At 59.9% G+C, this 54,406-nt stretch carries 50 protein-coding genes and 1 other RNA gene; 19 read left to right on the top strand and 32 right to left on the bottom strand.

Annotation, left to right across the window (positions count from 1 at the left end; genetic code table 11):
• A partial coding sequence (locus ACIONG_RS19755; RefSeq protein ID WP_401302158.1) for a glutamine synthetase family protein occupies positions 1-768 on the top strand: 768 nt, incomplete at its 5' end.
• A 263-nt stretch (positions 769-1,031) separates the two neighbouring features.
• Positions 1,032-1,670, top strand: coding sequence for a TetR/AcrR family transcriptional regulator (locus ACIONG_RS19750; RefSeq protein WP_213026891.1), 639 nt, complete (start codon positions 1,032-1,034; stop codon positions 1,668-1,670).
• Between the two features lie 37 nt (positions 1,671-1,707).
• On the opposite strand, the gene coaA is transcribed toward ACIONG_RS19750, so the two are convergent.
• The 9 genes from coaA to ACIONG_RS19705 form a co-directional block, all read right to left on the bottom strand.
• Positions 1,708-2,661 carry a type I pantothenate kinase gene (gene coaA, locus ACIONG_RS19745; protein WP_103302482.1) on the bottom strand — a complete coding sequence of 318 codons (954 nt, stop codon included), beginning with the start codon at positions 2,659-2,661 and terminating at the stop codon, positions 1,708-1,710.
• A gap of 154 nt (positions 2,662-2,815) precedes the next feature.
• Positions 2,816-3,031, bottom strand: a complete 216-nt coding sequence (locus ACIONG_RS19740) for a molybdopterin-binding protein (RefSeq protein WP_003229256.1) — start codon at positions 3,029-3,031, stop codon at positions 2,816-2,818.
• 106 nt (positions 3,032-3,137) lie between these two features.
• On the bottom strand, positions 3,138-3,944 hold the full coding sequence (gene ssuB, locus ACIONG_RS19735) for an aliphatic sulfonates ABC transporter ATP-binding protein (RefSeq protein WP_103302483.1): 807 nt from the start codon (positions 3,942-3,944) through the stop codon (positions 3,138-3,140).
• The gene (gene ssuC / locus ACIONG_RS19730; RefSeq protein WP_213026892.1) at positions 3,941-4,723 is read right to left on the bottom strand and encodes an aliphatic sulfonate ABC transporter permease SsuC; all 783 of its coding nucleotides are present in this window, start codon (positions 4,721-4,723) and stop codon (positions 3,941-3,943) included. The genes ssuB and ssuC overlap by 4 nt, the downstream gene beginning before the upstream one ends.
• 8 nt (positions 4,724-4,731) lie before the next feature.
• Complete coding sequence (gene ssuD, locus ACIONG_RS19725; RefSeq protein WP_007939251.1) at positions 4,732-5,880, bottom strand: FMNH2-dependent alkanesulfonate monooxygenase; 1,149 nt, start codon at positions 5,878-5,880, stop codon at positions 4,732-4,734.
• Positions 5,881-5,905: 25 nt separating this feature from the next.
• Positions 5,906-6,886 (bottom strand): sulfonate ABC transporter substrate-binding protein, encoded by a 981-nt coding sequence (locus ACIONG_RS19720; protein ID WP_401302151.1) that lies wholly within the window; start codon positions 6,884-6,886, stop codon positions 5,906-5,908.
• Between the two features lie 89 nt (positions 6,887-6,975).
• Complete coding sequence (ssuE, locus tag ACIONG_RS19715) at positions 6,976-7,569, bottom strand: NADPH-dependent FMN reductase (RefSeq protein ID WP_401302148.1); 594 nt, start codon at positions 7,567-7,569, stop codon at positions 6,976-6,978.
• 334 nt (positions 7,570-7,903) lie between these two features.
• Positions 7,904-8,542 carry a peroxiredoxin gene (locus tag ACIONG_RS19710; RefSeq protein WP_103302488.1) on the bottom strand — a complete coding sequence of 213 codons (639 nt, stop codon included), beginning with the start codon at positions 8,540-8,542 and terminating at the stop codon, positions 7,904-7,906.
• A 296-nt stretch (positions 8,543-8,838) separates the two neighbouring features.
• On the bottom strand, positions 8,839-10,239 hold the full coding sequence (locus tag ACIONG_RS19705) for an OprD family porin (RefSeq protein ID WP_103302489.1): 1,401 nt from the start codon (positions 10,237-10,239) through the stop codon (positions 8,839-8,841).
• 365 nt (positions 10,240-10,604) lie between these two features.
• Here ACIONG_RS19705 and tauA point away from each other — a divergent pair, with 365 nt between their 5' ends.
• Positions 10,605-11,594, top strand: coding sequence for a taurine ABC transporter substrate-binding protein (gene tauA / locus ACIONG_RS19700; RefSeq protein WP_401302143.1), 990 nt, complete (start codon positions 10,605-10,607; stop codon positions 11,592-11,594).
• Positions 11,595-11,774: 180 nt separating this feature from the next.
• Here the strand turns inward: tauA and argA are convergent, their stop codons facing one another.
• Together argA and argE are read right to left on the bottom strand one after the other, a co-directional pair.
• Positions 11,775-13,076, bottom strand: coding sequence for an amino-acid N-acetyltransferase (gene argA / locus ACIONG_RS19695; protein ID WP_401302140.1), 1,302 nt, complete (start codon positions 13,074-13,076; stop codon positions 11,775-11,777).
• A 253-nt stretch (positions 13,077-13,329) separates the two neighbouring features.
• Positions 13,330-14,502, bottom strand: a complete 1,173-nt coding sequence (gene argE / locus ACIONG_RS19690; protein WP_401302137.1) for an acetylornithine deacetylase — start codon at positions 14,500-14,502, stop codon at positions 13,330-13,332.
• A gap of 156 nt (positions 14,503-14,658) precedes the next feature.
• Between argE and ACIONG_RS19685 the strand changes: the two genes are divergently transcribed.
• On the top strand, positions 14,659-16,029 hold the full coding sequence (locus ACIONG_RS19685; RefSeq protein WP_213026896.1) for an inorganic triphosphatase: 1,371 nt from the start codon (positions 14,659-14,661) through the stop codon (positions 16,027-16,029).
• Between the two features lie 118 nt (positions 16,030-16,147).
• Here the strand turns inward: ACIONG_RS19685 and ACIONG_RS19680 are convergent, their stop codons facing one another.
• Positions 16,148-16,612: an Lrp/AsnC family transcriptional regulator gene (locus ACIONG_RS19680; protein WP_016983809.1), complete on the bottom strand. Its 465-nt coding sequence runs from the start codon at positions 16,610-16,612 to the stop codon at positions 16,148-16,150.
• 126 nt (positions 16,613-16,738) lie between these two features.
• Between ACIONG_RS19680 and ACIONG_RS19675 the strand changes: the two genes are divergently transcribed.
• Both ACIONG_RS19675 and ACIONG_RS19670 read left to right on the top strand, forming a co-directional pair.
• Positions 16,739-17,077, top strand: coding sequence for a hypothetical protein (locus ACIONG_RS19675; RefSeq protein WP_401302134.1), 339 nt, complete (start codon positions 16,739-16,741; stop codon positions 17,075-17,077).
• A gap of 90 nt (positions 17,078-17,167) precedes the next feature.
• Positions 17,168-18,952 carry an ATPase, T2SS/T4P/T4SS family gene (locus ACIONG_RS19670; protein ID WP_315445083.1) on the top strand — a complete coding sequence of 595 codons (1,785 nt, stop codon included), beginning with the start codon at positions 17,168-17,170 and terminating at the stop codon, positions 18,950-18,952.
• Between the two features lie 5 nt (positions 18,953-18,957).
• Here ACIONG_RS19670 and ACIONG_RS19665 read toward each other — a convergent pair whose 3' ends face one another.
• Entirely contained in the window at positions 18,958-19,923 is a 966-nt protein-coding gene (locus ACIONG_RS19665; RefSeq protein ID WP_401302131.1) for a hypothetical protein, read from the bottom strand.
• 155 nt (positions 19,924-20,078) lie between these two features.
• Between ACIONG_RS19665 and ACIONG_RS19660 the strand changes: the two genes are divergently transcribed.
• Positions 20,079-20,399: a DUF2388 domain-containing protein gene (locus tag ACIONG_RS19660; protein WP_169843014.1), complete on the top strand. Its 321-nt coding sequence runs from the start codon at positions 20,079-20,081 to the stop codon at positions 20,397-20,399.
• Positions 20,400-20,569: 170 nt separating this feature from the next.
• Here ACIONG_RS19660 and gcvP read toward each other — a convergent pair whose 3' ends face one another.
• The 10 genes from gcvP to ACIONG_RS19610 form a co-directional block, all read right to left on the bottom strand.
• The gene (gene gcvP / locus ACIONG_RS19655; RefSeq protein WP_401302128.1) at positions 20,570-23,443 is read right to left on the bottom strand and encodes an aminomethyl-transferring glycine dehydrogenase; all 2,874 of its coding nucleotides are present in this window, start codon (positions 23,441-23,443) and stop codon (positions 20,570-20,572) included.
• 167 nt (positions 23,444-23,610) lie between these two features.
• The gene (gene gcvH, locus ACIONG_RS19650) at positions 23,611-23,994 is read right to left on the bottom strand and encodes a glycine cleavage system protein GcvH (RefSeq protein ID WP_103302498.1); all 384 of its coding nucleotides are present in this window, start codon (positions 23,992-23,994) and stop codon (positions 23,611-23,613) included.
• Positions 23,995-24,041: 47 nt separating this feature from the next.
• Positions 24,042-25,124 (bottom strand): glycine cleavage system aminomethyltransferase GcvT, encoded by a 1,083-nt coding sequence (gene gcvT, locus ACIONG_RS19645; protein ID WP_103302499.1) that lies wholly within the window; start codon positions 25,122-25,124, stop codon positions 24,042-24,044.
• A gap of 155 nt (positions 25,125-25,279) precedes the next feature.
• Positions 25,280-26,896, bottom strand: coding sequence for an ABC transporter permease (locus ACIONG_RS19640; protein WP_401302124.1), 1,617 nt, complete (start codon positions 26,894-26,896; stop codon positions 25,280-25,282).
• Between the two features lie 255 nt (positions 26,897-27,151).
• Positions 27,152-28,156, bottom strand: coding sequence for an extracellular solute-binding protein (locus ACIONG_RS19635; protein WP_213026902.1), 1,005 nt, complete (start codon positions 28,154-28,156; stop codon positions 27,152-27,154).
• A gap of 246 nt (positions 28,157-28,402) precedes the next feature.
• Positions 28,403-29,620 carry a 2-octaprenyl-3-methyl-6-methoxy-1,4-benzoquinol hydroxylase gene (locus ACIONG_RS19630; RefSeq protein ID WP_401302161.1) on the bottom strand — a complete coding sequence of 406 codons (1,218 nt, stop codon included), beginning with the start codon at positions 29,618-29,620 and terminating at the stop codon, positions 28,403-28,405.
• Positions 29,621-29,629: 9 nt separating this feature from the next.
• Complete coding sequence (locus tag ACIONG_RS19625) at positions 29,630-30,115, bottom strand: DUF4442 domain-containing protein (RefSeq protein WP_103302503.1); 486 nt, start codon at positions 30,113-30,115, stop codon at positions 29,630-29,632.
• On the bottom strand, positions 30,108-31,295 hold the full coding sequence (gene ubiH, locus ACIONG_RS19620) for a 2-octaprenyl-6-methoxyphenyl hydroxylase (protein WP_103302504.1): 1,188 nt from the start codon (positions 31,293-31,295) through the stop codon (positions 30,108-30,110). The genes ACIONG_RS19625 and ubiH overlap by 8 nt, the downstream gene beginning before the upstream one ends.
• On the bottom strand, positions 31,292-32,626 hold the full coding sequence (gene pepP, locus ACIONG_RS19615) for a Xaa-Pro aminopeptidase (protein WP_103302505.1): 1,335 nt from the start codon (positions 32,624-32,626) through the stop codon (positions 31,292-31,294). Before pepP ends, ubiH begins: the two co-directional genes overlap by 4 nt.
• 27 nt (positions 32,627-32,653) lie before the next feature.
• Entirely contained in the window at positions 32,654-33,214 is a 561-nt protein-coding gene (locus tag ACIONG_RS19610; protein ID WP_123532641.1) for a YecA family protein, read from the bottom strand.
• A 118-nt stretch (positions 33,215-33,332) separates the two neighbouring features.
• Between ACIONG_RS19610 and ACIONG_RS19605 the strand changes: the two genes are divergently transcribed.
• The 4 genes from ACIONG_RS19605 (at position 33,333) to ACIONG_RS19590 (ending at position 34,750) form a co-directional block, all read left to right on the top strand.
• Entirely contained in the window at positions 33,333-33,542 is a 210-nt protein-coding gene (locus ACIONG_RS19605; protein ID WP_103302507.1) for a TIGR02449 family protein, read from the top strand.
• Positions 33,539-33,856, top strand: a complete 318-nt coding sequence (locus tag ACIONG_RS19600; protein WP_007967943.1) for a cell division protein ZapA — start codon at positions 33,539-33,541, stop codon at positions 33,854-33,856. The genes ACIONG_RS19605 and ACIONG_RS19600 overlap by 4 nt, the downstream gene beginning before the upstream one ends.
• A 30-nt stretch (positions 33,857-33,886) precedes the next feature.
• Positions 33,887-34,065: non-coding RNA, 6S RNA (gene ssrS / locus ACIONG_RS19595), on the top strand.
• 79 nt (positions 34,066-34,144) lie between these two features.
• Entirely contained in the window at positions 34,145-34,750 is a 606-nt protein-coding gene (locus ACIONG_RS19590) for a 5-formyltetrahydrofolate cyclo-ligase (RefSeq protein WP_401302117.1), read from the top strand.
• Positions 34,751-34,786: 36 nt separating this feature from the next.
• Here ACIONG_RS19590 and ACIONG_RS19585 read toward each other — a convergent pair whose 3' ends face one another.
• Positions 34,787-34,942, bottom strand: coding sequence for a hypothetical protein (locus ACIONG_RS19585; protein WP_007911192.1), 156 nt, complete (start codon positions 34,940-34,942; stop codon positions 34,787-34,789).
• 197 nt (positions 34,943-35,139) lie between these two features.
• Here ACIONG_RS19585 and ACIONG_RS19580 point away from each other — a divergent pair, with 197 nt between their 5' ends.
• From ACIONG_RS19580 to ACIONG_RS19565, 4 genes are all read left to right on the top strand, one after another.
• Positions 35,140-35,589 carry an EVE domain-containing protein gene (locus ACIONG_RS19580; protein ID WP_401302114.1) on the top strand — a complete coding sequence of 150 codons (450 nt, stop codon included), beginning with the start codon at positions 35,140-35,142 and terminating at the stop codon, positions 35,587-35,589.
• A 124-nt stretch (positions 35,590-35,713) separates the two neighbouring features.
• On the top strand, positions 35,714-36,679 hold the full coding sequence (locus tag ACIONG_RS19575; protein ID WP_401302111.1) for an HlyD family secretion protein: 966 nt from the start codon (positions 35,714-35,716) through the stop codon (positions 36,677-36,679).
• Positions 36,676-39,399, top strand: coding sequence for a ribosome-associated ATPase/putative transporter RbbA (rbbA, locus tag ACIONG_RS19570; protein ID WP_401302108.1), 2,724 nt, complete (start codon positions 36,676-36,678; stop codon positions 39,397-39,399). The genes ACIONG_RS19575 and rbbA overlap by 4 nt, the downstream gene beginning before the upstream one ends.
• Positions 39,400-40,518 carry an ABC transporter permease gene (locus tag ACIONG_RS19565; RefSeq protein ID WP_401302105.1) on the top strand — a complete coding sequence of 373 codons (1,119 nt, stop codon included), beginning with the start codon at positions 39,400-39,402 and terminating at the stop codon, positions 40,516-40,518.
• Between the two features lie 16 nt (positions 40,519-40,534).
• Here the strand turns inward: ACIONG_RS19565 and ACIONG_RS19560 are convergent, their stop codons facing one another.
• On the bottom strand, positions 40,535-40,942 hold the full coding sequence (locus ACIONG_RS19560; RefSeq protein WP_401302102.1) for a flagellar basal body-associated protein FliL: 408 nt from the start codon (positions 40,940-40,942) through the stop codon (positions 40,535-40,537).
• 150 nt (positions 40,943-41,092) lie between these two features.
• Here ACIONG_RS19560 and ACIONG_RS19555 point away from each other — a divergent pair, with 150 nt between their 5' ends.
• From ACIONG_RS19555 to ACIONG_RS19545, 3 genes are all read left to right on the top strand, one after another.
• The gene (locus ACIONG_RS19555; RefSeq protein ID WP_401302099.1) at positions 41,093-42,070 is read left to right on the top strand and encodes an NADPH:quinone oxidoreductase family protein; all 978 of its coding nucleotides are present in this window, start codon (positions 41,093-41,095) and stop codon (positions 42,068-42,070) included.
• 173 nt (positions 42,071-42,243) lie between these two features.
• A complete protein-coding gene (locus ACIONG_RS19550) occupies positions 42,244-44,502 on the top strand; it encodes an S-type pyocin domain-containing protein (RefSeq protein ID WP_401302096.1) in 2,259 nt (752 codons plus the stop codon).
• Positions 44,499-44,774, top strand: a complete 276-nt coding sequence (locus tag ACIONG_RS19545) for a bacteriocin immunity protein (RefSeq protein ID WP_213026911.1) — start codon at positions 44,499-44,501, stop codon at positions 44,772-44,774. Before ACIONG_RS19550 ends, ACIONG_RS19545 begins: the two co-directional genes overlap by 4 nt.
• A gap of 45 nt (positions 44,775-44,819) precedes the next feature.
• Here the strand turns inward: ACIONG_RS19545 and ACIONG_RS19540 are convergent, their stop codons facing one another.
• Complete coding sequence (locus ACIONG_RS19540; RefSeq protein ID WP_401302093.1) at positions 44,820-45,431, bottom strand: energy transducer TonB; 612 nt, start codon at positions 45,429-45,431, stop codon at positions 44,820-44,822.
• A 179-nt stretch (positions 45,432-45,610) separates the two neighbouring features.
• A complete protein-coding gene (locus tag ACIONG_RS19535) occupies positions 45,611-46,240 on the bottom strand; it encodes a flagellar basal body-associated protein FliL (protein ID WP_103302946.1) in 630 nt (209 codons plus the stop codon).
• A 225-nt stretch (positions 46,241-46,465) separates the two neighbouring features.
• On the opposite strand from ACIONG_RS19535, the gene glpT reads away from it, so the two are divergent.
• Positions 46,466-47,815, top strand: coding sequence for a glycerol-3-phosphate transporter (gene glpT, locus ACIONG_RS19530; RefSeq protein WP_213026914.1), 1,350 nt, complete (start codon positions 46,466-46,468; stop codon positions 47,813-47,815).
• Here the strand turns inward: glpT and ACIONG_RS19525 are convergent.
• The 5 genes from ACIONG_RS19525 to rho all read right to left on the bottom strand — a co-directional run.
• Positions 47,791-48,459, bottom strand: a complete 669-nt coding sequence (locus ACIONG_RS19525; protein WP_213026915.1) for a gamma-glutamylcyclotransferase — start codon at positions 48,457-48,459, stop codon at positions 47,791-47,793. The two genes, glpT and ACIONG_RS19525, sit on opposite strands and share 25 nt — an antisense overlap.
• A 196-nt stretch (positions 48,460-48,655) precedes the next feature.
• Positions 48,656-49,624, bottom strand: coding sequence for a CDP-6-deoxy-delta-3,4-glucoseen reductase (locus ACIONG_RS19520; protein ID WP_213026916.1), 969 nt, complete (start codon positions 49,622-49,624; stop codon positions 48,656-48,658).
• Positions 49,624-51,090, bottom strand: a complete 1,467-nt coding sequence (gene ubiD / locus ACIONG_RS19515) for a 4-hydroxy-3-polyprenylbenzoate decarboxylase (RefSeq protein WP_401302088.1) — start codon at positions 51,088-51,090, stop codon at positions 49,624-49,626. Before ubiD ends, ACIONG_RS19520 begins: the two co-directional genes overlap by 1 nt.
• Before the next feature lie 80 nt (positions 51,091-51,170).
• On the bottom strand, positions 51,171-53,132 hold the full coding sequence (locus ACIONG_RS19510; protein ID WP_401302085.1) for an acyltransferase family protein: 1,962 nt from the start codon (positions 53,130-53,132) through the stop codon (positions 51,171-51,173).
• 138 nt (positions 53,133-53,270) lie between these two features.
• The coding region (rho, locus tag ACIONG_RS19505; protein WP_401302082.1) for a transcription termination factor Rho at positions 53,271-54,406 on the bottom strand (1,136 nt) is incomplete at its 5' end.

Genomic DNA, 54,406 nt, shown 5'->3' with positions numbered 1-54,406 from the left:
CCGGCTGACGCCATCGTCAAGGAAAGTGCCCCGGCGCAGTTCGAAGTGAACCTGCACCACGTCGCCGACCCGATCAAGGCGTGCGACTACGCGGTACTGCTCAAGCGTCTGATCAAAAACATCGCCTACGACCATGAAATGGATACCACCTTCATGGCCAAGCCCTATCCGGGCCAGGCTGGCAACGGTCTGCACGTACACATTTCGATCCTGGACAAGGCCGGCAAGAACATCTTTGCCAGCGAGGATCCCGAGCAGAACGCCGCGCTGCGTCACGCGATCGGCGGTGTGCTCGAGACCCTGCCCGCGCAGATGGCTTTCCTCTGCCCGAACGTCAACTCGTACCGTCGTTTCGGCGCCCAGTTCTACGTGCCGAACTCGCCTTGCTGGGGCTTGGACAACCGCACCGTGGCGATTCGCGTTCCGACCGGCTCGTCCGATGCCGTGCGTATCGAACACCGCGTGGCCGGCGCCGATGCCAACCCGTACCTGCTGATGGCTTCGGTACTGGCGGGCGTGCATCACGGCCTGACCAACAAGATCGAACCGGGCGCGCCAGTCGAAGGCAACAGCTACGAGCAGAACGAACAAAGCCTGCCGAACAACTTGCGCGATGCCCTGCGCGAGCTGGACGACAGCGAGGTGATGGCCAAGTACATCGATCCGAAATACATCGATATCTTCGTTGCCTGTAAGGAAAGTGAGCTGGAGGAGTTCGAACACTCCATCTCCGACCTTGAATACAACTGGTACCTGCATACCGTTTAAGCGGGTTGCAGCTGCAAAAAAACGCCGTTGGCTGATTCAGCCAGCGGCGTTTTTTTATGGCCGAACATTAATCCCCTGTGTTTGGTGTGAATGGCCGCCTGCGGCGGATCGCTGGCAAGCCAGCTCCCACATGTTCTTCGTCGAACCTAAATTCCGAGTACAAAAAAACTTTCCTTGTGGGAGCTGGCTTGCCAGCGATGGCGTCCAGGCAGACAACATCGAACCCGGCTCGTACAATGCCCGCTGCCCCGCAGGAGACTTTCATGACGCGTCCCGCCCCCGTCCGCAAACCCCGTGCCCGCAGTCAGGCACGGATCGATTCGATACTCGACGCCGCGCGTACGCTGCTGGCTTCCGAGGGCGTGGCCAGTCTGTCGATCTACAGCGTCGCCGAGCGCGCGCAGATTCCGCCCTCCTCCGTGTATCACTTTTTCGCCAGCGTCCCGGCATTGCTCGAAGCGCTGACCGCCGACGTTCACGCCGCGTTTCGCGCCTGCCTGCAAGCGCCGATCGATCACGGGGCCCTGCGCGACTGGCGTGATCTGTCGCGGCTGGTCGAACGGCGGATGCTGGAGATCTACGACGAAGACGCCGCCGCCCGGCAGTTGATTCTCGCCCAGCACGGGCTCACCGAAGTGACTCAGGCTGACCGTCAGCACGACATCGAGCTGGGCGACCTGATGCACAAGCTGTTCGATCACCATTTCGAATTGCCGCGACTGCCCACCGACGTCGATGTGTTTGCACTGGCGATGGAACTGGGCGACCGCGTCTACGCCCGGTCAGTCCAGCAGCACGGGCAAATCACCCCGCGCATGGCCGAGGAAGGCATGCGCGTATTTGATGCCTATCTGGGCTTGTATCTGCCGCTCTATCTGCCCAAGCGAACAGCTGCCGTCTGACCGGTAACAGACAACAGCGCATTGCCCGATGACTTGTTCAGATCGCGCGGAGCAGAATCCTGTCGATGGAATGATCGGCCGACTTGTTGAGAATCAGGCTGGCCTTGTCGCGGGTCGGCAGGATGTTCTCGACGAGGTTTTTCAGGTTGACCCGGTCCCAGGTGCCGGACGCCACTGACAGCGCCTCGTCATTCGACAGGGACTTGTACTTGTTGAAGTACGACTCGTCAGACTGAAACGCGGTGTTCTTCAAGTAGACAAAGCGTTCGAGGTACCACTTCTTGATGTCCTCTTGCGCAGCATCGACGTAGATCGAAAAGTCGACGAAGTCGAGGACATTCAGACTGTCGCGTTTGTCCTCTTGCAGCACATTCAGGCCTTCCAGAACGATGATATCGGGCGACTGAATGGTCTGCGTTTCATCAGGAAGAATGTCGTACTGGACGTGCGAGTAGACCGGAATCTGCACCGGCTGGCCTTCGTTGCGCACGGCGTGCAAAAAGTCGAGAAGCAGCGCCCGATCGTAGGACTCGGGAAAGCCTTTGCGGTGCAACAGATTGTTCTTTTCCAGGGTCGCCAGCGGCAACAGAAACGAGTCGGTGGTCACCAATTGCACATCAGGCGAGCCCGGCCACGACGACAGAAGCGCCGACAAGACCCGGGCAAAACTGCTTTTACCCACCGCGACACTGCCGGAGATGCCGATGACATACGGCGGTTTGTGCGCCGGCTCGCCGAGAAACTCACTGTGCACCTGACCCAGCGACCGCGCCGCCGCTGCATGCAGATTCAGCAGACGCGCCAAAGGCAGCAGAATGGTTTCTACCTCCTCACGCGTCATGGGCTGTGTCGGACTGATCAACGCATTCATTTGCGCAGACGAAAGGCTCTGCGCCGCATCGTCCCGGAAGGCAGACCATTGCTCGCGAGTAAATTCCCGGTACTCGCGGTGAGCGGGCGAATGCCCTGCGGCATTCTGCTTCGTCGTCATAATCTTCCTGTAGGCGCCCGGACAAAAGCCGGAACATAGCAGATCTGCCCGGCGCCTCCAAACCGACAAACGTCTGCCTGAACAGCCTTTGAAAAGCGCGCATGAAAAAACCCCGGAGGGCTGAAGCCGTCCGGGGCCCTGTGTACCGCATCGATTACAACTTGGCGATCGACACCTCGGTGGATTTCACGAAGGCGATCACTTCGCTGCCGACCACCAGTTCCAGCTCCTTGACCGAACGGGTGGTGATCACCGAAGTGACGATGCCCGAGGCGGTTTGCACGTCGATTTCCGACAGCACGTCGCCGAGGACGATTTCCTTGATCGAGCCTTTGAACTGGTTGCGCACGTTGATGGCTTTGATAGTCATGATATTTCTCCTGAGGTCGAAATAAGCGGCAAGTGACAAGCTTCAAGCGGTAAGCAAAAGCACAACGCTTTTACTTGGAGCTTGTAGCTTGAAGCTCGCAGCTGCTTCATTGCGCCCAACGCAATTGCGTAGGCAGTGGTGAAACGGGTTCCGGCTCCGGCGGCTCGCCGGGCAGGGACAGAACACGGTTGAGCACTTCGGTTTCCAGCGCCGCCAGCCGGTGCGATCCGCGTACACGCGGGCGTGGCAGCTCCACATGCAGGTCAAGGCCGACTTCGCCGTCCTCGATCAGAATCACCCGGTCGGCAATCGCCACCGCTTCACTGACGTCATGAGTCACCAGCAGTACGGTGAAACCGTGTTGCTGCCAGAGACGTTCGATCAGTTGCTGCATTTCAATGCGGGTCAGCGCGTCCAGTGCGCCGAGCGGTTCGTCGAGCAACAGCAGACGCGGTTGGTGGATCAGCGCCCGGGCCAGTGCAACGCGCTGCTTCTGTCCGCCAGATAACGCTGCCGGCCACTCATTGGCACGATCCGCCAGACCCACCGCGTCCAGCGCTTCGAGCGCCTTGGGACGCCAGTTGCCTTTAAGGCCCAAGCCGACGTTGTCGATGATCTTTTTCCACGGCAGCAAACGTGCTTCCTGGAACATCAGGCGGGTGTCTTCCCGCGCATCGCTGAGCGGTGCAGCGCCGGCCAGCAAGTCGCCACCAGTCGGTTGATCGAGGCCGGCGAGCAAGCGCAGCAAGGTGCTTTTGCCGCAACCGCTGCGCCCGACCACAGCGACGAATTGCCCCGCCGGGATGTGCAGGTCGATGTCACGCAGCACCTGCCGCGCACCGAAGGTTTTCTGCAGATTGCGCACCGCCAGCGGTATCCCCCGCAGCAGGCGTGGAGGTTGTTGAGCAGTCATGCCGCACCTCCCTTGGCGACCTGATAGGCCGGGTGCCAACGCAACCACACACGTTCAAGACCACGGGCGGCGAGGTCGGCGAGTTTGCCCAGCACCGCGTAAAGCAGGATCGCCAGCACCACCACGTCAGTCTGTAAAAACTCGCGGGCATTCATCGCCAGATAACCGATGCCGGAGCTGGCCGAAATGGTTTCAGCGACGATCAGCGTCAGCCACATAAAGCCCAGGGCGAAGCGCACGCCGACCAGAATCGAAGGCAGCGCGCCCGGCAGAATCACCTGCCAGAACAGGCTGAAACCGCTCAAGCCATAACTGCGCGCCATCTCTACCAGCGCCGGATCGACGTTGCGGATGCCGTGATAGGTGTTGAGGTAGATCGGGAATAACGTGCCCAATGCCACCAGGAAAATCTTCGCCGACTCGTCGATGCCGAACCACAGGATCACCAGCGGAATCAGCGCCAGATGCGGCACGTTACGGATCATCTGCACCGAGCTGTCGAGCAGGCGTTCGCCCCACTTCGACAGGCCAGTAATGAAGCCCAGTGCCAGACCGATGCTGCCGCCAATGGTAAAACCGAGCGCCGCACGCCAGCCGCTGATCGCCAGATGCGTCCATATCTCGCCGCTGCGCACCAGACTGACACCGGCCTCGATCACCGCCACTGGTGCCGGCAGGATCCGTGTCGACAACCAACCGGCCGACACCGACAACTGCCAAACCGCCAGCAGCAACACCGGCAACGCCCAGGGCGCGAGGCTGTGGATAATTCTCTTCATGGCGCGCCTCAGCTCTGCGACGCGGCTTTGGGAAGAATGTCGTTGGCGACCATCTCGCCGAACGGGCTGACATAACCGGCGCTTTTCGGCAGTTCCGGGCGTTCGATGTCGAGGTGCGGAAACAACAGTTCAGCCACCCGATACGACTCTTCGAGGTGTGGATAACCGGAGAAGATGAAGGTGTCGATGCCCAGGTCGGCGTATTCCTTCACCCGCGCCGCCACGGTTGGGCCGTCGCCGACCAGCGCCGTACCGGCACCACCGCGGACCAGACCAACGCCGGCCCACAGGTTCGGGCTGACTTCGAGGTTGTCGCGGCTGCCACCGTGCAACGCGGCCATACGTTGCTGGCCGACCGAATCGAAACGCGCCAGAGAGGCTTGAGCGCGGGCGATGGTGTCGTCATCCAGATGCGAGATCAACCGATCTGCGGCTTGCCAGGCTTCGGCGTTGGTTTCGCGAACGATTACGTGCAGACGAATGCCGAAGCGCACGGTGCGACCGAGCTTGGCGGCTTTGGCCCGCACCTGTTCGATCTTTTCGGCGACCGCGGCTGGCGGCTCGCCCCAGGTCAGGACCATTTCAACTTGTTCGGCTGCCAAGTCCTGCGCCGCTTCGGAAGAGCCACCGAAGTACAGCGGTGGACGCGGTTGCTGGATCGGCGGATAGAGCAATTTCGCGCCCTTCACACTGATGTGCTGACCGTCGTAATCAACGGTCTCGCCTTCCAGCACGCGGCGCCAGATACGGGTGAATTCCACCGAGGCCTGATAGCGCTCTTCATGGCTGAGGAACAGTCCGTCGCCGGCCAATTCTTCCGGATCGCCACCCGTCACCAGGTTGAACAGCGCACGACCACCGGACAGACGATCCAGCGTGGCTGCCTGCCGCGCCGCCACCGTCGGGGAAATGATCCCGGGGCGCAGGGCAACAAGGAACTTCAGACGCTGGGTCACCGGGATCAGCGATGCCGCCACCAACCACGAGTCTTCGCAGGAGCGGCCAGTGGGGATCAGCACGCCGCCGAAACCCAGACGATCCGCCGCTTGCGCGACTTGTTGCAGATAACCGTGGTCGACGGCGCGGGCGCCTTCGGCGGTGCCAAGGTAATGGCCGTCACCGTGGGTAGGCAGGAACCAGAAGATGTTGAGGCTCATGGAGTGGTCTCCTTGGGGATTCGAGTTACTGGGCTTGGGTGGCCGAGCTTTGGGCCACAGCGGCCGGTGGTGTCCAGATCACATCCTTGATGCTCAACGGCTTGGGAATCAGCTTGAGCTGGAAGAACGTGTCAGCGATTTTCTGTTGCGCGGCGACCACTTCCGGGGTCAGGAACAGCGCGCCGTAGCCTTGGCGTTTCACCGAGGTCAGGGTGATGTCCGCCGGCAGGCCGAGCAGTGGCGCGACTTGTTGGGTGACGTCTTCAGGATTGGCTTTGGACCACTCGCCAACCGCGCGCACTTCCTCGACGAGGGTCTTGATCACCTCGGGATTTTTCTGCGCATAAGGTTTGGTCGCCAGATAGAACTGGTGGTTGTCGACGATGCCTTTGCCGTCGCGCAGGGTGTGCGCTTGCAGTTGCTTCTCGGCCGCCGCCTGGTACGGGTCCCAGATGACCCAGGCGTCGACACTGCCACGTTCAAACGCGGCGCGGGCATCGGCTGGCGGCAGGAAAACGGTCTGGATATCGGAGTATTTGAGGCCGGCGTCTTCCAGTGCGCGCACCAGCAGGTAGTGAACGTTGGAGCCTTTGTTCAGCGCGACTTTCTTGCCCTTCAGATCCGCCACCGATTTGATCGGCGAGTCTTTCGGCACAAGGATCGCTTCGCTGTTCGGCGCTGGCGGCTCGTAGGCGACGTAGAGCAGATCGGCACCTGCGGCTTGAGCGAACACCGGCGGCGTTTCGCCCGTCACGCCGAAGTCGATCGAGCCGACGTTCAGGCCTTCCAGCAACTGCGGGCCGCCGGGGAATTCAGTCCATTGCACGTCGACGCCTTGGGCGGCCAGACGTTTTTCCAGGGTGCCCTTGGCTTTGAGCAGCACCAGCGTGCCGTACTTCTGATAACCGATCCGCAATGTCTCGGCTTGAGCTTGAGTGATGGCGCCGAAGGTGACAGCCGCAGCAAACAGAGCGACCAGACCACGACGCAAAAATACAGTGCGCATAGCGCTCTCCTTTTTGCTGTTGGGTTTTGGCTGCACCTGCTTGCCCGTTGGCGGGCGAGTAAGGCCAGTACTTCAAGTTCGGGTGAGACTTAAATGCTCCAGCGAGCACTCAACAAACGTTCGTTCAACAAGCCCGGCTCCAGCGGTTGCGGCCGGCGGGCCATTGCGCTGACAAACTGGTCCAGCGCCTCGTACAGTCGCTGCTCCAGCGCCGGTGCCAGTTGCGCCGCCGCGCTGCCTTCGCCGTAAGCGATCTGGCTATCCTCGGCGAAAATCCCTTGAAGCATTTCCTGGGCTTTCAATGCCGACAACACGGGCTTGAGGGCGTAATCGACCACCAGCATGTGGGCGATGCTGCCGCCGGTGGCCATCGGCAAAACAATCTTGTGGCTCAAGGCGCGTTCCGGCAGCAGATCCAGCACGGTTTTCAACGCACCGGAGAACGAGGCCTTGTACACCGGGGTGGCAATCAACAGGCCATCGGCATTTTCAATCTGAGCCAGCAGGTCGAGCACCTTCGGGCTGTCGAAACGGGCGTGGAGCAAGTCTTCGGCCGGAAAGTCGCGCACCTGATAACTCACCACTTCCACCCCTTGCTCCTGCAACCAGCGCTGCGAGCGCTCCAGGAGCACCCCGGAACGGGAGCGTTGGCTAGGGCTGCCACCGAGTGAGACGACCAGCATTGAGACAATTCCTTGAGCGTTACAGGCGATTCGCGGGTTGCGATCTCGCTTCGATGGAAGTGACCTTACCAGTTGATTTATATATCCATAAATCATATTTATTCATTTGGTTATGCGTTTTGGAGATATATCTTCCGGCAAACGGCGGGCGAAAAAAAAGGCCGTGGAAACGGCCTGAAATCCCCTGCTTTGTGGCTACACACTGATCATTCCCACGCTCTGCGTGGGAATGAATCCAAGGACGCTCCGCGTCCACTGTGACGCGGAGCGTCACGGGCGGCATTCCCACGCGGACGGTTCGACGCCTCGACGTGGGAACGATCGCCTCAAAAGGTTATTTATTTGGCTGCGGCGTCAGGCGCAGATACGGTTTCACCGCGCGATAGCCTTTGGGAAAGCGTTTCTTGATCTCGTCTTCATCCTTGAGCGACGGCACGATCACCACCTCGTCACCGTCCTGCCAGTTGGCCGGGGTGGCCACTTTGTAGTTGTCGGTGAGTTGCAGCGAATCGATCACCCGCAGGATTTCATGGAAGTTGCGCCCGGTGCTCGCCGGGTAAGTGATGGTCAGCCGAATCTTCTTGTTCGGATCGATCACGAACAGCGAACGCACGGTCAGGGTGTCGTTGGCATTCGGGTGGATCAGGTCATAGAGGTCGGAAACCTTGCGATCGGCATCGGCCAGGATCGGGAAGTTGACGAGGGTGTTCTGGGTCTCGTTGATGTCTTCGATCCACTTGTGGTGCGAATCCACCGGGTCGACCGACAGCGCGATGGCTTTGACGCCGCGCTTGCTGAATTCATCCTTGAGCTTGGCGGTAAAACCCAGCTCGGTGGTGCACACCGGGGTGAAGTCCGCCGGGTGGGAGAACAGCACGCCCCAGCTATCGCCCAGCCACTCGTGGAAACGAATCTTGCCGGCGCTGGAATCCTGTTCGAAATCGGGGGCGATGTCGCCGAGTCTGAGGCTCATGGTGCTGCTCCTGATGAGTTGTTGGAGACCTCAACTGTAGCTTGGCTTTTGATCTTCTGAAAAAGAATAAATAAATAGATATCTAGATCTTAAAAGAATATTAAAGATCTGTTCACTGGACGCTCGGCCGTATCCCGACGAACATCGTTCGCAAGGTTCGAGAAGGCCTTGAGTAGCTGCAAAGAGGGAAATTCGGGGAGGGCTTACGGGGGTGAGCCTGACTCGAAAACGCAAAAGCCCCGTCCGGCGCGATGCCGGACGGGGCTTTTTTTACATCAACGAATCGAGACGCGCTATTACAGCAGCGGGATCGAGTAGCTGACGATCAGGCGGTTTTCATCCTGGTCGCGTTGACCTGGGATGTCGTTGCGCCAGGTAGCGTTTTTCCACATCAGGCCCAGGTTCTTCAGCGGGCCTTCTGGTACTACGTAACCGACGGTCAGGTCGCGTTCCCATTCAGAACGGCCGGTGGCATTGACGCTGACTTGGTTGAAACCGACGCGACCGGTAGTGTCGATGTTATCGCCACGCAGGTAAACCACACCGGCGGTCAGGCCAGGCAGGCCGACTTTGGCGAAGTCATACGAGTAGCGAGCCTGCCAGGTACGCTCGCCAGCACGACCGAACTTCTGGATTTGCATGTCAGTGATGGTGTAGTTCGAAGAACCGTCACCCTGGTTCAGCCACGGGAAGTCGCTGTTGCCGTTGCTGACCTGGTAACCGCCACCGAAGGTGTGACCTGCAACGGTGTACAGGAACAGACCGCTGTACAGGTTGTTGTCGACTTTACCTTTGGTGATGCCAGTACCGTAGTCACCCGAGGTGTAGTAGTTGGCATCGGTGCCGTTTTTACCGTCGTCACGGCTGTTGAAGTAACGGAGGTCAGACTTCAACACGCCCGGGCCGATTGCCCAGTTGTGCACCAGGCCCAGGAAGTGTTGCTTGTAGAACTGATCCAGATTGCCGTAGTAGTACTGGGCAGTCAGGTCTTTGGTGATTTTGTAGTCACCACCGGCATAGATGAACTTGTTGCTGTCGCGACCAGTCGCAGTACGACCGTTGGCGCCAGCGATCGACAGTTCTTCGTTGTTGCTGGAGTTACGACCTTTGACGTGCTCGATCTGGCCGCCAACAAGGGTCAGGTCCTTGATGTCGCCCGAAGTGATCTGACCACCCTGGAAGGTTTGCGGCAGCAGACGACCATCGTTTGTAACGATAACCGGGTTTTTCGGCTGCAGAGTACCCAGCTTCAGTTCGGTCTGGGAGATCTTGGCCTTGGCAGTCAGACCCAGGCTGGAGAAGTTATCAACCGCTTCGCCATTGGATTTGCTCGGGAAAACAGTGCCACCGTAGGAACCGTAGTTGGTGGCGGTCGCTGGGGAAGCGCCGTTAGTGCCACCACCGGAATCCAAACGCACGCCCAACAGGCCGATAGCGTCGATACCGAAGCCTACGGTGCCCTGGGTGTAACCGGAGATGAAGCGCAGATCGAAGCCTTGGCCCCATTCTTCTTGCTTGCTCTGAACGCCGTTACGCTTGTTGGCGGGAGCGTTGACGTCGCCATCACGGTTATCAGTGTTGATGTAGAAGTTACGCAGCCCCAAAGTAGCTTTGCTGTCTTCGATGAAACCGGCGGCGCCTGCCTGCTGCGCCATAACCCCTACGGCCACAGCCAGGGCCAAGGTGGACTTGTTCATGTAAAGCTCCTCTCGTTTCTAATTCTTGTGTTCCTGGCCCGGGATCTGACGCCCCTGGGTCCTAAGATTCGCGATTAGCGCCAGACCGTGACTGACAAGTCAATCGTAACCTTGTGTGTCTACGACCAAGGTCTAATCGCAGTGATTTGGTCCGTGCAGAGTAAAGATTTCCTGATAAACCCAAAAAGAATTTATTCATCCTTTTTTATATCATTTCGGAATATGGCCACTGTCTTGCCACCTCCGCCGGGAAACAGCGTATCGGCGACTAAGCTCATTCCTAAATGGTATTTGTTAGCCTTTTTTTAGATCGATTAGCTTTGGCGCAACCCCAAATCGTCAAACCCTATCGAAAAGGCGACGCCATGATGGCCAAACGCGCACTATCTAGTCAATTTGTTACAGTTTGTGTGTCAGCACTGATTTCTTTCTCCGCCCACGCCGCCAACCTTACCGTTGGCTACCAGACCGGTATCGACCCGAGCAAAGTCCCTCAGGCTGACGGCGTCTATGAGAAAACCATCGGCGAGAAAATCGACTGGCGTCGTTTCAATAGTGGCCCGGAAGTTGTGACAGCCATTGCCTCCGGTGATGTACAGATCGGCAACCTCGGTTCCAGCCCGTTGGCGGCTGCCGCGTCACGAAACCTGCCGATTGTGGCCTTCATCGTCTCGGCGCAGATCAATGCCGCCGAAGCCTTGGTGGTACGCAACGACAGCGGCATCAACTCCCCGCAGGATCTGGTTGGCAAAACCATCGCCACGCCGTTCGTTTCCACCTCCCACTACAGCCTGCTCGGCGCCCTCAAGCACTGGGGCCTGGACACCTCGAAAGTCAAAGTGGTCAACCTGCAACCCGCAGAAATCGCCGCTGCCTGGAAACGCGGCGACATTGACGGTGCGTTTGTCTGGTCGCCAGCACTGGGTGAAATCCGCAAGACCGGCAAGACCCTGACCGATGCCGCGCAGGTCGGCCAATGGGGCGCGCCAACCTTCGAAGTCTGGGTCGCACGCAAGGACTTCGCCGAGAAGCATCCTGACGTCGTGGCCAAATTTGCCAAGGTCACTCTAGACTCGTTCGCCGACTACGCCAGCCATAAAGACAGCTGGACGGCTGACTCGGCACCTGTACAGAAAATCGCCAAATTGACTGGCGCCAATGCCGCTGATGTTCCTGAACTGCTCGCCGGCTCAGCCTTCCCGGATGCCAAGGCACAGCAAACCACCGCGCTGCTGGACGGCGGCACGGCGAAGGCAATTGGCGAGACGGCGAAGTTTTTGAAGGAGCAGGGCAAGGTTGAAACGGTGCTGCCGGATTATTCGCCGTACGTGAGTGCGAAATTCATCACTGAATAACAGTGAAATCCATCACTGGCTCAATGAAACCTGTGGCGAGGGGATTTATCCCCGATGGACTGCGTAGCAGTCCCAAAAGCAGGGCCGCTGCGCGCCCCATCGGGGATAAATCCCCTCACCACAGATAAATCCCCTCACCACAGATAAATCCCCTCACCACAAAAGCCCCGCCAATTCAGATCAAAGGGTCTTTTCGAAGATTTTCGAGTTGCGCTGATAGTTGTACAGCGACGCCCGTGCCGCTGGCAGGCGTTCAACACTGCTCGGCTCGAAGCCACGCTCGCGGAACCAGTGCGCAGTGCGTGTGGTGAGTACGAACAGAGTCTTCAAACCTTGCGCGCGGGCACGGGTTTCGATGCGCTCCAGCAGTTCATCGCCGCGACCGCCGTGGCGATACTCCGGGTTCACTGCCAGACACGCCAGTTCACCGGCATCCGAATCGGCAATCTGATACAGCGCCGCACAGGCGATGATCATCCCCTCACGCTCGACCACGCTGAACTGCTCGATCTCACGCTCCAGCACTTCACGCGAACGGCGCACCAGAATCCCCTGTTCTTCCAGCGGACTGATCAGGTCGAGCAAGCCACCGACGTCTTCAATCGCCGCCTCGCGCACCAGTTCGAATTGCTCCTGGGCCACCAGCGTACCGCCACCGTCACGGGTGAAGAGTTCGGTCAGCAGCGCACCGTCCTCGGCATAGCTGACAATGTGGCTACGCGCCACGCCGCCACGGCAAGCCTGAGCGGCGGCATCCAGCAGTTCCGCCTGATAGTTGCTGTTGCCCAGACGCTGCAAATGCGCCGGCACTTGTTGTGGGCGCAGTTCGCGCACCAGTTTGCCGTTCTCATCGATCAGACCGAGGTCGGCGCCGAACAACAGCAGTTTGTCTGCGCCCAGGTCGATGGCGGCGCGGGTGGCGACGTCTTCGCAAGCGAGGTTGAAGATTTCACCGGTCGGCGAGTAGCCCAGCGGCGACAGCAGCACGATGGAGCGTTCATCGAGCAGACGATTGATGCCTTTGCGATCGACCCGGCGCACTTCGCCGGTGTGGTGATAATCGACACCTTCGAGCACGCCGATCGGCCGCGCGGTCACCAGGTTGCCGCTGGCCACGCGCAGACGCGAGCCCTGCATCGGCGATGAAGCCATGTCCATCGACAGCCGTGCCTCGATGGCAATGCGCAACTGGCCGACGGCGTCGATCACACACTCCAGCGTCGCCGCATCGGTGATGCGCATGCCGTGGTGGTAATGCGGCGTCAGGCCACGGGCGGCGAGGCGGGTTTCAATCTGTGGGCGCGAACCGTGCACCAGCACCAGACGCACGCCGAGGCTGTGCAGCAGGACGATGTCGTGGACGATATTGCCGAAATTCGGATGCTCCACGCCGTCGCCGGGCAGCATGACGACGAAGGTGCAGTCGCGGTGGGCATTGATATAAGGGGACGCGTGACGAAGCCAATTGACGTATTCGGGCATGAACCTGGGCCTGTAATAAAGAGCAGCCGGAAAAGGGGCGAAACGGAAAACGCACAGCGGGCTGATGGTTATCGTCGGAACAGGCTTGGCGACACGCGCGCTCTCCTCATGAATACGGGTTGGAATGCTGGCAATTTACAGCGTTTGGTCGAGCAAAACACAGATCCCTTGTAGGAATGAGCTGCTCGCGATAGCGGAGTGTCAGTCAATATCTCCGGTGACTGTCTCACCGCTATCGCGAGCAGGCTCACTCCTACAAATCCTGTGATGTTGGGGCACTTGTCAGACAGTAATGTTCAATCAGTTGCCGCAATAGATGCACGGTAGGCTGCAAACGTGACATTTCAAGGTACTCGCCGGGCTGATGCGCACAGGCGATGTCGCCGGGGCCGAGTACGATGGTTTCGCAGCCAAGGCGCTGAAGATAAGGCGCTTCGGTGCCGAACGCCACTGCTTCGGCCACATGACCGGTGAGCTTCTCGGCGATGCGCACCAATTCGGCGTCTTCGGCCTGTTCGAATGGCGGCACTTCCGGGAACAACGGTTTGTAGTCGATCTTCACCTGATGCCGTTCGGCAACCGGGTTGAGCTTGCGCAGAATCTCGGCGCGCAGGACTTTCGGGTCCATGCCCGGTAACGGCCGCAAGTCGAACTCCAACGAACACTGGCCGCAGATGCGGTTGGGGTTGGGGTTGTCGCCGCCATGGATGCAGCCGAAGTTCATCGTTGGTTGCGGCACGCTGAACTGCGGATTGTTGAATTCACGCTGCCACAACAGGCGCAGACCACGCAGTTCGCCGATGGCATCGTGCATCGCTTCGAGGGCACTGTGGCCCAGGCGCGGATCCGACGAATGACCGCTCTGCCCGAGAATATCGATGCGCTCCATCATGATGCCTTTATGCATGCGGATCGGCTTGAGCCCGGTCGGCTCGCCGATCACCGCCGCACGGCCCAGCGGTCGCCCGGCCTCGGCCAACGCGCGGGCACCGGACATCGAGCTTTCTTCATCGCAGGTGGCGAGGATCAGCAGCGGCTGCTTGAACGGCTGATCAAGCAGCGGCAGCACGGCTTCGATAATCAGGGCGAAGAAGCCCTTCATGTCGCAACTGCCGAGCCCGACCCAGCGACCATCGACTTCGGTGAGTTTCAGCGGATCGGTCTGCCACAGTGCATCGTCGTACGGCACAGTGTCACTGTGCCCGGCCAGCACCAGCCCGCCGGGACCACTGCCGAAACTGGCGAGCAGATTGAATTTGCCGGGACTGACCTGCTGGATGTTGCAACTGAAACCCAGGTCACCGAGCCATCCGGCGAGCAGATCGATCACCGCCCGGTTGGACTGATCCAGGCTTGGCTGCGTACAACTGACCGACGGCGCGGCAATCAGCGCAGCGAACTGGTCTTGCATGGACGGCAAAGGCATCGCTGACTCCCACTCCCGATTTGAAGTCCATCATAGAGCCATCCGGCGTCAGGAATAAACCGCCGCAGGGCGTAGGAAGTTCGAGTCCTGTACACTGCACGGCCTTGGCAGCCACACATTCCCCCGGCTGCGCTCCCGATCCTGGATTTTCCGGCCATGCAGAAAGAAACCGAAATCAAACTCCGCGTCAGCCGCGAAACCCTCGCTGCCCTGCGCGAGCACCCGTTACTGAAAAAACGCAACAAAAATGGCTGGGAACGCCGTGAGTTGATGAACCAGTACTTCGACACCCCAGAGCGCGATCTGGCCCAGGCCAAAGTTGCCCTGCGCCTGCGCAAGGATGGCGACGAAGTGATTCAGACCCTCAAGACTCGCGGCCAGAGCGTCGCCGGTCTGTCCGAGCGTAACGAGTACGACTGGAAGTTGCCGAAAGCCAAGCTCGACGTGAAGAAACTCGACGGCGAATGCTGGCCCGAGTCGCTGGCCGAGCTGGACAAGAAAACCCTGAAACCGATCTTCACCACCGATTTCGTCCGCGAGCGCGCCGAAATCGCTTGGGGTCGTGGCAAGGCCAAAGTGGTCATCGAAGCCGCGCTGGACCTGGGTCATGTGGTAGTCGGCAAACAGAAAGAAGAAATCTGCGAGCTGGAACTGGAACTGCGCGAAGGCGAGCCTGCCGCGCTGCTGGAACTGGCCGCTGAACTGGCGCAAACCCTGGCGCTGATGCCGTGTGATATCAGCAAGGCCGAGCGCGGTTATCGTCTGTACGACGCCAACAGTTACTCGCTGAGCCTGCCGGCACCCGAGCTGACGCCGGAAACCCAGCTGGACGACGCTTTCGCCGCGCTGGGCTGGCACTTGCTCGGCAGCAGCCAGCGCCTGGCCGAACAGTACCGTTTCAACGGTCACTGGCGCCTGTTGCTGGACTGGGTCGAGAACCTCGCCGAAATGCGCGCCCTGCTCAGCAGCCTCGGCCAGGCCGCACCGCGTCCGTCGACCCACGACCTGCGCGTGGCGCTGGATGCCTTGCTGGAAGACTGGCGCCCACTGGTGCAGGTCGGCATCGAAGACGAAGACGTGCGCAAAGCTGCGCCGGAACAGTTCCTCGAAGAACTGGAAGACCCGCGTTGGGGCCTGTTCTCGCTGACCGCTTCGCGCTGGTTGCTGGCTCGCAGCTGGACGGCCGAGCGCAACGTGCGTGGCAACCGTCAGGGTGGCGCGCAGTTGCACAGCTGGTTGCCGCGCACATTGGGTGAAGAAGCCACGGCCCTGCAATTGCAGCGTTACCAGCAGCAGCCGGAAGATCTGGCCGAGCAATTGCCGCGTATCGAGCGTATTCAGGTCTGGTTGCACCACGCGCGTAACGTGCTGGAGATCCCGGAAATGGATCGCCTGTACGGCGAGCTGAACAAACTTGCGCAACTGGCCAACGAGCCGACGATCACTGACGAACTGCTCGATGCGCGCAAGCAGCAGGCGATTGCGGTTTACCAGAACCGTGCCTGGAAAATGCTGCTGCGCATGTAAGTCCGCCATCGCTGGCAAGCCAGCTCCCACAGGGTTCAGTGTTGGAATGCAGATTGTGTTTCAGCACAAAACCTGTGGGAGCTGGCTTGCCAGCGATGAAACCAACACAATCACCGCGCTAGACCGGGAGGCTGGTTGTGGACTTGATTTCGGAAAGCGCCACAATCGAATTCACTTCCTGAATCCCCGGCACCAGCGACAGTTTCTCGAAGAAGAACCGCTCGTACGCCTCGATATCCGCCGCGACAATACGCAGCAGAAAATCCACCGCGCCCATCAGCACATAACACTCCAGCACTTCCGGAAAGCCGCGAATCGCCTCGGTGAACTCGGTGAAGTTTGAACGCCCGTGGGCATTGAGTTTGATCTCGGCAAAAATCTGCGTATTCAGGCCAATCTTCTTGCGATCCAGCAACGTCACCTGCCCGCGAATGATGCCCTCCTCCTTCATCCGCTGAATCCGCCGCCAGCAGGGCGATTGCGACAGCCCAACCTGTTCGGCGATCTGCGCGCTCGATAGCGACGCATCCTCTTGCAGCAGGGCGAGAATCTTGCGGTCGTAGCTGTCCAGCTCGCTGTGCATATAAAAACCTCAAACAGATAACCTGGCGAATTGATCTATTCGCTGACTCGTCAATAACGCCGATTTTAGCCAAGAAATACCCATCAGCGAATGTAAAAATTTCTCCAGTGAATTTGGAGACTTGCCATGCCGCACCTTGAAGCCGTGAACAGCGCCCCCATCCGCGCCGACGTGTGGAACGTCAGCAATGCCCACTGCCTGGCGCAGTATCAAATCCTCGCCGAGGCCGAGCCGGATTTGCTGGTGCGGGTGTTGAACCTGTTCGCGTTGCAATTCCTTACCCCCGAGCAGGTCAATGTGCAGCGCCTGAATGATCTGTTGTCGATCGACCTTGTCATGGGCGGCCTGAGCTGGCATCGCGCGCAAGTGATTGCGGAAAAACTTCGGAACCTGATCAGCGTGTGCTCGGTGAATCTGCAAAACGCCGACACGGCGTGGGATGCGCAGGCGCAAGCGGCCGGCTGACAAATCCGGCAACGGCTTCGTCGGGTAGTGGCCCAACAGTCTGCGGGGCCACGACTATCCTTTGCGCACAGTCGCTCAAAAGGAGCCCGCATGTCCGTTCAACTCGCCACTCAGGACCGCTGGCTGGAACTCAACGATGTGTTGCGTGAACTGGTCGCCCAAGGCTTCATCAGCCAGGACTCGGCCGAACAGGCGCTGAACGCCCGTCGGCGCCACGCCGCCCACAGCCAGATGCACCCACTGGAATTCATCGCCAGCCAACAGCTCGACGACCTCAGCCGTCCGGGCAAACATCTCGACCTCGAAAGCCTGACCTTGTGGCTGGCGCAACAGGCCGGGCAGCCGTATTTGCGCATCGACCCGCTGAAGATCAACGTTGCCGCCATCACCCCGCTGATGTCCTACGCCTTTGCCCAACGGCACAAGATTCTTGCCGTCGCGGTCGACCGCGACTCGGTAACGGTGGCCAGTGCCCAGCCCTATGTGAATGGCTGGGAAGCCGATCTGACCCACGTCCTGAAACTGCCGATCAAGCGAGTGGTGGCCAACCCGGCGGATATCCAGCGTTTCAGCGTCGAGTTTTTCCGCCTGGCCAAATCGGTCAGCGGCGCCAGCAATGCCGATCAGCAAAGCGGCAACCTCGGCAACTTCGAACAACTGCTCAACCTCGGCGCCAGCGATCAGGAACCGGACGCCAACGACGCGCACATCGTCAACATCGTCGACTGGCTGTTCCAGTACGCCTTCCAGCAGCGCGCCAGCGATATCCACATCGAGCCGCGCCGCGAGCAAGGCACCGTGCGCTTTCGCATCGACGGCGTGCTGCACAACGTCTATCAATTCCCGCCGCAGGTGACCATGGCGATAGTCAGCCGCCTGAAAAGCCTCGGCCGGATGAATGTCGCCGAGAAGCGTAAACCCCAGGATGGCCGGGTCAAGACCAAGACCCCGGACGGCGGCGAGGTCGAGTTGCGGCTGTCGACCTTGCCCACGGCGTTCGGCGAAAAAATGGTCATGCGGATCTTCGACCCGGAGGTTCTGCTCAAGGACTTCGACCAGCTCGGGTTTTCAATTGACGACCTGCGCCGCTGGCAGGACATGACCCGCCAGCCCAACGGCATCATTCTGGTCACCGGGCCAACCGGTTCGGGGAAGACCACCACGCTGTACACCACGCTGAAAAAACTGGCGACGCCGGAGGTCAACCTCTGCACCATCGAGGATCCGATCGAAATGGTCGAACCGGCCTTCAACCAGATGCAGGTCCAGCACAACATCGACCTGAGCTTCGCCGCCGGCGTGCGTGCGCTGATGCGGCAAGACCCGGACATCATCATGATCGGCGAGATCCGCGACCTCGAAACCGCTGAAATGGCGATTCAGGCTGCACTGACCGGGCACCTGGTGCTGTCGACGCTGCACACCAACGATGCGCCGAGCGCGATCAGCCGTCTGCTGGAGCTCGGCGTGCCGCATTACTTGATCAAAGCCACCGTGCTTGGCGTCATGGCCCAACGGTTGGTGCGCACCCTGTGCCCGCACTGCAAGGCGCCCCTCACGCTTGAGGAAGAAGACTGGCAAACCCTGACCCGACCGTGGCAAGCACCGCTGCCGACGAATGCGCAACGCGCGATTGGTTGTCTGGAATGCCGCGATACCGGTTATCGCGGTCGCGCCGGGGTCTACGAAATCATGCAACTGAGCGATAGCCTCAAGGCGTTCATCACCCCCGACACCGACCTCACGGCGATCCGGCGCCAGGCGTTCAAGGAAGGTATGCGCAGCCTGCGCCTGTCCGGCGCACAGAAAGTCGCGGCCGGGCTGACGACGATCGAGGAGGTGTTGCGGGTGACGCCACAGAGCGAGCAGCGCTAGAGACGCTACCAGTCGATCACATTGACCTCGGCATTGGGCTTGATCCACAGCACGCTGCCGTCGGATTGCCGTTGCAGAATCGAGTGGTTGAGCTTGAGTCCTTTACCGGTGCGCAGATTTCGTACCGCGTCGGACTTGCTCGGGCTGAACATCAAGGTGCCCGGACTGTTCTGCGCCACCCGCACTCCATGTGGGTATTGCCAGTCGCCGACGGTTAGCGGATTTTCCAGCTGACCGTCCCACCGCAATAGCCGGTGCTGCTGGTCGAGTGTCACGGAGACACTCGACAACACGATGCCGCGCACTGAAACAGGCTCCCGGGCCATCCAGTCACTGACGGTGTACTCGTCGCCCTCCCGATAGATTCGGCTTTGCGCCGGCCAGGTCTCTCCGGCAATCTGCGCACCGGCCACCAGCGTACAAGCACTAAAACGCCAGCGCTCAGGTTGCAGACGGGTCTCCTCGGTGACACTCATCTTCAACCAGGTGCCGCCCGCACAGGGCCAGCCATCGACCACTTGATCCCCTACCAGCAGCAACTCGGCTTCGGGCAGGAAATACATTTTCAATGCCGAAACCTTTATCCCAGCAATGGCATGCGGAGCGATGAATTCAGCACTGCGTACACTGGCCAGACCATGGATTTGCGGCTCACCCTTCTCGTCCAGCGGTTCGAGCGTACTCAGGTGCACACTGGCACCGGCCGGCAAAGTCAGCTCCCCGACCTGAACAGCGTGATCGAGCGTGGGATTACGCAGCTGACGCTCCCGGTGATCGACCCATAGCCGATACGAGGTCAAGCCAACAACGCTGACACAGACCAATGCCATGGCCCCGACCTTGCGTGGATGCCGCAGCAACGGCCTGCGCCACGCCGGTATACACAGCATGATCAGCAGCACGGGCAGGCCGATGAAACCGACCATGAGAAACCACCAGAACATGGCATAAAACAAAGCAGGAAAATTCAAGGCAGCGTCCATGCGTGAAAACCATCGCGCATGGTGCCAAACAACTCGTTGGAGCCCTAGCGCTAGATTGCGCAACAGGCTGAAACAGAGCACTCATGGAACCGGATCGGGCAAATGACGATCCAAGGCCGTAGTTAACCCCCAGGAGTCATCTCATCATGCGTCTCAAACTTGCTGTCGCCACCCTTGCCTTGCTGTCCCTCCCTGTTGGTTCAGCGATGGCCGACAGCTTTTGGCGTAACGTCATTTCGTCCGGCGCCACCACTGGCTCGACCTACCTGACCTTCAAGGATCACAAGCTGATCGTCGCCGCACAGGACGATGCCGGCAGTTTCGTTGCCAGTGATGGCGGGATCCGTGGCCCGTACCTGGAAGCGGCGATGCAGAAAGTCCGCGCCGACAATCCGGGCCTGCAAGCGACGGACATGGAACTGGCGAACGCGATTCTGGCGAAGAACGCCGTGGCTTCCGAATAAGCCTTTCGCCCACAAAAATGCCGCTCATATGAGCGGCATTTTTTTGCCCGCTATTTTCAGATGCACCATAGAACCCTGTGGGAGCGGGCTTGCCCGCGATGGCGGTGCAGCATTCACCCAATATGCTGGATCTGCCCGCTCCCACAGGATTTGGATAACTTCCAGAAAAGTCAGCGGTAATCATCCACCGGCACGCAAGCGCAAAACAGATTGCGGTCGCCATAGACGTTATCCACCCGATTCACCGCCGGCCAATATTTGTGCGCCTTGGTATGCGCATCCGGAGTAATGCCCTGCTCGATACTGTAAGGCCGCTCCCACACCCCGGTAACATCCGCCAACGTGTGCGGCGCACGCTTGAGCGGGTTGTCTTCCGCCGGCCAGTTGCCGTTCTGCACCTCGCTGATTTCTGCGCGAATGCTCAACATGGCGCCGATAAAGCGGTCCAGTTCGGCCTTCGACTCGCTCTCGGTCGGCTCGACCATCAACGTCCCCGGCACCGGGAATGACATGGTCGGCGCATGGAAGCCATAGTCCATCAGGCGCTTGGCGACATCTTCTTCGCTGATCCCGGTCTGTGCCTTCAGCGGCCGCAGATCAAGAATGCATTCATGCGCCACTCGCCCGTTGCGCCCGGTATACAGCACCGGAAACGCGCCGGATAAATGTTGCGCCAGATAGTTTGCCGCCAGAATCGCCACCTCACTGGCATCGGCCAGTTGCGGGCCCATCATGGCGATGTACATCCAGCTGATCGGCAGAATACTTGCGCTGCCCCACGGCGCGGCACTGACCGCACCGTTCTGCGTCAGCGGTCCGTCAATCGGCACCACTGGGTGGTTGGCGACAAATGGCGCCAGATGCGCACGAATGCCGATCGGCCCCATGCCCGGCCCGCCGCCGCCATGGGGAATGCAGAACGTCTTGTGCAGGTTCATGTGTGACACGTCGGCGCCGATGTCTGCCGGCCGCGCCAGCCCGACCTGCGCGTTGAGGTTGGCGCCGTCCATGTACACCTGACCGCCGTGCTGGTGGATAACTTCGCAGATTTCGCTGATGCCTTCTTCATACACGCCATGAGTCGACGGATACGTCGCCATCAGGCACGACAACCTGGCCCCGGCCTCGGCGGCTTTGGCCTTCAGATCATCCAGATCGACATTGCCCGCCTCGTCGCACTCGACAATCACCACACGCATTCCGGCCATCTGCGCCGAGGCCGGATTGGTGCCGTGGGCCGAGGACGGAATCAGGCAGATATCCCGCGCCCCCTGCTGGCGGCTCTCGTGATATTTGCGGATCGCCAGCAGCCCGGCGTACTCACCCTGAGCGCCGGAGTTGGGCTGCATGCAAATCGCATCGAACCCAGTGATCGCGCACAGCCAGCGCTCGAGCTCTTCGATCATCAGGGTGTAGCCGACTGCCTGCTCTCGGGGCACAAACGGATGTAGGTTGGCGAACTGCGGCCAGGTGATCGGGATCATCTCGCTGGTGGCGTTGAGTTTCATCGTGCAGGAGCCCAGCGGGATCATCGACTGGTTGAGCGCCAGGTCCTTGTTCTCCAGTTGCTTGAGGTAACGCAGCATCTCGGTTTCGCTGTGATGAGCGTTGAACACCGGATGGCGCAGGTAAGGCGTCTTGCGCTGGAGGTTGTCGGGTATGCCTGAAACCAGCACTTCAGCATCGAGATCGTCGACGTTCAAACCATGATCGGCACCAAGCAGCACATTGAACAACTTCGCCACGGTACTTTCATCGCTCGTCTCATCCAGGCTCAGACCAACGCGACCACGGCCGAGGATTCTCAGGTTGATCTGCGCGGCCTGGGCGCTTCCGATGATTGCGGTTTGCGCGCCGCCAACGTCCAGCGTCAGCGTGTCGAAAAACCGTGCGTTGACCCGTTTGATGCCGTGGCGCTCAAGACCCGCCGCGAGGATGCAGGTCAGCCGATGTACGCGCTGGGCGATTCGTTTCAAACCTTCCGGCCCGTGGTAAACCGCATAGAAACTGGCGATGTTGGCCAATAACACCTGTGCCGTGCAGATATTCGAATTGGCCTTCTCGCGGCGGATATGTTGCTCGCGGGTTTGCAGGGCCATGCGCAGTGCCACGTTGCCCCGGGCATCCTTCGACACGCCAATGATCCGCCCGGGAATCGCCCGTTTGTATTCCTCGCGGCTGGCAAAAAATGCCGCGTGCGGCCCACCGTAGCCCATGGGCACGCCGAAACGCTGGGACGAGCCGAACACCACATCAGCGCCCAATTCACCCGGCGGCGTCAGCAACAACAAACTCAATAGATCAGTGGCGACGCAGGCCAACGCCTGCTGTGCATGCAGGTGGTCAATCAGCGGCTGCAAATCAGCGATTTCGCCGTGGGTGTCGGGATATTGCAGCAGTGCGCCGAACACCTGATGCTGCTTCAAGTTATCCACAGCATCGATGATCAACTCGAAGCCAAACCCCTCGGCACGGGTCTGCACCACGGAAACGGTTTGCGGATGACAGTTCTCGTCGACAAAAAACAGATTGCTCTTCGACTTGGCAACGCGCTTGGCCAGTGCCATGGCTTCAGCGGCGGCGGTGGCCTCATCGAGCAACGAAGCGTTAGCCAGTTCGAGGCCGGTAAGGTCGATGGTCATTTGCTGGAAGTTCAGCAAGGCTTCGAGCCGACCTTGGGCGATCTCCGGTTGATACGGCGTGTACGCGGTGTACCAACCGGGATTTTCCAGCACGTTGCGCAAGATAACGCTGGGTGTGAGGGTGCCGTGGTAGCCCATGCCGATCAGGCTGGTCCACACCTGATTCTGCTCGGCATACCCGCGCAGTCTGGCCAGTGCGGCTTGCTCATCCAGCGCCGGCGGCAGATCGAGCGGGCGATTGAAGCGAATGCCCGGCGGCACGGTCTGCTCGATCAGTTCGACCCGGCTGCCGAGACCGAGACTGTCGAGCATGGCTTGTTGCTCAGCGGCATCCGGGCCGAGGTGACGGCGCAGGAAGGCCTCGGAATCGCGTAACTGGCTCAGGGACGGCAACTGGGACATGACGGGCTCTCTCTAGGCTGGCGCTCGGCGTCAATGCAACACGGTCAAACCAGCATAGCAGCCCGTGTCGCAACTCATTTTCAGTACAGACGCCCGCTCCCACACTGGATTTTCATTGCCCATGAAAAAGCCCCGACGAGTCGGGGCTTTGGGGTATCGCTCGAAGCTTATTCGCCGATGGCTGCCTTGTAGGCCGCGGCATCCAGCAGCTTGTCCAGCTCAGCCTTGTCGCTTGGCTTGAGTTTGAAGATCCAGGCAGCGTACGGCTCGTTGTTCAGTTCTTCCGGCGAGTTGGCCAGTTCTTCGTTGACCGCGATCACTTCTCCGCCAACTGGGGAGTAGATGTCGGAAGCCGCCTTCACCGACTCAACAACACCTGCTGCATCACCGGCAGCAAACACTTTGCCGACCTCAGCCAGTTCAACGAACACCACGTCACCCAGCGCTTCCTGCGCGTGATCGCTGATGCCCACAGTGACGGTGCCGTCAGCTTCCAGACGTGCCCATTCGTGACTTTCGGCAAAACGCAGTTCGGCAGGGATATCGCTCATCTTCGGTGTCCTCAAGAAATTGTCAGCGGTCTGCCCGCCGGAAAAGGTTAGATCAAAGTTTTGCCGTGGCGCACGAAGGTCGGTTTGACCACGCGTACCGGATACCACTTGCCACGGATTTCCACTTCGGCGCGGTCGGCGGTGGCCATCGGAACACGCGCCAGGGCAATCGATTTGCTTAGCGTAGGAGAGAAACTACCACTGGTGATCTCCCCTTCGCCAACATCGGCGATGCGAACCACCTGATGAGCACGCAAAACACCGCGTTCTTCGAGCACCAGACCGACCAGTTTGTGCGCAACACCCGCGGCTTTTTCTGCCTCCAGCGCGGCGCGGCCGATGAACTGGCGCGAGGCCGGTTCCCAGGCAATGCTCCAGGCCATGTTCGAGGCAAGCGGCGAAACGTCCTGATGAATGTCTTGACCGTAGAGGTTCATCCCGGCCTCAACCCGCAAGGTGTCGCGGGCACCAAGGCCGATCGGCGAAATGCCGGCACCGACCAGATCGTTGAAAAACGCTGGAGCCTGATCAGCCGGCAAGGCGATTTCCAGACCGTCTTCACCGGTGTAACCGGTACGGGCGATGAACCAGTCGCCGTCGGCGTGCGCTTCGAAAGGTTTGAGCTGCTGGATCAGCGAGGCGCGGGACTGGGTGACCAGTTCGGCAATCTTGTGCCGGGCCTGCGGGCCTTGAATGGCGAGCATGGCCAGTTCGGAGCGCTCGTGCAGCTGCACGTCGTAACCGCCCACTTGCGCATTCATCCAGGCCAGGTCCTGATCGCGGGTGGAGGCGTTGAACACCAGCCGATAACCGTCCTCGAGACGGTAGACGATCATGTCGTCGACGATACCGCCACGCTCGTTGAGCATGGTGCTGTACAACGCACGGCCGGGGTTGTGCAGGCGTTCGACATCATTGGCCAGCAAATGCTGCAGCCAGGCTTTGGCCTGAACACCGGTGACATCAATTACGGTCATGTGGGAAACATCGAACACCCCGCAATCGCGGCGCACTTCGTGGTGCTCCTCGACCTGCGAGCCGTAATGCAGTGGCATGTCCCAACCGCCAAAATCGACCATCTTCGCGCCGAGGGCGAGATGCAGGTCATACAGAGGCGTACGCTGTCCCATGGGTTTCTCCTTCCGGGCGTGGCGAAGGTGCGGACAGCCGCTGCACGGGTGAAAGCCTTGAAATAGAAGGCTCTCAGCCGATTCCAGCGAACAGATCTGTCAGACGAACCGCACCGAATGCCGCGCATTGTAGCCGCATGATTCAGGACTCACTACTAAGTGTTTCGGTGCGCCGAGCGGCGGATCAGTCCGATAACCGGCAATAAACCCACCAGAACCAGAGTCAGCGCTGGCAACGATGCCCGCGCCCATTCGCCTTCGCTGGTCATTTCAAAGATGCGCACGGCCAGCGTGTCCCAGCCAAACGGGCGCATCAGCAGGGTCGCGGGCATTTCCTTGAGGACATCGACGAACACCAGCAACGCCGCGCTCAACGTGCCGGGCAGCAACAGTGGCAGATACACTTTGAAAAACAGTCGCGGCCCACTGACACCCAGGCTACGTGCCGCTTCGGGCAAAGACGGCCGTATACGCGCCAGACTGTTCTCCAGCGGACCATAGGCGACAGCCATGAAGCGCACCAGATAAGCCATCAGCAACGCCGCCAGACTGCCCAGCAGCAAGGGTTTGCCGGCGCCACCGAGCCAGCCCGAAAGCGGGATCACCAGTTCGCGATCCAGATAACTGAACGCCAGCATGATCGAGACCGCCAGCACCGAGCCCGGCAAGGCGTAGCCAAGATTGGCCAGACTGACGCCGGAACGGATCACCGGAGTCGGTGCCAAGCGTCGGGCAAACGCCAGCAACAACGCGACGCTGACGGTGATCAACGCGGCCATGCCGCCCAGATACAGGGTGTGGACGATCAGCCCGGCGTAACGCTCATCGAGATCGAAACGGCCGCGCTGCCAGAACCAGACGAGCAGCTGCAGCATCGGAATGACGAAAGCGCAGGCGAAGACCAATCCGCACCAGCTCATCGCCGCGAGCGCCGTGAATCCACGCAGGTGGTACAGCGCCTTGACCCGTGGCCGCTCGTTGCCCGCCCGATTGGCCCCGCGTGCGCGGCGTTCGCCGTACAGCACCAGCATCACCACCAGCAACAACAGGCTGGCCAGTTGCGCCGCGCTCGGCAGGCTGAAGAAGCCGTACCAGGTTTTGTAGATGGCCGTGGTGAAGGTGTCGAAGTTGAACACCGAGACTGCGCCGAAATCCGCCAGAGTCTCCATCAGCGCCAGCGCTACACCGGCGCCGATCGCCGGCCGCGCCATCGGCAACGCAACGCGCCAGAACGCTTGCCACGGCGATTGCCCGAGCACCCGTGCGGCTTCCATCAGGCCTTTGCCCTGAGCAAGAAACGCGCTGCGCGCCAGCAGGTAAACGTAGGGATAGAAGACCAGCACCAACACCACAATTACCCCGCCGGTGGAGCGTACCCGTGGCAACCGCAGGCCAGTGCCGAACCATTCACGCAGCAGCGTTTGCACGGGGCCGGCGAAATCCAGCAGGCCGACGAAAACGAAGGCCAGTACGTAGGCCGGGATGGCGAACGGCAGCATCAGCGCCCAGTCGAGCCAGCGCCGCCCAGGGAATTCGCAGAGGCTGGTGAGCCAGGCGAGGCTGACACCGAGTAGCGTCACGCCGACACCGACGCCGAGCACCAGGGTCAGGGTGTTACCCAACAGGCGCGGCATCTGGGTTTCCCACAGGTGCGACCAGATCTGCTGATCGATGGTCTGCCAGGAGAGCAACAGGACACTCAGGGGCAACAGCACCAGCGCGGCGATGGCGAAGACAATGGGATACCAGCGGCGTTGGGCGGGGTGGGCCACTTTTGAATCTCTGGAGGGATTGGGGTGTTCTTGGGATTAGGGTTTCAGGTTGAGATTGCTGCCCTCACCCTAACCCTCTCCCGGGGGGAGAGGGGACTGACCGAGGTGCTCATGCAAGCTACATCGACCTGAAACATCGAGTCGAACTCAGGATTTGAATCCAACTCAGATCGGCTCCCTTTTCCCCCTCTCCCTTGGGGAGAGGGCTGGGGTGAGGGGCTGGATCTTGAAGCAGACAAATATATCGAAAAAGCCTCAGTTCCAACCCGCCCGATCCATCATCCGGATCGCCTCGGCCTGACGCTTGCCCGCCACTTCCACCGGCAAGGTATCAGCGACAAACTGGCCCCACGCAGCCACTTCTTCCGAAGGCTTCACCGCCGGGTTGGCCGGGAATTCCTGGTTTACGTCGGCAAAAATCTTCTGCGCCTCAGGCGTGGTCATCCACTCGACCAGGGCTTTGGCCGCTTCCGGGTGCGGTGCATGCTTGGTCAGGCCGATCCCCGACAGGTTGACGTGCACGCCGCGATCCGCCTGATTCGGCCAGAACAGTTTCACCGGCAGATCCGGCTTCTGCTTGTGCAGTCGACCGTAGTAGTAAGTGTTGACGATGCCGACGTCGCACTGGCCGGCGTTGATCGCCTCAAGCACCGCGACGTCATCGGAGAACACGTCGGTGGACAGGTTGTTGACCCAGCCCTTGAGGATTTTCTCGGTTTTCTCGGCGCCGTGGACTTCGATCATGGTCGCCGTCAGCGACTGGTTGTAGACCTTCTTCGCCGTGCGCAGGCACAGGCGCCCTTCCCAGTTCTTGTCGGCCAGCGCTTCGTAGGTGGTCAATTCACCCGGTTTAACACGCTCAGTGGAATAGGCGATGGTCCGCGCACGCAGGCTCAGGCCAGTCCACGCATGGCTGGACGAGCGATATTGCAAAGGAATGTTGGCGTCGATGGTTTTCGACGTAAACGGCTGGAGGATGCCCATCTGCTCGGCCTGCCAGAGGTTGCCGGCATCGACGGTCAGCAGCAGGTCGGCGGTGGCGTTCTCGCCTTCGGCCTTGATGCGCTGCATCAGCGGCGCTTCCTTGTCGGTGATGAACTTGATCTTCACCCCGGTCTTGGCGGTGTATGCATCGAACACTGGCTTGATCAGCTCATCGATGCGCGAGGAGTAAACCACAACCTCGTCGGCGGCCTGGGCAGTGGTACTGCCAATCAGGGTCAAGGCCAGTGCGGTCAGAAGACGCTTGGGTGCCAACATGGGAGTGGTCTCTCGGTCGGAAAATGTGGGCCAAATGATAAGGACTCACATTTACCAGCTCAATCGATCACTGTTCGAAGGAGTTACCAGATGTTGCACAGCGTGTTTTTGTAGTGGCTTCACCGACGCCATTGCGGGCAAGCCCGCTCCAATAGGGTCTTCGGGTGTACACAACATTGATGTTTCACACCGACCACTGTGGGAGCGGGCTTGCCCGCGAAGAGGCCATCAGCCTCAATGAAAATGTCAGGCTTTAGCGAGCGCGGGAAGATCACCGGTCAAGCCGAGGGCTTCACGCACAAATAACGCTTTCGCTTCGGGTATCTGCTCGACCAGTTTCAAACCCGTGTTACGCAACCAGCGCAACGGCAGCGGATCTGCCTGGAACAATCGCTCAAACCCTTCCATCGCCGCCATCAGCGCCAGATTGTGCGGCATGCGTCGACGCTCGTAGCGGCTCAAGACCTTCACGTCCGCCAGTCGCTCACCGCGCTCGTTCGCTTGCAGCAGCACTTCGGCCAACACCGCCGCGTCGAGGAAGCCCAGGTTCACACCCTGCCCCGCCAAAGGGTGAATGGTGTGCGCAGCGTCGCCAATCAGCGCCAGCCCTTCAGTCACGTAACGCTTGGCATGCCGCTGACGCAGCGGCACGCACAGACGTGGGTCGGCACTGACGACTTCGCCCAGACGACCTTCAAACGCACGCTCCAGCTCACGGCAGAAGTCCGCCTCATCCAGCTTCATCAAGCGTTCGGCCTCGCTCGGCGTGGTCGACCAGACGATCGAACACCAATCCTGCTGGCCGTCGCGCTCCAGCGGCAGAAACGCCAGCGGGCCGTGATCGGTGAAGCGTTGCCACGCGGTCATCTGATGCGGTTTGCTGCTACGCACGCTGGTGACAATGGCGTGATGCAGGTAATCCCATTCGCGGGTGGCCACGCCGGTCAGGCGGCGTACGGCCGAATTGGCGCCATCCGCTGCGATCACCAGTGGCGCACGCAATTGCCGACCATCGGCCAGCGTCAGCAGCCAGTCATCGCCCGAGCGACGCATCTGTTCCAGTCGCGCATTGGCCAGCATGCCCAGATCGCAATCGTGCAAACGGTCGAGCAAGGCATCCTGGACCACGCGGTTCTCGACGATATGGCCGAGTACCTCGGCGTGCACGCTGCTCGCCGAGAAATGAATCTGCCCGGTGCCACTGCCGTCCCACACGTGCATGTCGGTGTACGGGCTGCTGCGCCGCTTGGCGATGCCATCCCACACGCCGAGGCGTTCGAGGATTCGCTGGCTGGCCGCCGACAGCGCACTGACACGCGGTTCAAACGCCGCGTCGGCATCGAACGGTTTCACGCTCAACGGGCTGCCGTCGAGCAGCAATACTTCCAGCCCGCTGTCCTGCAACGCCAGCGCGAGGGCGCTGCCGACCATTCCGGCTCCGACAATCAGCAGATCTGCGCGCATTTCCATGCTTTAAGCCTGTCTCGCTTGCGGCTTGAGCCGCACGTAAAGGGTTTTACCGACCCGCGCCACAAGGTTGCCGGCGCCGTCATGAATGTCGACCTGCAACTGCGGCAGGTATTTCTCGCCACTGGCGGTCTGCCGGCGGATCTCGTCGAGCAAGGTCTCGTCGATGCTGAAGCGGGCGAATACCGGGCCTTTGCCCGGCGCAATGAAATCGATATCGGCCGCCTTGTCCCAGACGATGTACCGCGAACCGAGGTTTTCCATCAGCATCAGCATGAAAAACGGATCAACCATCGAATACAGACTGCCGCCGAACTGGGTACCGACGTAGTTGCGGTTATACCAGCCCAGGCCCATCGACACCTGAATGTCGCGGAAGTCATCGCTGATATGTCGAACCCGTACACCGGCGCCGAGGTACGGCGGGTAGAACGTCATCACCCAGCGCATCAAGCGCGCTTTGCCAAATCTGGCGGTCAACCACTTAAGCATCCGGTCGGGTTCCCAACCCCATCGCCTGACGGGCAAACCAGCGCTTGGCTGGCGGCAACAGATCGAGGCCGAGCAGACCGATATTACGGCCCAGCGAAACCAGCGGTTGCGTGCTGCCGAACAAGCGCGTGACCTGATCGGAGAAACCAACTGTAAGGTCCTGATCGAGACGCTGACGCTCGCGATACGCCTGCAAGGTGGCGAAGTCGCCGAGCGGTTTGTCGCTGCTCAACAAAGCGGCGGCCAAGGCATCGGCATCGCGCAGAGACAGGTTGAAACCCTGACCGGCAATCGGATGCAGGCTGTGCGCCGCGTTGCCGAGCACGGCCAGATGCGAACGCACCTGTTCCTCAGCTTCAACCAGCGACAGCGGATACAAATGCCGCGCGCCGACCTGTTTCAGCGTACCGAGGCGATAGCCGAAAACGCCCTGCAATTCGCTGAGGAAATCGCGCTCACTCAAGTCCGCCAGACGCTGCGCGTCCATGCCCAGACGCGTCCAGACCAGCGCGCAGCGATTTTCCGGCAGTGGCAGCAGCGCCATCGGGCCTTCGTCGGTGAAGCGCTCGAAGGCCATGCCGTTATGCGCTTCGCTCGGGGTGATGTTGGCGATCAGCGCGCTCTGGTTATACGGACGCTTGCGCACGTTGATGCCCAATTGCTCGCGCAGCCCCGAGCGCCCGCCATCGGCGAGCACCGCGAGGTCGCATTCAAGGGTGGTTTCATCATTGAGCGTCAGGCGATAGCCATCCGGCAGCGGCTCCATGCGCGTGACTTCCGCCGGGCAGCGCCAGCTGATCACGTCTTTGTCGATGTGCTGCCACAGGCACTGGCCGAGCCAGGCGTTTTCCACCACATAACCGAGTGCAGGTACGCCCTCTTCCATCGCCGACAAACGTGCGGTGGAGAAGCGGCCACGGTCGGAAACGTGGATCTGTTTGATCGGCTCGGCTCGGCGGGAGATTTCCTGCCACACGCCCAGCCGTTGATAAATCTGCCGCGAGCCGAAGGACAACGCCGACGAACGCGCGTCGTAGCTCGGCTGCCAGCTGTCGCCGGGGGCGAACGGCTCGATCAGGACAATTTTCCAGCCACGGGCCTTGGCCCCGGCCTGCAAGGCCAACGCCAGACTGGCGCCGACCAGGCCGCCACCGATGATTGCCAGATTGACTCGACTCATGCTGCGTGTGTCCGTGCTTGCGCCATCAGCGCTTCGATTTCGGCGACGGTTTTCGGCACGCCGCTGGTGAGGATTTCACAACCGGTTTTGGTCACCACCACGTCGTCCTCGATGCGTACGCCAATGCCGCGCCATTTCTTCGCGACGTTCTGATTGTCCGGGGCAATGTAGATACCCGGCTCGACGGTCAGCGCCATGCCGACCTCCAGCACGCGCCATTCGCCGCCGACCTTGTACTCGCCGACGTCGTGCACATCCATGCCCAGCCAGTGGCCGGCGCGGTGCATGTAAAAGGCTTTATAGGCTTCTGTCGCGATCAACTCGTCGACTTCGCCTTGCAGCAATCCAAGTTTCACCAGCCCGGTGGTAATCACTCGAACCGTGGCCTCATGCGCCTGATTCCAATGCTTGTTCGGAGCGATTTCGGCGAACGCGGCTTCCTGCGAGGCCAGCACCAATTCGTAGATCGCTTTCTGCTCGGGCGAAAACTTGCCGTTGACCGGCCAGGTGCGGGTGATGTCGCTGGCGTAGCAATCGATCTCGCAACCGGCGTCGATCAGCACCAGATCACCGTCCTTGAGCAGTGCGTCATTCTGCTGGTAATGCAGGATGCAGCTGTTGCGCCCGGCCGCGACGATCGAGCCGTAGGCCGGCATCTTCGCCCCGCCCTTGCGGAATTCGTAGTCGAGTTCGGCTTCGAGGCTGTACTCATAAAGCCCGGCACGGCTGGCCTGCATCGCCCGGATGTGGGCCTGGGCCGAGATCCGTGCGGCTTCGCGCATCACCTTCACTTCTGCCGCCGATTTATACAGGCGCATGTCGTGCAGCAGATGATCCAGGGCAACGAATTCGTTCGGCGGCTGGGCGCCGAGATGCGCTTTAGAGCGGATCACGTTGATCCAGTCCATCAGGTGGCGGTCGAATTCGGGGTTGCTGCCCATCGCCGAATACACCCGGTCGCGGCCTTCGATCAGGCCCGGCAGGATGTCGTCGATATCGGTAATCGGGAACGCGTCGTCAGCGCCAAAGTCGCGGATCGCGCCTTCCTGGCCTGCGCGCAAGCCGTCCCACAATTCGCGTTCGGCGTTGCGTTCACGGCAGAACAGCACGTATTCGCCGTGCTCACGGCCGGGCATCAAGACGATGACGGCCTGCGGCTCGGGGAAACCGCTGAGGTACTGGAAGTCGCTGTCCTGACGGTAGACATGCTCGACGTCGCGGTTGCGGATCGCTACCGCGGCGGCAGGCAGAATCGCGATGCTGTTGGGTTCCATCTGCGCCATCAGGGCCTTGCGGCGACGGCTGTATTCCGCTTTCGGGATATGGATCATGGGCAGATGGCTTTCCCTGGCACGCGATTAATGCAGCGACGGCTTGGCGGCTGGCGGCACGTCGGCTTTCTTGGTTTCCGAGAACAGCAGCAGCGGCGCGACGCGCAGGTACTCCATGACTTCCATGTAGTCGGTTTCGCCGTCTTCGGATTCTTCCAGGGCGTCTTGCACCTGGGAAATGGCGGCCAGATCCTGCAGCACTTCGGTAGCTTCGGTGCTGAGCATGCTGCTGTCGCGGCAGTTCAGGCCGAAACCGCTGAGGAAGCCCTGGCACCACTCGCCCAATGCAGCGGCGCGCTCAGCCAGCGGTGCGTCATCGGTCGGCAGCAGCAGAACGACGGTGACGTCGTCGCCGGTCAGCTCGCCCTTGACCATCTCTTGCAGGCCGATCAGGGCGTTGCGGACGTTGTCCTGGATGTCGCCTTCGAGCAGTTCGGCGGCGTCGATCAGCCAGCCTTCGTTATCGAAGCCGGCACCGGCGCAGCTGCGTCCGAGCAGCACGCCATGCAGTTCGGCAGGCGAGACGTTGTGGCCGCTGGAAGTCAGCAGGGTGGCAAAGGCTTGGTACGGGGAATTCGCAATGGTCATGGGCAGCTAGGCGCCAGACGGCGCTATGTCTAGAATGAAGGCCTTGTATCCTACATCGACAGACTCGCCAAGACTATTAAAGGCTGTCCGCCAGCTAACCCATCAGACAGTGAATCCAATGGAAGACAACGACCTGCAAGCGCTGATGGCCAGACTCGAACTGCTGATTGGCCGAGTCGAGCAACTAAAGAGCCAAAACGGACTCTTACTAGCTCAGGAAAAGACCTGGCGCGAGGAACGCGCGCACCTCATTGAAAAAAACGAAATCGCCCGGCGTAAGGTCGAATCGATGATTTCGCGCCTCAAGGCCCTGGAGCAAGACTCATGAGTTCAAGCAATAGCGTTACCGTGCAGATCCTCGACAAAGAGTATTCGATCATCTGCCCGCAGGAAGAACGCAGCAACCTGGTCAGTGCCGCACGCTACCTCGACGGCAAGATGCGCGAGATCCGCAGCAGCGGCAAAGTCATCGGCGCCGACCGCATTGCCGTGATGGCCGCGCTGAACATCACCCACGACCTCTTGCACAAAGAAGAGCGCCCGGACATCCAGGCCAGCGGCTCGACCCGTGAACAGGTGCGCGACTTGCTCGATCGTGTCGATCTGGTCCTGGCCGACGATCCGGACATCAGCAAGGGCTGATTCGCCAGGCCGCTTGAGGTATACTCGCGGCACTCCCTGGGGTGCTTGCCAGTTGACGATGTCCCTGAGCCGATTCGCACTACCCTGGAAGTTGCACGTTGGGCTGGTGTGCATGTCCGCCAGACGGAAAGCCTTAAAGTCTACTGCATCTTCCACCTTGAACTTTCGGGTTCAAGGGCTAAGTTGACAGCGGTTCATCCGGGGAGCCTTATTCGAATCCGATGTCGGTGAAAACCGACATCGGATTTTTTATGCGTACGTTTTCGTCCAACCTGCCGAAGCCGAACCATGACCGAACCCGCGCTGCTACCCCGCCCGCAACTCCGTCGCCTGCTGCGCAAGGCGCGCCGCTCACTGACTCCCGGTGAACAACGGCAGGCCGCCAAGGGCCTGTTCCGGCAACTGGCCCAAGACCCGCTTTTTCGCCGGGCAAAACATATCTCCCTGTACCTGCCCACTGACGGTGAAATCGACCCGCGACTGCTGCTGCGCGAAGCCCAGCGTCGGGGCAAGGCCACGTATTTGCCGGTACTCAGCGCCTGGCCGCGAACCAAAATGGTCTTCCAGCGCATCCGCCCCGGCGAGAAACTCAAGCCCAATCGCTTCCGCATTCTCGAACCGCGCGCGCAGTTGGCGCGCCAGCGGAAAATCTGGACGCTGGACCTGGTGTTGTTACCGCTGGTGGGGTTTGACGATGTCGGTGGGCGACTGGGAATGGGCGGCGGCTTCTATGATCGCAGCCTGGCGTACCTGGCGCGGCGCCGGAACTGGCGCAAGCCGACACTGCTCGGGCTGGCTCATGAGTGTCAGAAAGTCGAACGACTGGCGCAGGCGAGTTGGGATGTTCCGTTACAAGGCACGGTCACCGACAAGGCATGGTATTTCGCGGGATAGGACGCCGCGCAAATCAGCGGCGTCGGGAAGGCAGTTTCAGCGCTTGAAGGCGGTCGACTGTTGAACCTGTTGCGCCACTTCAATCGGTGCATCGGCCTTGTTGGCCCACAGACTCTGTGCATAACCGGTGGTCACGACACCGAGGCCGAACAAAATCACCAAAGTCCACAGCAAATCCGGTTTGCGTTTCATCGATTGCCCCCCTCAAGGCACATCATCACGATGACAGCAGCGGTTTCCATTCGTAGGCCGTGCAGCAGCGTCAAGCTTTAAAGGCCGGCATTTTGCGACAACGTGAACCTGCGCGCAAACGCTGACGTCAACCGACCGTCGGTTTGTCATAAAATTGCCCGACAACTTGCCCAATGAACGCTTCAGGAGCAAAAACCATGGCCTATTGGCTGATGAAATCCGAGCCGGACGAACTCTCGATCAAAGATCTGGAAAAACTCGGCAAAGCGCGCTGGGACGGGGTTCGCAACTATCAGGCACGCAACTTCCTGCGGGCGATGGCGGTAGGTGATGAGTTCTTTTTCTACCATTCCAGCTGTCCTGAGCCAGGGATTGCCGGTATCGGGAAAATAATCGAGGCGGCGTACCCGGATCCCACCGCACTGGAACCGGAAAGCCATTACTTCGACCCCAAAGCCACGCCGGAGAAAAACGCCTGGAGTGCGATCGATGTGGCGCATGTCGAGACGTTTGCGCGGGTCTTGAAGCTCGATTACCTGAAACAGCAGACCGCGCTGGCGCAAATGCCACTGGTGCAGAAAGGCTCGCGGCTTTCAGTGATGCCCGTCACCGCCGAACAATGGGCCGCTGTGCTCGGCCTGCGCTGAGAACCGCCCGGTCACGCACTGTTGGCAGACAAAAGGGTCTAGGCTTGCCGCTCATTTGATTGACATCAAGCGCCCCCAGCGCTTGAACCGTCAGACTGGACGCCACAGCCGCAGGATGCCCCCCATGTCGACGCACCGCCGTTCCTCACTGTTATTTGCCGGATCGCTCATAGCCTTATTATTGGCCGCCGGCGGCTTCGGTTACTGGAAGTCGATCAGCAGTCGCCTGCCCGAGGGGCTGTCGGCCGGCAACGGACGACTTGAGGCCACCGAAGTGCAGATCGCCAGCAAGACACCCGGTCGCCTCGCCGAGGTGCTGGTCGATGAAGGCGACAAGGTCACTCAAGGCCAACTACTGGCGCGCATGGACACCCGCACCCTTGAAGCCCAGCGCAACCAGGCCGAAGCCGAGGTCTTGCGCGCTCGGGAAAACCTTAACGCCGCGCAGGCCAATGTGCAGTTGCGTCAGAGTGAGCTACTGCTGGCCCAGCAGGAACTCGGGCGCTCTCAGTCGCTGTTCAAGCACGGTTTCGTCAGCGCTCAGGTCATCGATCAATTGCAGTCGCGCATCGGCACCGGCAACGCTGCCGTGACGGCGGCACGCGCCCAAGTGTCGGCGGTTGCTGCAGCGATCGGCGCAGCGCAGGCGCAGGTCGCTCAACTGACCAGCGAAATCGACGACAGCAGCCTGCGCGCGCCGATTGATGGCGTGATCCAGTTACGCATGGCCGAACCCGGGGAAGTGCTAGGCGCCGGTGGCCGCGTCCTGCTGTTGATTGATCTCAACGATCAGTACATGAACCTCTATCTGTCCGCCTCGGTGGCCGGGCGTCTGGCGGTGGGCGATGAAGCGCGGGTGCTGCTCGATGCCCTGCCCGACAAGCCCTTGCCGGCAAAAATCAGTTTCGTCGCCGGCAAATCGCAGTTCACCCCCAAGGAAGTCGAAACCCGCGACGAGCGGCAAAAACTGGTGTTCCGCGTCAAGCTGCGCCTGACCCAACCCAGCGCCGTGCCGCAAGCCAAGCCCGGCATGCCCGGCGCCGGGTATGTGCGCACCGCGCCGATCACCTGGCCGGCCAATCTGCAATGAGCAGCCTCGCGGTTCAGGCGAATGCTATCGCGCACCGCTACGGCAAACAGCAAGCACTGAGCGATATCACCTTCAGCCTGCCTGCCGGCACCCGCTGCGGGCTGATCGGCCCCGATGGCGCGGGCAAGTCCAGCCTGCTGGGGCTGATCGCCGGCGTGAAGGCTCAGCAGCAAGGGCAACTGGACGTCCTCGGCGGGCCGATCCAGCAGCGCCGCCACCGCGACACGCTGTATGCGCGCATCGCCTTCATGCCCCAGGGATTGGGCGGCAACCTGTATCCCGAGCTGTCGATCCGCGAAAACATTCAGTTCTTCGCCACGCTGTTCGGCCTGTCGAAGGCCGACAGCGAACAACGCATGCACAACCTGCTGCTCGCCACCGACCTGCTGAAGTTCGCCGAGCGCCCCGCTGGCAAGTTGTCCGGCGGCATGAAACAGAAACTCGGGCTGTGCTGCGCGCTGATTCATGAGCCGGACCTGCTGATCCTCGATGAACCGACCACCGGTGTCGACCCGCTCTCACGCCGGCGTTTCTGGGAGTTGGTCGACGACGTACGGCGCCAGCGCCCGCAACTGACCCTGCTGGTCGCCACCGCTTATATGGAGGAAGCCGAACAGTTCGAGCATTGTCTGATGCTCGACAACGGCCAATTGATTGCCACCGGCCTGAGCCGTGAACTGGCGGCCGTCACCCCGAGTGGCAAACTCGACGAGGCCTTCACCCATTTCCAGGGTGACAGCCAGCATGACGCCAAGCCGCTGGTGATTCCGCCACGTAGCGGTGGCTGCAGCGACATCGCCATCGAGGCCCACGACCTGACGCTGCGCTTCGGCGACTTCACCGCCGTGGATCACGTCAGCTTCGCCATCGGTCGCGGCGAGATTTTCGGCTTCCTCGGCTCCAACGGCTGCGGCAAAACCACCACCATGAAAGTCCTGACCGGGCTGATGCCGGCCAGCGAAGGCCGCGCGACACTGCTGGGCAATCCGGTGGACGCCAAGGACCTGGCCACGCGCAAGCGGGTCGGCTTCATGTCCCAGAGCTTTTCGCTGTATGGCGAACTCAGTGTGCGACAGAACCTTGAGCTGCATGCCCGGCTGTTCGACTTGCCCAAAGCCGAAAGCGCGCCACGCATCGAAGCGTTGATCAAGCGCTTCAATCTGCGCGGCGTTGCTGATCAGCAGTCAGGCGCTCTGCCCCTCGGGCTGCGTCAACGCCTGTCGCTGGCGGTGGCGGTGTTGCATCGCCCGGAAGTGCTGATCCTCGATGAGCCGACGTCCGGCGTCGACCCGGCCGCTCGCGATGACTTCTGGCGACTGTTGATCGAACTGTCCCGCGAACAAGGCGTGACGATTTTTCTCTCCACCCACTTCATGAACGAAGCCCAGCGCTGCGACCGCATCTCGCTGATGCACGCCGGCAAGGTCCTGGCGTGCGATACCCCGGCGGCGCTGCAATGTCAGTTTGCTGGAGAGACGCTGGAAGCCGCTTTCGTGAGGTGTCTGGAACAGGCTCAGGGCACCGCCGAATCGCCGCCCGCGAATGAATCGACGACGGCGCCAACGGCCAATGCACCGCCGCTCAAACAGCGCGGCTTCAGCCTCGGTCGCCTGCTGGCGGTGGCCAGTCGCGAAGGCAAGGAGCTGCTGCGTGACAAGGTGCGCATGGCGTTCGCGCTGGCGGGGGCGATTTTCATGATGGTGATTTTCGGCTACGGGATTTCCCTGGACGTGGAAAACCTCGCGTTCGCCGTGTACGACCAGGACCAGACACCGCAGAGCCGAACCTACCTGGAAGCCTTTCGCGGCTCGCGCTACTTCGATGAGCGGCCGGCCATCCACGACGCTCAAGAACTGCACCGACGCCTGCAACGTTCGGAGATCAAACTGGCGTTGGAAATCCCGCCCGGATTCGGCCGCGACCTGTACGCCGGACGGCAGCCTGCGGTGGCGGCGTGGCTGGATGGCGGCATGCCGTTTCGCGCCGAAACCAGCCGCAACTATGTCGAAGCCGTGCACTTGGCCAACCTGCAACAGTTGGCCGAGCAAAGTAGCCCCGCGATGCAACATCAGGCGGGCGCCAGCCTGGAAACCCGCTTTCGCTACAACCAGGATGTGGTCAGCGTCAACGCCATCGGCCCCGGGGTCATGGCGCTGATTCTGGCGTTCATTCCGGCGATGTTGACCGCGCTGGGCATCGTCCGCGAAAAAGAGCTGGGCTCGATCACCAACTTCTACGCCACGCCCCTGACCCGCCTGGAGTTTCTGCTCGGCAAACAGGCGCCGTACCTGCTGGTCAGCCTGGTCAACCTTGCGCTGCTGGTGGCAATGAACCGCTGGTTGTTCGGCGTGCCGTTCAAGGGCAGCCTGCTGACGCTGGCCTTCGGCGGCCTGCTCTACGTGCTGGCGACCACCAGCATGGGCCTGCTGATCTCAGCGTTCACCCGCACGCAAATCGCCGCGATCCTCGGCACCATGATCATCACCAGCCTGCCGACCATCCAGTTTTCCGGGCTGATCGTGCCGCGCTCTTCGCTGGAAGGTGCGGCTGCGGTGATGGGCATGCTGTTTCCGGCGGGGCACTTTCTCGACATCGCGGTGGGCACGTTCACCAAAGCGCTGGACCTGCGGCAGCTATGGCCGCAGTGCCTGGCGCTGTTCGGGTTCTTTGTCGGGTTCACCGGGCTGAGCCTGGTCATGCTGAAAAAGCAGGAGGCCTGAATGCACAAGTTCGCGCACATCCTGCGCCTGGGACTCAAGGAACTGACCAGCCTGCGCCACGACAGCGTTTTGCTGCTGTTCCTGTTCTACGCCTTCACCGTGGCGATCTACATGCCCGCCGCCGGCTCAGTGATCGGCGTGCACAACGCCAGCGTGGCGATCGTCGACGAAGACCACAGCGCGCTCTCGCGCCAGTTGGCCCAGGCCCTGCAACCGCCGGAGTTCCAGACGCCGGTGCTGTTGCCTTACCCGCAACTGGACCAGGTCATGGACAGCGGCCAGTACACCTTCGTCATCAACATTCCGGCAGGTTTTCAAACCGACCTGCTGGCGGCGCGGCACCCGGCCATTCAGGTCAATGTGGACGCCACCGCCATGAGCCAGGCGTTCATGGGCGCCGGTTACATCGGCCGGATCTTCCAGCGTGAACTGCAGGACTATGGCGGCCAGGGCGATGCCGCGAGCAAGACGCCGATTCAACTGACCACCCGCGCGCTGTTCAATACCAACCTGGAGGGCGGCTGGTTTCTGGCGGTAATTCAGATCGTCAACAACATCACCATTCTGGCGATCATCCTCACGGGTACGGCGCTGCTGCGCGAACGCGAACACGGCACGCTCGACCATTTGCTGGTGCTGCCGCTGACGGCGCTGGAAATCATGCTGGCGAAAATCTGGAGCAATCTGCTGGTGGTGGTGCTGTGCACCTGGCTGTCGCTGGAGGTGGTGGTCAAAGGCGCGCTCGGCGTACCGTTGGCCGGCTCGATGAGCCTGTTTTTGCTGGTGACCGCGGTTTATCTGTTTGCCAGTACCGCGTTGGGAATCTTCCTCGCGACGCTGGCGCGCTCGACACCGCAGTTCGGCCTGCTGGCGATTCCGGTGATCATCCCGATGTTGCTGCTGTCGGGCGGCAGCACGCCATTGGACAGCATGCCGCAGTGGCTGCAGTGGGTCATGCAGGGCTCACCGTCCACGCACTTTGTCAGCCTTAGCGCCGCGATTCTGTTCCGCGACGCCGGGCTGAGCGTGGTCTGGCCGGACTTGCTGGCGCTGACGGCCATCGGCCTGCTGTTCTTCGTCATCGCACTGGCACGCTTTCGCAAAAGCCTGGCGTCCTGAACAGCGGCCAGCGTACTTACTGAATGATCAGGTTGTTGAACAACAGATCTTCAACCACCGGCTTGCCGGTCTCGTCATTCATCACTTGCTGGGTTTGCTTCAGGGCTTCCTGACGCAGCTTTTCCTTGCCTTCGATGCTGCCCATCGCCTCGGTGGTCTGCTGGGTGAACAGCGCCACCAGTTGATTGCGGATCAGCGGCTCGTTGGCCTTGACCAGTTTGGTCGCCTCTTCGCCTGTCACGCGCAATGCCACATCGGCCTTGTAGACCTTGAGCTTCGGCGTGCCGTCCAGCCCGTAGTTGCCCACGAACGGCGGGCTCAGGGTGATGTAATTGACCTTCGGCGCCTCGCCTTCTTTGGCTTCTTCGGCCAGCGCTGCCACAGGCAGAGACCGGGCCAGCAACACCATGCTCCACGCTTTCACACGTCGCTCCTTATCCGGTTTGCGGCCTAGCATAACGACCCGCCGCGCAAGCACAAGCTTATGGCTGACTATCAGGGCCGGGCATGCTCGTTGCCCCGTTGACAGACACCCCGACACGTATCGGCCCTCACTCCCAAAGGAATAGCCCTGATGAAAGCCGTGCTGTGCAAAGCCTTCGGCCCTGCCGAATCGCTGGTGCTGGAAGACGTCGACAGCCCTGTCGCGAAGAAGAACGAAATCCTGCTGGACGTGCACGCCGCCGGGGTCAACTTCCCGGACACGCTGATCATCGAGGGAAAATATCAATTCAAGCCGCCCTTCCCGTTCTCGCCGGGTGGTGAAGCGGCCGGCGTGGTCAGCGTTGTGGGTGAAAAGATCAGTCATCTGAAAGTCGGTGACCGGGTCATGGCCCTGACCGGCTGGGGCAGTTTCGCCGAGCAGGTCGCGGTGCCGGGCTATAACGTGCTGCCGATTCCGCCATCAATGGACTTCAACACCGCCGCCGCCTTCAGCATGACCTACGGCACCTCGATGCACGCACTCAAGCAACGCGCCAATCTGCAACCGGGCGAAACCCTGCTGGTGCTCGGTGCGTCCGGCGGTGTCGGTCTGGCTGCCGTGGAGATTGGCAAAGCCATGGGCGCCCGCGTGATCGCCGCCGCCAGCAGCGCGGAAAAACTCGCCGTGGCCAAGGCGGCCGGCGCCGACGAGCTGATCAACTACAGCGAAACCAGCCTCAAGGACGAGATCAAACGCCTCACCGATGGCCAAGGCGCCGACGTGATTTACGACCCGGTCGGTGGCGACCTGTTCGATCAAGCCATCCGCGCCATCGCCTGGAACGGCCGCTTGCTGGTCGTCGGCTTCGCCAGCGGGCGTATTCCCGAACTGCCGGTCAACCTCGCCCTGCTCAAAGGCGCGGCAGTGCTCGGCGTGTTCTGGGGCTCGTTCGCCCAGCGTCAGCCACAGGACAACGCTGCAAACTTCCAGCAGTTGTTCGGCTGGTTTGCCGAGGGCAAGTTAAAACCGCTGGTATCGCAGGTGTATCCACTGAGCAATGCGGCGCAGGCGATCAATGATCTTGGCCGGCGCAAGGCGGTGGGCAAGGTGGTGGTGCAGGTGCGCTGAGAGTTACTCGTCGTCAGGGCCGGATAGATCCGCAGAATTTATCCGGCCTTTTTATATTTCCTGGAACCACTTGTGTTACCACCAACAAACTATCAACAGGTGGTAGCTATCTACCGCAGTCGTTTCAGCAGATCACAGTAACTTGATCCCATACAGACACAAGGAGTAACTGTATGAGTGATCAAAACTGGCGACCAGGCTATACCGACTTAGACACCACCCACATCATTGGAAATAGAACTCAAACTTATTCACCAAACTCTGAAGGTGGAGGATACGACCGTACTGGTCGAACGAGAAATAGAAGCCGAACTGGCTCAGACCTGTTCAGCCAACTATCAAGGCAAGACATCGCCGATATAAATGAAGCCGTTTTCATTTCGCAAACGGTTCAACACATTGAGGCAAGCAAAGCAGCAATAGCCAATGAACACCACGTAAAATCCAGTCAACTTTCCACCACTCTTCAATCCGAGATCAACACAGTCACTGCGAGTCTTGGCGGTGTCAACGGTATTACGCCTGTCGAGGCAATTACGCGCCAACAGACAGCCCTTACTCATCTGATACATACAAAAACTGCAGAGCAAAATAATAACCAGGCAAGAGCAAATGCATTTTATGGTGCTGATCCGCTGACCCGAACTCAACAGGATCTGATCAATGTCTACCTCCACATACCCGCGTCGGAAGTCCTTCATAGATGGACCGACGCTTACACGTCCGCTTTCGCAGCACAAAGGAATGCTGAAGAGCTAAGGCAACTGACGCACAAGCTTCATGTCCTGTCTTATCAGTTAACACAGGCCTACCAGGCAGAGGCACAGCAGGTTGCCAGGTTGCAAGCGCAAGCGGCAGCACTAGCTGCGAGAGCAAAGGCTGAAGCTGAGCATGTGGCGAAAGTCGCGGCGCAAATTGCGCAAGCAAAGGCCGAAACCGAGCATGCGGCCAAGCTCGCAGCACAGATCGCGCAAGCTGAACTGGATGCTAGAGAAGACGCACTGTGGGAAGCGAGACAAAAGGAAGCCAGGCAACTTAAAGCAGCACAACAAGCCAGGCGAAGAAGAAAGCAAATCGTAGCTTCCATCGTTGCCTCCGAGTTTGATTCGAAGCTGCGTCAATTCTCTCAGAACCAACCAGAGGGTATCGATGAGAAACTACGTTGGATAAAAGACCACTATCAAGCGCTCTATGCCGGATACCTCGCAGTGTCCAAAGCGGAAAGAGAGGTCGGTGGCGGCTACAAAACTGCGGGAAGCGAAAAGCGTTGGAGCGTATTGAATAATGCTCAAGACGAAATCAAGGCGTTAACTCGCCAGAAATACAAAATTGATAAAGTACAAATACCCTTGATTGACGGCACAACTACTGCCGTTCGACCACTTGTCGTCACCGCAGACGGCTTGATTTCCGGGCATGAAGGCTCACCTTTCTCACCCGCTAAAGCACTCGGTTCCCTGAATGACCTTCGCACAACCCTGACCAGTGGGCCAATCGGCGTCTTTCTAGCTTCAATTTTCTACACTCCGACACTTGGAAACGGCGAGCTACAGCGCAATCCCGTGGTAGTCACCATACCGCTGTCTCAGTTTTACCCAGAGCGTAAATACTCCCCATCTGGAACACCTGTTCTCCTCTACTGGCTGCGGCACCGCGTAGTGGCATCCGCCCGAGGAGAACACACACGACTCTATCTTGAGTCGCCCAAAAACAGCTTTGGCGTGAGGGTCAGGCAAGCCAGTTTTGACCCCCAAACAAAACTTTACACGTTCACTACCGAAGGCTTGATCCCGATTACGCTGACCTGGACTCCTGATTCACCGCCAGGTGATGAGTTATTGAACAGCACCGACCTGCCGGCTACCGACTCCGGTATCCGAATTTATCCCGGAGCGAGAGTCACACAAATCGAGGGGCGAGTAGACGAACACCCCTCCTGCGACTTTGACGATCCTGATGATTACATCCTGGAGTTTCCGATAGAGTCGGGGATCGAATCCATCTACATGATGGCCACTCGCGGCGGCCCGCGTTATGAGCCGGGTACGGTGGCAGGCACAGGGCAGGTGGTTGGCGAAAATTGGTTGGGTAGCGCGACACAACCAAGTGGCTCGCCGGTTCCTGCACAGATTGCGGATCAGTTGCGTGGTCAGGATTTCAGAAACTTTGATAGATTCAGGGAAAAATTCTGGCGTACGGTCGCTGCTGATTCGGACCTTTCAAAGCAATTCAGCAAAGCTGACCTCAAGCTATTAGCGAATGGTGCAGCGCCCAGCACTGACGAGATAGACTCTGTTGGCCGAAGGGACAAGTACGAAATCCACCACATAGAACACATCAAAGACGGCGGTGAAGTTTATAACATTGAAAATTTAACTATAATGACCCCTCACGCACATATAGAACTACACAAGAACGGTATAAAACCATGAAATTAAAAGATAAATTCGAAGATTATACCGAAGAAGAGTTTTTACTTTTTGTGACGGAATTTTTTGAAGATACAAACGGCCTTACCGGCGACGCACTAAGTGCATATACAAGCAATCTCGCACTTCATTTTGAAAAAATAACTGAGCACCCAAAAAAACGCGCGGTTATATTTCGCCCGGCACCTGACCGCGAAGACAGTCCTGCTGGAGTCGTAAAAGAAGTCAAAGAATGGCGTGAAGCAAACGGTAAACCCGGCTTTAAGCCTGATTAATCCAATGAAGCAGCACTACAATCTGTGGTGCTGCTTAAGTTCAGATCAAAGCAACTCCCGAATCTCCACAGGCAGCAGACTCATAAACTTGCGCGCTGGACTCTCTCGACAACTTCTTACGATCATCGGAACCCGCTTGTTCATCTTCGCAATCATCGCCAGACGCTCCTCATCCGACAATTGATGCCTGGTGATTGAATTTGAAAGATAGGCCCGCGTATACGCAAATACGCTTGAGTCAACCCAATCGAACTCGCTCATATTTCCAAGGTTTTCGTTAACGGCCCGGCATTTAACTGTTTTCAGCCATTGGTTGATATGAAGCGGGTGGTCTTCGAGGTGGAAAATCATTGGCGCGACGATTTCCTGCTCTTCAGGTTTGTCCCCTTCAATCACCCAGGGTTTGAACCGCCACTGCGCTATCGCGGCTCGAACTGCTTCGGCCAAGTCCGGGTGAGTGCTTTCCCGAATCCTGATGTCGCTGACCGAGCCATCCGCCCTGGCGATAAAACTGACCTTCACCTCCCCGGTGATGCCCGCCCGTTGCAGCATTCGAGGATAGACCGGTTGGGGATTGTTTTCCGGGATCAAAAACTTCTCTGAGGCAAGCGCAGAACCTCCGAACACCAACAAAAGCCAAGCAAAAAACCAGCGCATGATCCCCCCCCTTCCTTAGTGATTCGCCCTTCCCGGCAACAGCACAAAGGTTACGGAGCAATGGCTTTGAACTGAATGGCGCAGCTTCTCCTTTGGACGCAGGACATTTCCTAAACCCCGTCCCTAAAAAGGGTAAATAACCGCGCAAAAGGGTCACCGGTAACTTTTCTGACGGACTGTTAGCCGCGACCGGGATCAGCAATATCGCCCGGCAGCAAATGTTCCTGAATCTTCTGGCTACGCGATTCGACAAGTTGCCCCTTGTCGTCGAAGCGCAAAACGATGAGCCAGTCGTAGACATCCACCGGCCATTTCGGTTGACCGATCAATGCCGGGCCGTCGCCACCAAAAGCCGAGATCAACTTGTTGATATGCCCGTGGTGCCAGGCAATCAGCACGGTTTTCGCCTGATTACTCTTGCGCAGCAAACTGACCAGTTTGTCGACATCGTTATTGGCATAAGGCTGTTCGATGGGCAGTTGCAGGCGCTGGGACAGCGGGATCAGCGTCTGACGCGGGCGCATACTTTCCGCGCTGTCGGCGGTAGCGATCAGGCGCTGAGGTATCAGCGTCTGGCCGTCCAGCATCAGCGCACTGAAATAGTCGGCATAGGCCACAGCCCGTTGCTCTCCTCGGGCATTGAGCTGCCTGCCGACCTCAGGTTTTTCCGCATGACGCACGATCAGCACCGTGACATTGCGCAAACCCGGTGCCGCAGAATCCTGGGCGTAACTCAGTGCCAGAACGGACACAGTGATTACGGCCGCCGCCAGCAATCCGGGCAGCAACATACGAACCTTCAGAGCCATCATTTATCTCGGTTGAATCAGTCGGAGTGACTGATCAGGAGTCTATGACAGCCATCGTCGACCGCTACAAAAACGCCCTGTTCTTACAGCTGAGCGACAGGTTCGTAAAGGAACACGCGAATTCGACTATTTCCGCTGTTTGGTCGATGCGAACCGGTGCTATTTTCGGTAACGAAACTGTAACATTCGCATCCGCAGTCAAAACAAGAAATTTGGAGCTCTTGAATGTTTGCTTTCTTTCGTCCTGCCGCACATCAGGCTCCATTGCCTGAAGAAAAAATAGACAGCACTTACCGACGCCTGCGCTGGCAGATCTTCGCCGGTATCTTCTTTGGCTACGCGGGTTATTACCTGCTGCGCAAAAACTTCTCCCTGGCCATGCCGTACCTGATCGAAGAAGGCTACAGCCGCGGTGATCTGGGTCTGGCGATGTCGGCGATCGCGATCGCTTACGGCTTGTCGAAATTCCTCATGGGCCTGGTGTCCGACCGCTCCAACCCGCGTTACTTCCTGCCGTTCGGCCTGCTGGTCTCGGCCGGGGTGATGTTCATTTTCGGTTTCGCACCATGGGCAACGTCCAGCGTGACCATGATGTTCATTCTGTTGTTCATTAACGGCTGGGCCCAAGGCATGGGTTGGCCGCCAAGTGGCCGGACCATGGTGCACTGGTGGTCGCAGAAGGAACGTGGCGGCGTAGTGTCGGTGTGGAACGTGGCGCATAACGTCGGCGGTGGCCTGATCGGCCCGCTGTTCCTGATCGGCATGGGCCTGTTCAACGACTGGCACGCAGCGTTCTACGTACCGGCAGCGGTGGCGCTGGGCGTGGCGGTGTTTGCCTTCATCACCATGCGCGACACCCCGCAATCGGTGGGCCTGCCGCCGATCGAGAAGTACAAGAACGACTACCCGGAAGGTTACGACGCCAGCCACGAAGACGAATTCAGCGCCAAGGAAATCTTCGTCAAGTACGTGCTGCGCAACAAAATGCTCTGGTACATCGCCATGGCCAACGTCTTCGTCTACTTGCTGCGCTACGGCGTTCTGGACTGGGCGCCGACCTACCTCAAGGAAGCCAAGGGTTTCACCGTGGATAAAACCTCGTGGGCCTATTTCTTCTACGAGTGGGCGGGCATTCCGGGCACGCTGCTGTGCGGCTGGATGTCGGACAAGATCTTCCGTGGCAACCGTGGCCTGACCGGCATGGTGTTCATGGCACTGGTGACCGTGGCGACCCTGGTTTACTGGTTGAACCCGGCCGGCAACCCGACCGTCGACATGATCGCGCTGTTCTCCATCGGCTTCCTGATCTACGGCCCGGTAATGCTGATCGGCCTGCAGGCGCTGGAACTGGCACCGAAGAAAGCCGCCGGCACTGCTGCCGGTTTCACCGGTCTGTTCGGTTATCTGGGCGGTTCGGTCGCGGCCAGTGCGGCGATGGGCTACACCGTGGACCACTTCGGCTGGGACGGTGGTTTCGTCTTGCTGGTCGGCGCTTGCCTGCTGTCGATGGCCTTCCTGGCCCCGACCCTGTGGCACAAGCAAGTCGCCAGTCAGAGCCGCGAAGCCATCGCCTGATCGGCTGTTGATTTGCAGCGCTTGAGTCGCGCCTCCAGATTTCGGTCTGGCATGGCGTGACTGCGCAGGGCGTGTGCGGTCTGCTCGACATAATCGCGAGTGGTGCCGTAACGCCCGCAGGCGCTTTCGAACACCTGGCTCAGCACATGATCCGGCAGGTTGCCGGCATAGCTGGGCAGGTGTCGCTCCAATACAAATCCCAACGCCTGTACCTGAGTGCCATCTTCGAGTCGGCAATTGAGCCAGTGTGGCCGATAGGACGGCACCGGCATCTCGCGTTTCCACAGCGCATACAGCGCAGCGTCGAGGTTGTCTTCCGGCAGCCGATAGGCGAAGCCGCTGCACGAACCGCCGCGATCCAGACCAAACACCAGGCCGGGCATTTCCGGCGTGCCGCGATGCTCGTGCGACCACAGGTACAAGCCGCGATGGTAGCCATGCACGCGACCGCGCACCCGTTCGACTGCCGAACATTCCGGCCGCCAGATCAGCGAACCATAGGCGAACAGCCACACCGGCCCGCCCTTGTGGCGTGCCATGGTCGATTGCATGGAAGCGAGAAGTTGTTCGTGCGTCAGCTGCGGCCCAAGATCGAGCCGTGGAGGGTAAGCAAGATTCAAGAATCCGTTTTCAATGGCGCTCATGGCGAATAGCGTTCAGCTCCCCGCGGGTGAAGAATTACTTAATAGAACGCACCGCTGTAACAATAAGGCACATATGTTTTAAGGCAATTTAAGTGCCATGGCACAGTTCTTAATTAATTGCCCTATTGATATATAACCTAGCGGTATTTACCCAATTAGATAAATACCGATCAGCTATATAGAGGGTTATAAAGACTCAGGAGCGCGGAGCGTAAGCGAACACATCGGCACGCATTTGATGAGCGTCCATGCCAGCTTCAACAAGTGCATCCAGCGTGCCGTAGACCATGGCCGGTGAGCCGCTGGCGTAGACGTGCAACGGTTTCAGATCCGGGAAGTCTTCGCACACCGCTTCGTGCAACATCCCGCAGCGCCCTTCCCAACCGCATTGGTCGCTGACGACTTTGTGCAGAAACAGATTGGGCAGTTTCAACCATTCGTCCCAGTGTTCGATGTCATAGAAATCTTCCGGACGACGCACGCCCCAGTACAGATGCACCGGGTGTTTGAAGCCGTTGGCGCGGCAATGCTCGATCAGGCTGTGGATCTGGCCCATGCCAGTACCTGCGGCGATCAGCACCAGCGGTCCGTCAGGCAATTCGGCAAGATGGGTGTCACCGAACGGCAGTTCGACGCGCACCATCGCGTTGCGTTGCAGCTGTTCGATCAGACTCAACGCACTGGCTTCGCGCGCCAGCACGTGGATTTCCAGATCGCGCCCGCCGTGGGGTGCCGAGGCCATGGAGAACGCCGACTTCTCGCCGTTCTCGCGTTCGATCATCAGATACTGCCCGGCGTGATAACGCGGTGGCTTGCCGGCCGGTGCACGCAGACGCACACGCCAGGTGTCGCCGCCGACGTCCCGGCATTCAATGACCTGACACGACAGGCTGCGCACCGGCAGTTCTCCCAGCGCGAGCACGCCATCCCACAGCAGGATGCAGTCTTCCAGCGGCTCGGCTATGCAAGTGTAGAACTCGCCGTGGTCATGCACCTTGCCGGCCTGCTCGACACGGCCTTCGACCAGCAGCGCCGCACACACGTGACAATTGCCGTTGCGGCAGCTTTGCGGGCATTCGTAGCCCAGGCGCCGCGCACCATCGAGAATCCGCTCGCCGGGCCGTATCTCAAGCACCGCTCCGGAGGGCTGCAGGGTTACACGCATCAATCTATTCCTAACTGATTCCAGATGGCATCGATCCGTTGGGTGACGGCGTCGTCCTTGACGATCACACGGCCCCACTCGCGAGTGGTTTCGCCCGGCCACTTGTGGGTGGCATCCAGGCCCATTTTCGAACCCAGGCCGGAGACCGGCGAGGCGAAGTCGAGGTAGTCGATCGGCGTGTTGTCGATCATCACCGTGTCGCGCTTGGGGTCCATGCGCGTGGTGATGGCCCAGATCACGTCGTTCCAGTCGCGGGCGTTGATATCGTCGTCACAGACGATAACGAACTTGGTGTACATGAACTGTCGCAAAAACGACCAGACACCGAGCATCACGCGCTTGGCATGCCCCGGATACGACTTCTTCATGGTCACGATGGCCATGCGGTACGAGCAGCCTTCCGGCGGCAGATAGAAGTCGGTGATCTCCGGGAACTGCTTCTGCAGGATCGGCACGAACACTTCATTGAGTGCTACACCGAGAATCGCCGGCTCATCCGGCGGACGGCCAGTGTAAGTGCTGTGGTAGATCGGTTTGATGCGGTGGGTGATGCGCTCGACGGTGAACACCGGGAAGCTGTCGACTTCGTTGTAGTAACCGGTGTGGTCGCCGTACGGACCTTCGTCGGCCATTTCGCCCGGGTGGATCACGCCTTCGAGGATGATCTCGGCGGTGGCCGGCACTTGCAGGTCGTTGCCACGGCACTTCACCAATTCGGTGCGGTTACCGCGCAGCAGGCCGGCGAAAGCGTATTCGGACAGGCTGTCCGGCACCGGGGTCACGGCGCCGAGGATGGTTGCCGGATCGGCGCCAAGGGCCACAGACACCGGGAACGGCTGGCCCGGATGTTTCTCGCACCATTCGCGATAGTCCAGCGCGCCGCCACGGTGGCTGAGCCAGCGCATGATGACTTTGTTGCGGCCGATCACTTGCTGACGGTAGATACCGAGATTCTGGCGGTCCTTGTTCGGGCCTTTGGTGACGGTCAGGCCCCAGGTGATCAGCGGACCGACGTCGCCGGGCCAGCAGGTCTGTACCGGCAGCATCGCCAGGTCGACGTCGTCGCCTTCGACGACCACTTCCTGGCAGACCGCGTCTTTGACGACTTTCGGCGCCATCGAGATGATCTTGCGGAAGATCGGCAGTTTCGACCACGCGTCTTTCAAGCCCTTCGGCGGCTCCGGCTCCTTGAGGAACGCCAGCAGCTTGCCGATTTCGCGTAGCTCGCTGACCGATTCGGCGCCCATGCCCATGGCCACCCGCTCGGGGGTGCCGAACAGGTTGCCGAGCACCGGAATGTCGTAGCCGGTCGGTTTTTCGAACAGCAGCGCCGGGCCTTTGGCCCGCAGCGTGCGGTCGCACACCTCGGTCATTTCCAGCACCGGCGAGACGGGAATCTGGATGCGTTTCAACTCTCCGCGCTGCTCAAGCTGCTGCACGAAATCCCGAAGATCCTTGAATTTCATTGACGATGGCACCCTCAAAATAGGCGTACATCCTACCTGCTCTGACGGGCAAACAGCAGCCCGTCAGCGCCCGGCATCGTTCAATTGTGGCTCGTGCCCAGCAGGATCGGCGCAAACAACGGGCTCAGTCTGGCACTACCGACGTCCGAAAGATGATCCGCATCCTTGTACTGCGAGTGGCCGTCGACATCGATGGCGCAGAGCCCGTCCTTGCACATCAGCGGTGTCGGGTCGATGACATGCACGCCGGAATCGGCGGCGCTCATCGAAGCGAACAGGTCAGTGAAAAACTGCTGACGTGCCAGATGTTCACTGAGCGGACGACCAAGCCCTTCTGCCGAACGGCCGATCCGGGCCAGGCTGGTCAGGCGGTCGATGTAACTCTTGTGCTGCAGTGGCACTTCCTTGAACAGCCAGACTTGCACGCCGGACTCGCGCAACCCTGCCACGCGCGCTTTGATAGCGGCAGCCATTCGTTGCTCTGCCTGGCGCGGGTTGTCTTTGCGATCAAGCAGGAACTGCCGATCCCCGTCGCCGTCTTCGCGGCCATAAACGTACAGACTCCAGTTCGCTGCCAGCACCACGTCCTTGATCCCCAGACTGATGACGCGTTCCATGTTGCGCTGGTTGAAGTCTTTGCACTGCGGGCGCAAAGCGTCATCGATGATCGGCGGGCACCCCGTCAGGCTGTACAGCCACACCGGCTGCACGTTGCGGCCAGTATTGCCCTCGATGGCCGGCAACAATGCGGCGGCGTGACTGTCGCCCCAGAACATTTTTGTCGCCGTAATACTCTGGTCACCGCCCACCAGGCAGGACTTGGTCAGCGCCTTGTCGGTGCTCAAGTGCATGCACTTCGACTGCCCGGCGTTCCACTCACGCGATTGTGCATACTCGAGCGCCTTGCCGCTGAGACGTTGCGGAACACCGTCTGCCGAGCGAATCACCGAACCGGTAATCGCCAGCACCGTGATCGACACCAAACCACCGACCAACACCGAGTTACGGCTGGCAAACACTCGCTTCTCACGAAACGGCAGCTCGATATACCGCAGGCTCAGCCACGCCAGGGCCAACGCCAAGGCCATCCAGCCGAGCGCTTCCAGCGGCTGGATGCCGTCGATGGAAATCGCGTTGGCATACACGTAAACCGGCCAGTGCCACAGATAAAGCGAGTAGGAAAGCAAGCCAATCCAGACCAGAACCCGGACACTCAACAGACGACTGGCCCAGGTTGCGCCCTGTGCACCCGACCAGATCAGCGCCGTCGTGCCCAGTACCGGCAGCAAGGCTGCCCAGCCCGGAAACACCGTGGTCTTGTCAAAAGTGAAAACGGCCACCAGCACCGCCGCCAGTCCGGCGAGGCCAACGGCCTGCCGCAGCCATGGCCGCGCGACGTGTTTCGGTACCGGCAACACCGCCAGCATGGCCCCGCAGAGCAACTCCCAGGCGCGGGTCGGCAGCGCGAAAAAGGCGAATTCAGGTCTGCGCTCGATGTAGAGGATGTTCAAACCGAACGACACCAGCAGCACCGCGAACAACATCCAGCGCCAATGCCGGACGTAGCGCATCAGCAACACCATCATCAGCGGGAAGAAAATGTAGTACTGCTCCTCCACCGCCAGCGACCAGGTATGCAGCAACGGCTTGAGTTCCGAGGCGGGCTGGAAGTAGCCGTCCTCGCGCATGAACAGAATGTTGGAAATGAACAGGGACTGGTAACGAATCGTGCGCCCCAGCTCTGCCAGGTCTTTGGCCGTCAGCAAAAGCCAGCCTAGTGCCAGCGTCACCACTACAACCACGGTCAATGCCGGCAGGATGCGCCGGGCGCGACGCCCCCAGAAATCGAGGAAGCTGAAGCGCTGCGCACTGATTTCACGGAACAGGATCGAAGTGATCAGGAATCCGGAGATGACGAAAAACACATCAACGCCGACAAAGCCGCCACTGAACGTATTGAATCCGAAATGAAACAGTACGACGGGTAAAACCGCCAGTGCCCGTAATCCGTCGATATCACGGCGATTGCCAAACGTGTGCATGAAAAACCTTACCTGATCTGGATACAAAATCCCTTGAAGGCGCGAAGTTATCAGCCGCGCAAACTTCAATCCAGATACAAATAATCCGGCACAAAAAAAAGCGCCCTTTCGGGCGCCTTTTTCAAACAGCTTTTCGTATCACTTGCGCTTCATCGACAAGAAGAACTCGTCGTTGGTCTTGGTCGTTTTCAGCTTGTCGACCAGGAACTCGATGGCGGCAACTTCGTCCATCGGGTGCAGCAGCTTGCGCAGGATCCACATGCGCTGCAGTTCGTCGTCGGCGGTCAGCAACTCTTCGCGGCGGGTGCCGGAACGGTTGATGTTGATGGCCGGGAAGACGCGCTTTTCCGCAATCTTGCGGTCCAGCGGCAGTTCCATGTTGCCGGTACCCTTGAACTCTTCGTAGATCACTTCGTCCATCTTCGAGCCGGTTTCAACCAGCGCGGTGGCGATAATGGTCAGCGAGCCGCCTTCTTCGATGTTTCGCGCAGCACCGAAGAAACGCTTCGGTTTCTCCAGGGCGTGGGCGTCAACACCACCGGTCAGCACCTTGCCGGAGCTCGGGATCACGGTGTTGTAGGCGCGGGCCAGACGGGTGATGGAGTCGAGCAGGATCACCACGTCCTTCTTGTGTTCAACAAGGCGCTTGGCCTTCTCGATCACCATTTCGGCAACCTGTACGTGACGGGTCGGCGGTTCGTCGAAGGTCGATGCAACCACTTCGCCGCGCACGGTGCGCTGCATTTCGGTCACTTCTTCCGGACGTTCGTCGATCAGCAGCACGATCAGATGAACTTCAGGGTTGTTACGGGCGATGTTCGCTGCGATGTTTTGCAGCATGATCGTTTTACCGGCTTTCGGCGGAGCGACGATCAGGCCACGCTGGCCTTTGCCGATCGGGGCGCACAGGTCGATCACACGACCGGTCAAGTCTTCGGTGGAACCGTTACCGGCTTCCATCTTCATGCGCACGGTCGGGAACAGCGGGGTCAGGTTCTCGAAGAGAATCTTGTTTTTCGCGTTCTCCGGACGATCGAAGTTGATCGTGTCGACCTTGAGCAGGGCGAAATACCGCTCGCCTTCCTTCGGAGGGCGAATCTTGCCAACGATGGTGTCACCGGTGCGCAAGTTGAAACGGCGGATCTGGCTCGGCGAGACGTAGATATCGTCCGGGCCGGCCAGGTAGGAGGCGTCAGCGGAGCGCAGGAAGCCGAAGCCGTCCTGGAGACTCTCCAGCACGCCATCACCGGAGATTTCCTCGCCGCTTTTGGCGT

It is taken from the genome of Pseudomonas sp. NPDC087817, from assembly GCF_044742875.1.
GTDB lineage: Bacteria > Pseudomonadota > Gammaproteobacteria > Pseudomonadales > Pseudomonadaceae > Aquipseudomonas.
This window is presented reverse-complemented; position numbering and strand designations above follow the sequence as displayed.

Bases quoted from the DNA above. Each gene is read 5' to 3' on its own strand.
- ACIONG_RS19750 (WP_213026891.1), top strand. From the start codon at position 1,032: ATGACGCGTCCCGCCCCCGTCCGCAAACCCCGTGCCCGCAGTCAGGCA.
- coaA (WP_103302482.1), bottom strand. From the start codon at position 2,661: ATGACGACGAAGCAGAATGCCGCAGGGCATTCGCCCGCTCACCGCGAG.
- ACIONG_RS19740 (WP_003229256.1), bottom strand. From the start codon at position 3,031: ATGACTATCAAAGCCATCAACGTGCGCAACCAGTTCAAAGGCTCGATC.
- ssuB (WP_103302483.1), bottom strand. From the start codon at position 3,944: ATGACTGCTCAACAACCTCCACGCCTGCTGCGGGGGATACCGCTGGCG.
- ssuC (WP_213026892.1), bottom strand. From the start codon at position 4,723: ATGAAGAGAATTATCCACAGCCTCGCGCCCTGGGCGTTGCCGGTGTTG.
- ssuD (WP_007939251.1), bottom strand. From the start codon at position 5,880: ATGAGCCTCAACATCTTCTGGTTCCTGCCTACCCACGGTGACGGCCAT.
- ACIONG_RS19720 (WP_401302151.1), bottom strand. From the start codon at position 6,886: ATGCGCACTGTATTTTTGCGTCGTGGTCTGGTCGCTCTGTTTGCTGCG.
- ssuE (WP_401302148.1), bottom strand. From the start codon at position 7,569: ATGCTGGTCGTCTCACTCGGTGGCAGCCCTAGCCAACGCTCCCGTTCC.
- ACIONG_RS19710 (WP_103302488.1), bottom strand. From the start codon at position 8,542: ATGAGCCTCAGACTCGGCGACATCGCCCCCGATTTCGAACAGGATTCC.
- ACIONG_RS19705 (WP_103302489.1), bottom strand. From the start codon at position 10,239: ATGAACAAGTCCACCTTGGCCCTGGCTGTGGCCGTAGGGGTTATGGCG.
- tauA (WP_401302143.1), top strand. From the start codon at position 10,605: ATGATGGCCAAACGCGCACTATCTAGTCAATTTGTTACAGTTTGTGTG.
- argA (WP_401302140.1), bottom strand. From the start codon at position 13,076: ATGCCCGAATACGTCAATTGGCTTCGTCACGCGTCCCCTTATATCAAT.
- argE (WP_401302137.1), bottom strand. From the start codon at position 14,502: ATGCCTTTGCCGTCCATGCAAGACCAGTTCGCTGCGCTGATTGCCGCG.
- ACIONG_RS19685 (WP_213026896.1), top strand. From the start codon at position 14,659: ATGCAGAAAGAAACCGAAATCAAACTCCGCGTCAGCCGCGAAACCCTC.
- ACIONG_RS19680 (WP_016983809.1), bottom strand. From the start codon at position 16,612: ATGCACAGCGAGCTGGACAGCTACGACCGCAAGATTCTCGCCCTGCTG.
- ACIONG_RS19675 (WP_401302134.1), top strand. From the start codon at position 16,739: ATGCCGCACCTTGAAGCCGTGAACAGCGCCCCCATCCGCGCCGACGTG.
- ACIONG_RS19670 (WP_315445083.1), top strand. From the start codon at position 17,168: ATGTCCGTTCAACTCGCCACTCAGGACCGCTGGCTGGAACTCAACGAT.
- gcvP (WP_401302128.1), bottom strand. From the start codon at position 23,443: ATGTCCCAGTTGCCGTCCCTGAGCCAGTTACGCGATTCCGAGGCCTTC.
- gcvH (WP_103302498.1), bottom strand. From the start codon at position 23,994: ATGAGCGATATCCCTGCCGAACTGCGTTTTGCCGAAAGTCACGAATGG.
- gcvT (WP_103302499.1), bottom strand. From the start codon at position 25,124: ATGGGACAGCGTACGCCTCTGTATGACCTGCATCTCGCCCTCGGCGCG.
- ACIONG_RS19635 (WP_213026902.1), bottom strand. From the start codon at position 28,156: ATGTTGGCACCCAAGCGTCTTCTGACCGCACTGGCCTTGACCCTGATT.
- ACIONG_RS19630 (WP_401302161.1), bottom strand. From the start codon at position 29,620: ATGCGCGCAGATCTGCTGATTGTCGGAGCCGGAATGGTCGGCAGCGCC.
- ACIONG_RS19625 (WP_103302503.1), bottom strand. From the start codon at position 30,115: ATGCTTAAGTGGTTGACCGCCAGATTTGGCAAAGCGCGCTTGATGCGC.
- ubiH (WP_103302504.1), bottom strand. From the start codon at position 31,295: ATGAGTCGAGTCAATCTGGCAATCATCGGTGGCGGCCTGGTCGGCGCC.
- pepP (WP_103302505.1), bottom strand. From the start codon at position 32,626: ATGATCCATATCCCGAAAGCGGAATACAGCCGTCGCCGCAAGGCCCTG.
- ACIONG_RS19610 (WP_123532641.1), bottom strand. From the start codon at position 33,214: ATGACCATTGCGAATTCCCCGTACCAAGCCTTTGCCACCCTGCTGACT.
- ACIONG_RS19605 (WP_103302507.1), top strand. From the start codon at position 33,333: ATGGAAGACAACGACCTGCAAGCGCTGATGGCCAGACTCGAACTGCTG.
- ACIONG_RS19600 (WP_007967943.1), top strand. From the start codon at position 33,539: ATGAGTTCAAGCAATAGCGTTACCGTGCAGATCCTCGACAAAGAGTAT.
- ACIONG_RS19590 (WP_401302117.1), top strand. From the start codon at position 34,145: ATGACCGAACCCGCGCTGCTACCCCGCCCGCAACTCCGTCGCCTGCTG.
- ACIONG_RS19585 (WP_007911192.1), bottom strand. From the start codon at position 34,942: ATGAAACGCAAACCGGATTTGCTGTGGACTTTGGTGATTTTGTTCGGC.
- ACIONG_RS19580 (WP_401302114.1), top strand. From the start codon at position 35,140: ATGGCCTATTGGCTGATGAAATCCGAGCCGGACGAACTCTCGATCAAA.
- ACIONG_RS19575 (WP_401302111.1), top strand. From the start codon at position 35,714: ATGTCGACGCACCGCCGTTCCTCACTGTTATTTGCCGGATCGCTCATA.
- rbbA (WP_401302108.1), top strand. From the start codon at position 36,676: ATGAGCAGCCTCGCGGTTCAGGCGAATGCTATCGCGCACCGCTACGGC.
- ACIONG_RS19565 (WP_401302105.1), top strand. From the start codon at position 39,400: ATGCACAAGTTCGCGCACATCCTGCGCCTGGGACTCAAGGAACTGACC.
- ACIONG_RS19555 (WP_401302099.1), top strand. From the start codon at position 41,093: ATGAAAGCCGTGCTGTGCAAAGCCTTCGGCCCTGCCGAATCGCTGGTG.
- ACIONG_RS19550 (WP_401302096.1), top strand. From the start codon at position 42,244: ATGAGTGATCAAAACTGGCGACCAGGCTATACCGACTTAGACACCACC.
- ACIONG_RS19545 (WP_213026911.1), top strand. From the start codon at position 44,499: ATGAAATTAAAAGATAAATTCGAAGATTATACCGAAGAAGAGTTTTTA.
- ACIONG_RS19540 (WP_401302093.1), bottom strand. From the start codon at position 45,431: ATGCGCTGGTTTTTTGCTTGGCTTTTGTTGGTGTTCGGAGGTTCTGCG.
- ACIONG_RS19535 (WP_103302946.1), bottom strand. From the start codon at position 46,240: ATGGCTCTGAAGGTTCGTATGTTGCTGCCCGGATTGCTGGCGGCGGCC.
- glpT (WP_213026914.1), top strand. From the start codon at position 46,466: ATGTTTGCTTTCTTTCGTCCTGCCGCACATCAGGCTCCATTGCCTGAA.
- ACIONG_RS19525 (WP_213026915.1), bottom strand. From the start codon at position 48,459: ATGAGCGCCATTGAAAACGGATTCTTGAATCTTGCTTACCCTCCACGG.
- ACIONG_RS19520 (WP_213026916.1), bottom strand. From the start codon at position 49,624: ATGCGTGTAACCCTGCAGCCCTCCGGAGCGGTGCTTGAGATACGGCCC.
- ubiD (WP_401302088.1), bottom strand. From the start codon at position 51,090: ATGAAATTCAAGGATCTTCGGGATTTCGTGCAGCAGCTTGAGCAGCGC.
- ACIONG_RS19510 (WP_401302085.1), bottom strand. From the start codon at position 53,132: ATGCACACGTTTGGCAATCGCCGTGATATCGACGGATTACGGGCACTG.